Here is a 57671-nt window from a genome sequence, read left to right as displayed (position 1 = left end):
TCTCGCCGGTGGCACCGAGGCCGGTCCCGGCCCAGTCGCCGCCCGACGTCATCACGTCGTTGAGCTGGGCCAGGGGGACCTGGTAGACGAGCACGCCGGCGATCTCGCCGTCGGACCCCACGGGCGAGGCGGCGAACGCCGCCGGCGCGCCCAGGCTCGGCGTGTACCTCCCGAGGTCGGCGAACACCATGGCGTCGAGCGACGTCGAGGCGAGCGCCTCACCCACCACCTCCGCGAGCGGGCCACGACCGAACGGACCGGTCAGCACGTTGGAGCCGAGGTCCACCCCCTTGTAGGCGCTGTAGACCACGTTGCCCTCGGGGTCGACCAGCATCGCGTCGTCGTACCCCTTGAGCTCGATGACGTCGCGGAAGTAGTCGTGGAACTGGGCGTGCGCGGCGGACCACGCGCTGCCGTCGCCCGCGTCGTCGAGGGCCAGGCGGGCGTCCCAGTCCTCCGAGGCCACGGTGTAGCGCGCCTGGAGGTACGTCGCGGCCGGGGTGTCGGGGAGCAGCGCAGCGACGTCGGCCTCGGTGCCGCTCCGCGCCTCGAGCTGGGGGGCGAACGACTCCTCGTAGTACGCACGCACCGCGGCCTCGTCGGCGGGTGCGGCCGGCGTCTGCTCGAGCTCGTGGAAGGCCGCGTCGAACGCGGGCAGTGCCTCCACGGCGATGCCCTTGCTGTCGAGCACCACCGCGGCGCGCAGTCGGTCGAAGTACGCGGTGACCTCGCGGGCCCGGGACTCCCGCACCTCGGTCATCCGCTCGATCGCGGCCTCGCGGAGCGACGCCGTCCCGGCGCGGTAGCCCACGTAGCCCACCACGACGGCCGACAGGACGCTCACGCCGAGGAGCATGGCGAGGAGCTTCGAGAGGATCGAGACGCCGCGTCGCCGACGGGGCGGAGGAGGGGACGGAGGCTCTGCCGCCACCAGGTTGCGCGCCGGCTCGTGCGGCTCCGATGGTCCGGATTCGTCTACGGCGGTGCCGGCGTCGTCGATCAGGCGCCGTCCCGCCCCCGTGGCGATGCCCATGCCCGGAGACTAAGCAGCAAGGCGGCGCGTCCGCTCTGCGAACGCGGATATGACGGCCCTCGGCCGGACGTATCCGCCGGTTCGCGCCGGTATCGGCGGCTGGCTGAGCCGGCGCGCTCGGCCGGCGGCGCGGCCGCTCAGTCGTGGTGTGGGTCGAGGCCCAGCAGCGGGAACACCTCGCGGCGCGTGGCCGCGACCGCCCGGTCGAGCGGGTCCGCGGGGTCGTACCCGGACCGCCAGGACCGGAACCCCACCTCGCCGGACCCGAGCGTGCGGGTGGGCTCGATGCCCGACATGCCCTGCGCCGCCTGGCGCCAGCTCTCGGGCAGCGGGGCGCCGCGGTCGAGCGGGGCGTGCGCCGCGTCGGCGACGAGCGCCGCCCAGACGAGCGGGACGACGTCGACCACCGCGTACCCGCCGCCCCCGAGCGCCACCCAGCGGCCGTCGGCCCGCTCGTGCGCGAGCGCGTGCACCCACTCCGCGGCCGTGCGCTGCGCGTCGACCGGGACCTCCAGGTGCGACAGCGGGTCCAGGCCGTGCGCGTCGCAGCCGTGCTGCGACACGATCGCCTGCGGGCCGAAGGCCCGCACCACCGGAGGCACCACGGCGTCGACCGCCCGGAGCCAGCCCGGCCCGTCCGTCCGGGCAGGAAGGGCGACGTTGACCGCGGTGCCCGACGCCGCCCCCGTGCCGCCCGTGTCCGCCGGGTGACCGGTACCGGGGAAGAGGGTGCGTCCCTCCTCGTGCACGGAGACCGTCAGCACGCGAGGGTCGTCCCAGAAGAACGCCTCGACGCCGTCGCCGTGGTGGGCGTCGAGGTCGACGTAGGCGACGCGCTCCGCACCGAGGTCGAGAAGCCGCTGGATCGCGGCCGCGGCGTCGTTGTAGACGCAGAACCCCGAGGCCGCACCGCGCTGCGCGTGATGCATGCCGCCCGCGATGTTGAGGCCGTGCTGGACCTCCCCGTCCCAGACCGCCTGGGCCAGGTCGACCGACCCGGCGACCTGCCGGGCCGCCGCCTCGTGCATGCCGCGGAACAGCGGGTTGTCCTCCGTGCCGAGGCCCCGTGCCTCGTCCACCTCGAGGGCGGTCCCGGCTCGCCGGACGGCGGCCACGTAGTCCGGGTCGTGCACCGTCTGCACGACGGCGTCGCTCGCCGGCGCCACGTCGGTCACCTCGAGCGTGGGCTGGTCCAGCAGCCCCAGGTCGGCCACCAGGCGCATCGTGAGCGCCAGCCGGGCCGGTGCCATGGGATGCCCGGGACCGAAGTCGTACTCGAGGAGGTCAGGGCTCCACACCAGCCGGGCGACGCGCACCCGTCCACCGTAACCGACCTGCCCGCCGCTCCCCCGCGGTGTCTCAGGACGCTCCCGACCCGCGGTGACGGCCGCGCTGGCGCGTCACGGGCCAGGTCGGCTATAGCGTTCTGTCGCAGACGGACGAAGGAGGACGATGGCGCAGAGCCTGCGCGGCCGGGTACGTGACCGGCTGTTCGCCGGTCGCGAGCTGGTGGATCGTGTGGCGCGGCACTCGCCCGCCCGGCTCGCGGTGACCGTGTTCGCGGCGGTGATCGCAGTGTTCACGGCGCTGCTGATGCCGCCGTGGGCCACGGCGTCGGGCGAGCGTGCCAGCTTCGTCGACGCGCTCTTCACGGCCGTGTCAGCGGTCTGCGTCACCGGCCTGGTGGTGCAGGACACCGCGACGTACTGGTCGGGGTACGGCCTCGTCGTCATCCTCGCGGGCATCAAGGTGGGCGGCCTCGGGGTCATGACGCTCGCGTCGATCCTGGGCCTCGCCGTCTCGCGGCGCATCGGCCTCACGCAGAGGCTGCTCACCGCCTCGGAGACCAAGACGGACAAGCTGGGCGAGGTGGGGTCGCTCCTCCGGGTCGTCATCGTCACCGCCACGCTGCTCGAGCTCTCGATCGCGCTGCTGCTCTTCCCGCGGTTCCTCGTCCTCAACGAGTCGGTGGGCGAGGCGGCGTGGCACGCCGTCTTCTACGGCGTCTCGGCCTTCAACAACGCCGGCTTCGTGCCCGACGCCGGGATGCTCGACCACGTGGGCGACTGGTGGCTGTGCATACCGATCGCGCTCGGCGTGTTCGTGGGGTCCCTCGGCTTCCCGGTCATCCTCAACCTCATGCGGAGCCGCCCGCGCCTCGGCAGCCGGCGGCGGTGGCGGGCCGGGTGGTCGCTGCACACCCGCCTCACGCTGGTCACCAGCGCCGCCCTGCTCGTGGTGGGCTCGGTCCTGCTGCTCGCCCTCGAGTGGAACAACCCGCGCACGTTCGGTCCGCTCCCGCTCGGCGACAAGCTCCTGGCCGGGCTCTTCGCCGGCGTCATGCCACGCTCGGGCGGGTTCTCCACCGTCGACGTCGGGGCCATGAGCCAGTCCAGCTGGCTGCTCCAGGACGCCCTCATGTTCGTGGGCGGCGGCTCGGCGTCGACCGCCGGCGGCATCAAGGTGACCACCCTGGCCGTCATGCTGCTCGCCATCGCCGCCGAGGCCCGGGGCGACCGCGACATCGAGGCCTACGGACGGCGCATCCCGCGCGACACGCTGCGGCTGTCGATCGCCGTCGTCTTCGTCGGAGCCACGGCGGTGCTCGTCTCGTGCGTGGCGCTCCTCGAGATCACCGGCCTGCAGCTCAGCGTGGTGCTCTTCGAGGTGATCTCGGCCTTCGCCACGGTGGGGCTCTCCACGGGCATCACCCCGGGACTGCCCGACGCCGCCAAGTACGTGCTGTGCGCGCTGATGTTCGTGGGCCGTACCGGGACCATGACGTTCGCGGCCGCCCTCGCCATCCGCGACCGGCGGCGCATCGTACGCTTCCCCGAGGAACGGCCGATCATCGGCTGAGACCAGACCTTCGTTCGAGAGGAACCACGTGTCGGACAGGAAGCCGGAGAAGAAGCCGGAGCGGGACGCGGGCGTGCTCGTCATCGGCCTGGGGCGGTTCGGGTCGGCGATCGCGGCCACCCTGGACCGCCTGGGCCAGGACGTGCTCGCCGTCGAGCGCGACCCCGACCTGGTGGCCCAGTGGTCGGGCCGGCTCCCGCTCGTGGAGGCCGACGCCACCAACCCCGAGGCGCTCGAGCAGCTCGGCGCCCGCGACTTCGGTGTGGCCGTCGTGGGCGTGGGCACGTCGCTCGAGGCGTCGGTGCTCATCACCGGCAACCTCGTGGACCTGGGCACCCCCCAGATCTGGGCCAAGGCGATCTCGGCCGAGCACGGCCGGATCCTCACGCGCATCGGCGCGCACCACGTGGTGTTCCCGGAGGCCGACGCCGGGTCGCGCGTCGCCCACCTCGTGAGCGGCAAGCTGCTCGACTACATCGAGGTCGAGGACGGCTTCACCATCGTCAAGATGCGCCCGCCGAAGGAGATGCAGGGCTTCACCCTGGCGCAGTCGAACGTGCGGCAGCGCTACGGCATCACGGTGGTGGGGGTGAAGTCACCCGGCGTCGACTTCGTGTACGCGACGCCCGAGACCCGGGTCTCCTCGAACGACCTGCTCATCTGCTCCGGTCATGCCGACCTGCTGGAGCGGTTCGCGGCCCGGCCGTAGGCCGGGCCGGGGCGCAGGAGGGCACGCAGGGGCGCCCCGTGGGGCGCCCGCCCTCGTCAGCAGTAGCGCCAGTAGGTGGAGTCGACGGCGTACCAGCGGGACGGCGCGCTGGCGAGGGACCAGTAGCCCGCGGAGACCTGGTCCGAGTCGAAGTACTCCCCCTGCACCGACGAACCGTGGCACCGGGTCTCGTGAAGGTAGTACGACCACACGTTGGAGGACTCGCCGTGCTGCCAGGTGCCCCCGCCCACGTAGCTGATCACCGCGGTGGCAGCGGTCGCGCCACCGGCGACCAGGGCCGTGGCGGCGACCGTCGAGGCGACCATCGTGCGAACCTTCTTGCGGACCATTTCTTCTCCCTCGTTCAGCGCGTGTGAGAAGTCTTCACGCCGTTCCGAGGTGAACCTTGCACAGATCTTTGCTCGTGCCAAGCCCGTCCGGAGTGTCGTCAGGAGTCCGCGGACCGTGTCGCCACGAGCCGGGCGGTCGCCGCACGGAGGGAGACCAGCACCGACACCACCGCCAGTGCGGAGACGAACCCGGCGGTGGACGCCCGCCAGACTGCCGCCTCACCCCTGAGGGCCTGCGCCTGGCTCAGCGCGGCGGTGCCGGGGTCGAGGAGCAGGGACGCCCCCTGGAGCACCACCACGACGACGATCCCGGCCTCGACGGCCAGGACGGGCCAGTGCGCCCGCCACCAGGGCCAGCCGGCGAGGTGTCTCACGTAGACGGTCTGGGCCGACCGGCGCACGTGGACCACGCTCACGCTCACTGCCGTGACGACCAGGACGAGCAGCGCGGCGGCAAGGCTGAACGCCTGCACGCGGAGCTCGGTGACCAGCTGCGCGTACTGGTCGGCGGCGTAGCGGGCGGCCGGCCAGAGGCCGTTGACGATCGACGTGACGCCGAACGCCTCGACATACTCCTGCGCGGTCGGCGCATCCGGGAAGACGACCCTGCCCTGGGTGACAGCACTCAGGTAATAGCTCGCCGGGAAGAGGTCGAGGTCGGGCGGGACGACGATCACCACGGCGTCGTGAAGCATCGGGGACCGCTCCACATGGTTCAGCGTCCCGTAGGTGAAGTGGTCCTGGCCGGGTGCGCCCTCGACGTACTCGACGGGCACCGGGCGGGCCAGGCCCGCCCCCCATCCCTCGAGGTACGGGGGGACGACCTCCCGGGCGAACCCGTCGCACCCAGGCGGCGCGACCACCGTCACGTGGGCGGGTGACACCTCCCGGAGCCGCCCCGCGGCCGTCTCCACCACCTGGCGGTCCAGGTAGGCGTGGTTCACCAGGAGCGCCGGGCAGGCGTCGTCGCGCACGTCGACCTGCGGCCCGCCCGGGCCGTCCGCCGTCTCCAGCGACAGGTGGGTCGTGACGTTGTCGACGAGGACCGCGTCGCCGTCGTCCGTGGCCTGGTGCGCCATCTCGCCGACGCGCCCGTCCAGCTCGGGGTCGTCACCGCCGATCTGGCCCGACAGGCGCACGTACACCGCGTCCCGGGCCGTGCTCCAGCTGTCCTGCGCCGCAGCGCGCTCAGCCACCTGCAGACCCGCCTGCAGCGTCGCGAAGCCGACGCCCGCGGCCAGGACTCCTGCCGCGAGCCGCAGGGCGAACATGCCGGTCAGAGCCCAGCCCGCCGAGAACTGGCCCTTGACGGCGTCGAGGATCGGCGCGCCGAACGTCATCCGGATCGTCACGAGGTGCGCCAGCACCGCGAGCACGACGAACGCCCCCACGAACGCCGCGGCGAAGACGACGAGCTCGTCGAGCCGCGCCCACCCGTTGTAGAACCAGAGGCCACCGGCGGCGGCAACGACCACCACCGCGGCGGTCACCAGCAGGATCACGCCCACCTCGCGCAGGTCTCGTCCGAGCACCGTGGGGAACGACCGGCCCTGCAGCCGCTGCACGCCGTAGGCCTGGGCACTGGCCACCACGCCGCCACCGACCATGATGGTCACCGCCAGGAGCCCGGTGGCCATCGCGCCGAGGACGGGCGGGGTCATCACGTACGGCAGGTTCCTCAGCGCGGCGCCCGGGCTGACGACCCAGGGCTCCACGCCGCCGTCCAGGCCGAGCTCACGGAACCCGTCGAGCAGCCGGTCAGCGTCCGCCTCGGTGCCCCAGACGAGGTAGTACCCCCGGGGGTCGACGGCGCCGAGCTCCTCGAGCGGCCGGTAGCTCTCCCGGAGGTAAGGGCTGAAGTGCCGGAAGCCGTCGTCGAGCCGCGTCGCGACCACGCCGTCCGGGTTCCCCGCCACGGCGTAGAGGTGCGTCCGGCGCGCCGGGTCGGTCAGGTCGGTCACCACGAACCCGACGTCGGCCCCGGTGTCCTCGGTGACGTCGCGGACCACCTGTGCGACGCCGTCGGCCGGTGGCGTGCCCGTCACCTCGCCCACCCGGACCTGGAAGGCGGCTCCCGCGCCGGGGGCCTCGTCGTACGCGCTGAAGACCTGGAACGCGAGGAGCAGAGGGACGACGACGCTCAACACGTAGGCGGTGCGCACGAGCCGGGGAAGCATGGTGCTCACCATCCCACGCACGGCCGCGCGCGGCAGCCCTCGCACACGGACAGAGGTCCCCTCAGGGAGTGCGGCGGGGCAGCGTCAGCACGCCCAGCACCACCGCACCGACGATGAAGAGGGCGATCACGCCCACGGCACCCCGGATGTCGGACCACTGGTCCCCGCGTGCGAGGCCCTGCATCGCCTCGATCGCGTAGGTCAGCGGGAACACGCGCGAGAGCCACTCGAGCACCTGGGGCATCTCGTCGCGCGGCATGAGCAGGCCGCAGGTGATCAGCTGCGGGAACAGGATCGCCGGCATCATCTGCACAGCCTGGAACTCGCTGCGGGCGAGCGCCGAGGCCGCGAGGCCGAGGCAGCAGCCGAGGACGGCATCGAGCAGCGCGACCACGACGACGAGCCCGAGGGGCCCCGCGACGTCCATGCCCACGAGCGTCGCGAAGCCCACCACCACGATCGACTGGAACAGGGCGAGCGTGGCGAACGCCAGGGCGTAGCCGGCGACGAAGTCCCCCTTGCGGACGGGGGTGGTCATCAGCCGCTCCAGCGTGCCCGACTGCCGCTCCCGCAGCGTGGCCACACTCGTGACGAGGAACATCACGATCAGGGGGAACAGGCCCACGAGCATGGGGCCGAACTGGTCGAGCACCGGCGTGCCGTCGAACATCCAGGCGATCAGGCCGATGAGGAGGCAGGGGAGCACCAGGACGAGGGCGATGGTGCGATGGTCGGCACGGAGCTGGGCGAGCACCCGGCCGGCGGTGGCGAGCGTGAGGCTCATCGGGCGCCCTCCGTCGGGCCGGACGCCGGGCCGGACGCCCTGTCGATGAGAGCGAGGAACGCGCGCTCGGCGTCGGGCGCCCCCGTCTGCCGCACGAGGCCGTCCGGGGTGACGTCCGCGACGAGCCCGCCGGCTCGCATCAGGAGAAGCCTGTCGCACTGGTTCGCCTCGTCCATGACGTGGGAGGAGACGAGGAGCGTGCGGCCGGCCCGGGAGAGGTCGCGGAAGAGCGCCCACAGGTCGCGTCGCAGCACCGGGTCGAGGCCCACGGTCGGCTCGTCCAGGACGAGCAGCTCCGGGTCGCCGACCAGCGCCGCCGCGAGCGAGACACGGGACCGCTCGCCGCCGGACAACGTGCCGACCACCTGCTTCTCGTGCCCGCCCAGGTCCACCTCGGCAACCGCCCGCGCCACCGTGTCCCGCCGCCGGACGACCGGGACACCCGCCAGGGCGGCGAAGTAGCCGAGGTTCTGCGCCACGGTCAGGTCCGTGTAGACGGACGCCGCCTGCGTCACGTAGCCCACGCGGGAGCGGAGCTCCGGGGAGCCCGCGGGCAGGCCCAGCACCTCGACGGTCCCGGTCACGCGGGCCTGGACGCCCACGACAGCCCGCATCAGCGTGGTCTTGCCCGACCCGGAGGGCCCCAGCAGGCCGACCACCGACCCGGCCGGCACGTCCACGTCGAAGTCGTCGATCACCGCCCGCCCGCCGCGCTCGACGCGCAGCCCTCGCACGCGGATCGCCGGCTCGGCGCCGGGCGGGTTGTTCCCCATATGAGGAATTCTCCTCCACCCGTCCGTTGTGGGTATGGCTGTGGCGTGAACTCCGGGCGGAATTCACGCCACAGCCATACCCACAGCAGAACGGGAGGGGTCAGGCGCGGGCCTCCGCGGCACGGCGCTTGTTCCAGACGTCGAACGCGACGGCCAGGAGCAGCACGATGCCCTTGACGACCTGCTGCACGGACTGGTCGATGCCCAGCAGCGACATGCCGTTCGACATGACCGCCATGATGAGACCGCCGATCATCGCGCCCGGCACGGTGCCGATACCGCCGGACACCGCCGCGCCGCCGATGAAGCAGGCGGCGATCGCGTCGAGCTCGAACATGTTGCCCGCGCCCGGCTGCGCCGCGTTGGACCGCGCGGAGTAGACCACGCCGGCGATGGACGCCAGGAAGCCCATGTTGAGGAAGATCAGGAAGTTGACCCGCTTGACCCGCACGCCCGAGAGCTGGGCGGCGGACAGGTTGCCGCCGATCGCGTACACGTGCCGGCCGAACACGCTGCTCTTGGTGACGGCCGCGTAGGTGAGGACGAGGACCGCCAGGATGATCAGCACGATCGGGAGGCCGCGGCTGGTGGCGAGCTGCCACGCGAACCACATGGCGACCGCGGCCACGGCGACGATCTTCGCCACGAACAGGCCCATCGCCTCGACGTGCTGCTTGTAGGCCAGCTTGGCCCGGCGCGAGCGCCAGGCGGACACCGCGTAGCCGACGACCGCGATCGCGAAGATGACGAGCGTGAACGTGTCGTACCCGTACCCGCCCAGGAGGCCGTTGAGGAAGCCGCGCCCGAGGTCGCCGTACTCCTTGGGGAACGGCGACAGCGAGATGTTGTTCAGCACCTGGAGCGTGAGGCCGCGGAACAGCAGCATGCCCGCCAGGGTGACGATGAACGCCGGGATCCCGACGTACGCCACCCAGAAGCCTTGCCACGCGCCGACCGCGAGGCCGACGCCGAGTCCCGCCAGCACGCCCACCCACCACGGCATGCCCTCGCGGACCACGAGCACGGCCGAGACCGCACCGGTCAGAGCCACGACCGAGCCCACCGACAGGTCGATGTGCCCGGCGATGATCACGATGACCATGCCGATCGCGAGGATCAGGATGTACGAGTACTGCAGCACCAGGTTGGTGACGTTCCCGGGGCTGAGCAGGCGGCCGCTGGTGAGGATGGTGAACAGCGCCACGATCCCCACGAACGCGATGTAGATGCCGCTGGTGCGGAGGTTCCGCGTGAACAGGTCGCGGATGTCGGCGGCGGCGTTCATGCCCGCACCTCCTGCGCGGTCTCCTGCGTCATGAGTGCCATGAGTCCCTCCTGGGTGGCTGAGGCCACGTCGACCTCGCCGGTGATGCGGCCGAAGGCCAGCGTGTAGATGCGGTCGCAGATGCCGAGCAGCTCGGGCAGCTCCGACGAGATGACCAGGACGGCCTTCCCGTCCGCGACCAGGCGGTTGATGATGGTGTAGATCTCGTACTTGGCGCCGACGTCGATGCCTCGCGTCGGCTCGTCGAGGATGAGCACCTCGGGCTGCGTGTGCAGCCACTTGGACAGCACGACCTTCTGCTGGTTGCCGCCCGAGAGCTTGCCGACCTCCATGAGGACGTGAGGTGCGCGGATGTTCATGGCCGCGCGGTACTCCTCGGCGACCTTGAGCTCCTCCTGCGCGTTCACCCACCCGCGGCGCGAGACGCGGCCGAGTCCCGCGGCGGAGATGTTCCGGCGGATGTCCTCGATGAGGTTGAGGCCGTAGCGCTTACGGTCCTCGGACACGTAGGCGATGCCGGCGTCGATCGCGTCGGGGACGTCCTTGACGGACACCTCCTTGCCGTGCACGAACGCCCGGCCCGAGATCTCCCGCCCGTAGGAGCGGCCGAACAGCGACATGGCCAGCTCGGTGCGTCCGGCGCCCATGAGGCCGGCGATGCCGACCACCTCACCGGCGCGCACCCGCAGGTTCGCGTGGTCGACGACGACGCGGCCCGGCTGGGTCGGGTGGTACACCGTCCAGTCCTCGACGCGGAGCACCTCCTCGCCGGGGTGCGACTCGCGCTCGGGGTACCGGTGCTCCAGGTCGCGGCCGACCATCCCGCGGATGATGCGGTCCTGGAGGCTCACCGAGTCCTGGGTGCTGAGGTCGACGTCGAGCGTCTCGATGGTCCGGCCGTCCCGGATGATCGTGACGCGGTCGGCGATGTCGGCGATCTCGCCCAGCTTGTGGGAGATCATGATGGACGTGACGCCCTCCGCCTTGAGCGTGCGGAGCAGGCCCAGCAGGTGCTCGGAGTCGGTGTCGTTGAGGGCCGCGGTGGGCTCGTCGAGGATGAGCAGGCGCACCTCCTTCGAGAGCGCCTTGGCGATCTCGACGAGCTGCTGCTTGCCCACGCCGAGCGCCTGGATCTGCGTGGTGGGGCGCTCCTTCAGCCCCACCCGCGCGAGCAGCTTGGCGGCCTCGTCGTTGGTGCGGTGCCAGTCGATGAGGCCGTTCGACCCGAGCTGCTCGTTACCGAGGAAGATGTTCTCGGCGATCGAGAGGTAGGGCACCAGGGCGAGCTCCTGGTGGATGATGACGATGCCCTTGGCCTCGGAGTCGTTGATGGAACCGAACGCGGCCGGGGCGTCGTCGAGCACGATCTCGCCGTCGTAGGTTCCGTGCGGGTAGACCCCCGACAGCACCTTCATGAGGGTCGACTTGCCCGCGCCGTTCTCGCCGCAGATCGCGTGGATCTCGCCGCGCCGGACGGTCAGGTTCACGTCCGACAGGGCCTTCACGCCGGGGAAGGTCTTGGTGATGCCCCGCATCTCGAGGATGTTCGGGGAGCTGGTCTCGGCCATGCCTTGTCCTTGCTCGTCACGATGGTCGGCCGGGGGGCCGACGGCGAAGCCGAGGTAGCCGGTCGTGAGGACCGGCTACCTCGGCGCTGAGAAAGCGTCAGTCGGCCACGCCGGACTCGACCTCTTCGGCCGTCCAGTAGCCCGTGTCGACCAGGGCGGACTGGATGTTGTCCTTCGTGACGATCTCGGACTCGAGCAGGTACGAGGGCACGACCTTCATGCCGTTGTCGTAGTCCTCGGTGTTGTTCGCCTCGGGCTCCTCGCCCGCCAGGTAGGCCTCGGTCGCGGTGACGGCCTGCTCGGCGAGCAGACGCGTGTCCTTGAAGATCGTGGCGTACTGCACGCCGTCGGCGATCAGCTTGACGGAGGCGATCTCGGCGTCCTGACCGGTCACGATCGGCATGGCGTCGTCGGTGTAGCCCGCGGAGCGGAGCGCCTCGATGATGCCGCGCGAGAGACCGTCGTACGGCGACAGCACGCCGTCGACCTTCTTGTCACCGTAGTGCGCGGTGAGAAGGTCCTCCATGCGCTTCTGCGCGTTCTCCTGCAGCCAGCGCAGGGTGGCCGCCTGGTCGATGTCGGTCTGACCCGAGGGGACCACCAGCGTGCCGGCATCGATGAACGGCTGGAGCGTCTCGATCGCGCCGTCCCAGAAGAAGTGCGCGTTGTTGTCGTCCAGCGAGCCGGCGAAGAGCTCGACGTTGAACGGCCCGGCGGGCGCGCCCTCGACGGGGGCTCCCTCGGCGTCGACGAGGCCGAGGCCCATCAGCAGCGAGTTGGCCTGCTGCACGCCCACCTTGTAGTTGTCGAAGGAGACGTAGAAGTCCACGTTCTCCGAGTCGCGGATCAGGCGGTCGTACGAGATCACCGGGATGCCGGCGGCCGCGGCGGCCTCCAGCTGGCCGGCCAGGGCGGTGCCGTCGATCGCGGCGATGATGAGGGCCTCGGCCCCCGCGTTGATCATCGCGTCGATCTGCTGCTGCTGCTGGGGGATCTCGTCGCCCGCGAACTGCAGGTCCACCTCGTAGCCGGCATCGACCAGACCCGCCTCCACAGCCTCGCCGTCGGCGATCCACCGCTCCGAGGTCTGGGTCGGCATCGAGACGCCGACCAGGCCGCCCTCCTCGCCGTCGCCCCCGCCCGCGTTACCGCCGCCGCCCGCACCGGTCCCGCCGCAGGCGGCGAGCGCGAAGGCCATCACACCGGTCGTGGCCACAGCCAGCGCACGGGTGTGCCAGAGCTTCCTTGCCATGACGTCTCCTCATTTCCAAGCATGCCGAACACCACCGTCCGGCGAACCTCTCGATTGTTAACGCTCACATGGCCGCAGGTCAAAATCAGGGCGGTCACGATCGCGTCTCGATCAGGTATCGACAATACGGTGGTGGTGCTCGGTCAGCCCCTCGGGCTGGTGAGGGGCGTCGCAGCCCGGTCAGCGGTCAGGCGTCACCCCCTGTGGCAACCTCCGGCCAGCCGTCCTCGGACCAGCTGAGCTCGTGGATCGCGAGGCGGAAGAGGCCGCCGTCGTCGGCGTCGTAGAAGTGGAAGCCGAGGTGGTCGCGCGAGACGGACTGGCCGCCCGGGCCCACCATCGAACCGCTGGTCTCCAGCAGGACGGTGCCGCCGCCGAGGGCCAGGTCGCGGCCCTCCGCGTCGAGGTACGGGCCGGTGACGTCGCGCGAACGGCCCACCACGATCTTGTACGTGGAGTCCGTCCCGCGGCAGCAGCGGTCCCACGAGACAAAGAGGTAGTACCAGCCGTCGCGGGCGTAGAGGTAGGGCGCCTCGATGGCGTTGTCGGTCATCCCCACGCGCGAGGCGATCTTCACAGGCTCCGCACCCGGCACGACCTTGCCGCTCGGCCACTCGAGCGGGAGCAGCTGGATCCCGCCCCAGAACGACCCGTAGACCATCCAGGGGTTGCCGTCCGCGTCCTCGACGATGCCCGGGTCGATCGCGTTCCAGTGGTTGTCGCCCGCGACCGACCGCACCACGAGCCCCTGGTCCGTCCACCCGTAGCCCGGGTCGTCCGGGTCGAGGGTGGTGCCGGTCCGCAGGCCGATCGCGGAGTTGTTGGAGCCGAACGTCGACGCCGAGTAGTACAGGTACCAGGTGCCGTCATGGTGGTAGAGCTCGGGCGCCCAGAAGTTGGTCACGCCGTCGATCTCGTCGCGCACCCAGGCCGGGTCGTCGTCCTGGTCCCACGCCGTGCCGACCATCGCCCAGGTACGTCCGCCGTCGTCGGACCGGCGCACCTGAGGCGCGCCGAAGCCCACCTTCACATCACCGGTCGAGTAGACGAACCACGGCTCACCCGGCTCCCCCACCACCAGGGCGGGGTCGTGGGTGCGCAGGTCGCCGGCGAGCGGCAGCCCGGTCGGGTCGCCGGCGGCGGCCCCGACCCCGCCACCAAGACCCCGGAACGCCATCGCACCCGCTGCGAGACCCGCTACGATCACGACCCCGATCCCGGCCCCGAGCACCGTCCGGGCCCTCACGCCCGGCCCAGGCGGACGACGGACCACGACACGGGCGGCAGCTCCGCACGGGCGCGGTCGTCGGCCACCTTGGCGGTGGTGTTCGCCTGCGGGAGCACCGACGTGGCGTCGTCGGCGGTCGCCTGCCAGGTGTGGTCCGGGTTCGCGAGCGTGAGCGCCTCGACGACCTGGAGGCCCGGGAAGCCGCGCAGGTCGACGTCGAGCGTCACGGGCTGCGTGACGGAACGGTTCACCGCGAAGATCACGACCTCGCCAGTCTCGGCGTCGTAGGTGGCGACGGCGTCCAGGACCGGCACCTCGCCGAACTTCGCGGTCTCCTCGACCGGGGCGTCGACGGCGACCCGCAGCACCTCGCCGGCCGCGTGACGCGACGTGAGGGCGAACGGGTGGAAGGTCGTCTGCCGCCAGGCCCGGCCGCCGGGCTCGGTCATGATCGGCGCGATCACGTTGACGAGCTGGGCCAGCGACGCCGCGTGCACGCGGTCGGTGTTGCGCAGCAGCGAGATCAGCAGGTTGCCCACCACGACGGCGTCGGCCACGTTGTACCGGTCCTCCAGGAGGACCGGCGCGACCGGCCAGTCGTCGCCCGACGGCGGGCGCGACTCGGCGCGCTTCTGGTACCAGACGTTCCACTCGTCGAACGAGATGTTGATCCGCTTGGTGTGCTTGCCGGCGGCACGCACCGCGTCGGCGGTGGCGGCGACCGACTCCACGAAGTGGTCCATGTCCACCGCCGAGGCGAGGAAGGAGGCGAGGTCGCCGTCCTCCTCCCAGTAGTAGGCATGGGCCGAGACGTGGTCCACGTGCTCGTACGCCTCGGTGAGGACCACGCGCTCCCACTCGCCGAACGTGGGCATGTCGGAGCTGGACGAGCCGCAGACCACGAGCTCGATGCTCGGGTCCATCATGCGCATGGCGCGGGCCGTCTCGGCGGCCAGGCGGCCGTACTCCTGCGGCGTCTTGTGGCCGATCTGCCACGGGCCGTCCATCTCGTTGCCCAGGCACCACATCTTCACCCGGTACGGGTCCTCGACGCCGTTCGCCCGGCGCTTGTCCGACCAGAACGAGCCGCCCGGCACGTTGCAGTACTCGAGCAGGTCGAGGGCCTCCTGGACGCCCCGGGTGCCGAGGTTGACGGCCATCATCGGCTCGGTGCCCGAGACCGCCGACCAGCGCATGAACTCGTCCACGCCGACGGTGTTGGGGTCGGACGAGTGCCACGCCAGGTCGAGCCGCGTGGGCCGCTCCTCGACGGGGCCGACGCCGTCCTCCCAGCGGTACCCGGAGACGAAGTTGCCCCCGGGGTAGCGCACGGTGGAGACGCCCAGCTCGCGGGTCAGCTCGAGGACGTCGCCGCGGAACCCGTCGGCGTCGGCGGTGGGGTGTCCCGGCTCGTAGATGCCGGTGTACACGCAACGGCCCAGGTGCTCGACGAAGGTCCCGAAGGTCCGCCGCCGGACGGGTCCGACGACGAAGGCGGGGTCGAGCGTGAGGGTTGCGGAATGCATGGAGCGGGTTCCTCTCGGCGTGCTCCCGGAGCGCGGCGAGGCGCGGGCCGGGTCGGTAGTACATCGTTGTAGAGCCATAGTGAAGCATTGTTGTGACTCCGTGACAAGGCCCACTTGACCGCTGCCGTACCGGCGTGCCACCGTGTGACCGTCGGTGAATTTCCATCGATGTAAATGGCGGGTCGACGAGGATGCACCATCACGGGCACTGCTCTCTTCGCTCGCACACCTGGTACCCGAGAGGATCGTGTGATGAAGAAGTCACGCCTGGCAGCCGGCATGGTCGCCGCGATTGCCCTGTCCAGCACCCTCGCAGCCTGCAGCGCGGGCTCGAGCACGGACGACGACGGCAAGCTCACGTTCATGTTCCGTGGCGGTGAGGACGAGAAGGCCGCGTACGAAGAGGCGATCTCCCGCTTCGAGGAGGAGACCGGCGTGACGGTCGACGTCGTCGTCACCGACGCCGACCAGTACGCCACCAAGCTGCAGGCGGCCATCGCCGGCAACAACGTGCCCGACGTCTTCTACATCGAGCAGGCCAGCCTGCAGTCGTACGTGACCTCCGGCATCCTGCTCGACATCACCGACCACGTCGCCGAGCAGAACGTCGACCTGGACAACATGTGGGAGTACGGGGTGAACTCGTACCGCTACGACGGGAAGCTCCAGGGCACCCCCGACGGCCGCCTGTACGGCCTGCCCAAGGACGTGGGCCCGTTCGCGATGGGCTACAACAAGACCATCCTCGAGGCCGCCGGCATCCCGCTGCCCAGCGCGGACGAGCCGTACACGTGGGACCAGTGGCTCGAGGTCCTGAAGGCCACGACCCTGGACACCGACGGCGACGGCGTCGTCGACCAGTGGGGCACCGGCCTCAACGTCCAGTGGAACTCCCAGGGCTTCGCCTGGAGCAACGGCGCCGACTGGACCAACGAGGACCGCACGCAGGTCACCGTGGACACCCCGGAGATGGCCGAGGCGCTGCAGTACATCGCCGACCTGACGAACGTCCACCAGGTCACCCCGAACGCGGAGCAGGCGGCCACGCTCGACACGTACCAGCGCTGGATGGCCGGCGAGCTCGCCTTCTTCCCGGTGGGCCCGTGGGACGTCTCGGTCTACAACGAGCTCGACTTCGAGTACGACCTGATCCCGTTCCCGGCCGGCTCCACGGGTGAGCCCGCCACCTGGATCGGCTCGCTCGGCATCGGCGTCTCCGCCACGACCGCCATGCCGGAGGAGGCGGTGCAGCTCGTCACCTACCTGTCCGCCGACGAGAAGGCGCAGACCACGCTGGTCGAGGCCGGCATCCAGGTGCCGAACCTGAAGGACATGGCGGCCGAGTGGGCCGCCGAGGAGGGAGCCGAGCCCGCCAACCGCCAGGAGTTCCTCGACATCGTCGAGACCTACGGCCGCCCGATGCCCGCCGCCTTCACGTATGGTGCAGCCTGGTACGACGAGCTCTGGACCAACATCCAGCCCGTGATCGACGGCCAGCAGACGGCCGCCGAGTACCTCGCCGAGGTGCAGCCGCGCATGCAGGCGCTGCTCGACGAGTCGAACGCTGCCGCCGAGCAGGCCGCTGCCGCCAACGCGGCCGGCAGCTGACACCACCACCGACTGACGCGGCCGCCCCTGCCCCTGGGGCGGCCGCGTCCCCCCGACGGAAGGAGCCCGCGATGTCGTCGTCCGGGACCTCGCGCCTGCACCGGTCGGAACACCGGTGGGCGCTGCTGTTCGTCGCCGCCCCTGTGGTCGGCTACCTGCTCTTCACGCTGTACCCCGTCTGCATGGCGTTCTACACGTCGCTGACAAACTCGAACGGTCTCGGCATCGCGCGCTTCGTCGGCCTCGACAACTATGTGCGCGTGGTCAGCGACGGGTACTTCCTCCAGTCGCTGTACAACACGTTCTTCTACATGATCGGCATCCCGGTCGGGCTGGCCCTCTCCCTCGCGCTGGCGATCGGGATGAACCGCGCGATCCCCGCCCGGACCGCGCTGCGCACCATCTACTACGTGCCGGTCATCTCGTCGCTCGCCGCCATCGCGATCCTGTGGCAGTGGGCCTACAACGGCGACTTCGGCCTGGTGAACCAGGTCCTCGCGTGGTTCGGCATCGACGGCCCCAACTGGCTCGCGGACAAGAACTTCGCCAAGCCGGCCATCATCGCCATGGCGGTGTGGAAGGGCCTCGGCTACTCCATGATCCTGTACCTGGCCGCGATCCAGTCCGTGCCCCGGTCGCTCTACGAGGCGGCCGAGCTGGACGGCGCGAACGGCTGGCAGCAGTTCCGCGCGATCACCCTGCCGATGGTGCGTCCCGTGACCTTCTTCCTGGTGGTCACCAACGTCATCGGCGGCGCGCAGATCTTCACGGAGATCAACATCATGACGCCCGCCGGCGGCCCGGAGCTCAGCACGGCCTCGGCCGTCTGGTACATCTGGCGGCAGGCGTTCAAGTACCAGCAGATGGGCTACGGCACGGCGATGGCGATCGTGCTCGGCCTGCTCATCCTTGTCATCACGCTCATCCAGTTCCGCCTGAACCGGCGCAACAGCTTCGTGCTGGACTGAAAGGAGGATCATGAACCTGACGGAACAGACCCCCGCCCGGGTCGCCGACGCGTCGGCGATCACGCCTCCCACGCGCCGGGCCCCGCGCCGGCTGCTCAGCGGCGGCAAGCCGCTCGGCCGTCGCGCCACCACCAAGATCGCGGACTGGATCACGTTCGTCGTCCTCGTCGTGGGCGCGGCCGCCATGATCGCCCCGCTGCTCTGGATGTTCTCGACGTCGCTCAAGACCAAGCTCGAGGTCTTCGCGCTGCCGCCCGTGTGGATCCCGGCCGTGCCCCAGTGGGACACCTACGTGCGGATGTGGGAGGACTCCCTCATCCTCTCCGGCTTCCGCAACAGCATCATCGTGTCGCTCTCCGTGACGGTCATCGGCACGTTCACGTGCGCGCTGGCGGCGTTCGCGCTGGCGAAGATGCGCATGCCGTTCCGGAACGCCATCTTCATCGGACTGCTGTCGGGCATCATGATCCCGTTCCCGACCCTGATGATCCCGCAGTTCGTGATGTTCTCGCAGATCGGCTGGGTCGACACCCTGCTGCCGCTCATCGTCCCCGCGATCTTCGGCAACATCGTGATGATCTTCTTCCTGCGGCAGTACCTCGAGAACGTGCCGAACTCGATCGTGGAGGCGGCCAAGATCGACGGCGCCTCGTACTGGCAAATCTTCTGGCGCATGATCCTGCCGATCATCCGGCCGGCGGTCGCCGCGCAGTTCATCCTGTGGTTCATGGCGGTGTGGAACGACTACCTCGCACCGATCCTGTACCTGAACACCCCGCAGAACCAGACCCTCCAGGTGGTCATCGCCAACATGAACGTCCAGTACGCCACGCAGCGGGACTACCCGCTGATCATGGGTGCCTCGTTCATCGCCCTGGTGCCCATCCTGGTGGTGTTCCTGATCTTCCAGCGGCAGATCGTCGAGTCGGTCGCGCTGACCGGCGCGAAGGGCTGACATGAGCGGACCGGCGGCCTCCGACCGCCCGGCGGAGGGGCGCACCGGCTCGGTGCGCCCCTCCGGCGCGTCCGGGAACGGCCGCGAGAGCTCCGGCGACGCCGGCGCGGACGCCGGCTGGGCCGGCGGCGTCATGGCGGTGCTCCGCTGGGTCACGCGCCTGGTCGAGGTAAACCTGCTGGTGCTGCTCGGCGCGGTCGCGGGCGGCGTCCTGCTGGGACTGGGTCCCGCGCTCCGCGCCGCGAGCGCCGTCCTGCTCGACCCCGAGCATGCTGACGCCCCCTGGCGCGGCTTCTGGCGCACCTGGCGGTCGGGGTGGGGGCGGGCCAACCGGCTCTTCGCCCCCTTCTGGGCGGCCGGTGCCCTGCTCTGGCTCGACACGGCGGTGATCGCCGCAGCCGAGGGCCCCGCCCGGGCAGCCTTCCAGGTGGGCCTCGCCCTGGTGAGCGTCTGGGGCGTCGTCGTGCTGGCCTGGTGGCCGCGCGTGGCCCTGCGGTACGACGACGGCGCACCGGCCGTGTGGCGCTTCCTCCTCCTGGCGCCGCTCCTCGGCCCGGGGACAGCCCTCGGCGTCCTGGTGGTCGCCGCGGCCACGGCCGCCGTCGCGTTCGGGGTGCCGCTCGCGGCCGCCCTCGCCGGTGCGTCGTTCCCGCTGTGGGCCACGGGCCGGCTGGTGGACGACCGCCTGCGGAGAATCGACGAGCGCGCCGCCTAGTCCCCCCTAGTCCCCCCGGAGTTGTCAGAAGCTCCCCGGCCAATAGACCGGGGAGCTTCTGACAACTCGGGAAGGGAAGGGCGGGTCAGGCGCGCGTCAGCGTGCCCGTCACGGCCGTCCAGGACTCCGGCGCCAGGCGCACGGTCGTGGCGGCCCCGTCGGTCTTCACCTGGCCGACGACGTCGTACGCGCCCCAGTGCGCGGCCGCCACCTTCGCGGCGTGCTCCGGTCCGGCGACGGCGGGCTCGGCGTCGGCGGTCATGGACCAGCCCTCCGTGAGGGCCAGCGCCGCGCCCGCGTGAACCACCTCGACCTCGACCGGCTCGGCCGAGCGGTTGGTGAGGAAGAGGGAGACCTCGTCGTCGGACAGCGTGGCCGCCGCCGTGACGACCGGGACATCACCGTGGGCCTTCGTGGCCAGGCTGGGCGACGTGACGCGCACGTCGAGGGCGTCGCCCTGGGCGAGTCGCGCCGTGGTCGCGAACGGGTGGAAGGTGGGCTGGCGCCACGCCTCGCCGCCGGGCTCGGTCATGATCGGCGCGATGACGTTCACGAGCTGCGCCAGGCACGCGACCGGGACGCGGTCGGCGTGGTTGAGGAGGGTGACGAGGAGGTCGCCCACGACCACCGCGTCGAGGCCCGAGTACACGTCCTCGATGATGCGCGGCGCGTCCTTCTGGATGGGCAGGTTCTGCTCGCCCGGGAAGCGCGACTGCAGGTACCAGACGTTCCACTCGTCGAACGAGATGGTGATCTTCTTGTCCGAGCGGCGGCGGGCGCCCACGGCGTCGGCGGTCGAGACCACGCGGCTGATGAAGCGGTCCATGGCGGTGCCGGACCCGAGGAACGAGGCGCGGTCGCCGTCGAGCTCCTCGTAGTAGGCGTGCATGGAGATGTGGTCCACGAGGTCGTAGGTGTAGGAGAGGACCGTCTGCTCCCACTCGCCGAAGGTCGGCATCTGCATGGACGACGAGCCGCAGGCCACGAGCTCGATCGTCGGGTCCACGAGCTTCATGGCGTGGCCCGCGTTCCGGGCGAGCTTGCCGTACTCGTGGGCGTCCTTGTGGCCGATCTGCCACGGGCCGTCCATCTCGTTGCCGAGGCACCAGAGCTTGACGCCGTAGGGCTTCTCGCGGCCGTTGGCGATGCGCAGGTCGGCCCACCGGGTGCCGGCCTCGCCGTTGCAGTACTCCACGAGGGCGGCCGCGGCGTCCACGCCACGCGTGCCGAGGTTCACGGCCATCATGGGCTCGATGCCCTCGCGCTCGGCCCACTGGAGGAACTCGTCGGTGCCCACGAGGTTGGGCTCGACGGTGCGCCAGGCGAGGTCCAGGAACGGCTTGCGCTCCTCGACGGGGCCCACCCCGTCCTCCCAGACGTAGTTGGAGACGAAGTTGCCGCCCGGGTAGCGGACCATCGTGACGCCGAGCTCGCGCGTGAGGCCGGCGACGTCACGCCGGAAGCCGTGCTCGTCGGCCTCGGGGTGGCCGGGCTCGTAGATGCCGGTGTAGACCGCGCGACCCAGGTGCTCCACGAAGGAGCCGAAGAGTCGCCGGTCCACCGGGCCGACCCGGAAGTCGGGGTGCAGGACGATGCGGGGCAGAGACGTCGTCATCAGGTTCCTCGGTTGTGGTGCTGGGTGTCTACAACGTTGTAGAGTAGCCGACTCAGGGCGGGCGCACCACGCCCCGTCCAGGGTACCCACCAGCGTCGTTCCAGGTGCCGGTCCCCTAGGCTGTGGGGAGAGCCCGCGGCGACGGCGCAGGCGTGTGAAGGAACCCGGAGGGCTGAGAACCGTGGCGGTCACCATGCACGACGTGGCGCAGCGCGCCGGCGTGTCCATCAAGACCGTGTCCAACGTGGTGAACGGGTATCCGTACATCCGCACCGAGACGCGCGAGCGGGTCGAGGAGGCCATCTCCGACCTCGGCTACCGCGTCAACGTGTCGGCGCGGAACCTGCGGACCCGGCGCACCGGAATGATCACGCTCGCCGTCCCCGAGCTGTCGCTGCCCTACTTCGCCGAGCTGGCCGACTCTGTCATCCGCGCCGCCGACGAGCGCGGCTGGACCGTGCTCATCGAGCAGACCAGCGCGAGCCGCGAGCGCGAGGCCGACGTGCTGTCCGGGCGTCGCCGGCACCTGACCGACGGGCTGATCTTCTCCCCGCTGGCGCTCGGCCCCGAGGATCTGGAGCTCTTCGACGTCGAGTACCCGCTCGTGGTGCTGGGCGAGCGCGTGTTCGGCGCACCCGCCGACCACGTGACCATGAACAACGTCGCCGCGGCACGGGCCGCCACGCAGCACCTCATCTCGCTCGGCCGGCGCCGCATCGCGGTGGTCGGCGCGCACGAGGGCGAGCAGGTGGGCTCCGCGGCGCTCCGCACCGAGGGCTACCGGCAGGCCCTCGCCGACGCGGGCATCCCCTACGACCCCGCGCTGGTCGGCGAGGCGGGGCTCTGGCACCGGTCCACCGGCTCGGAGACGATGGGCCGCATGCTCGACGACGGCGTCGAGATCGACGCGGTCTTCGCGCTCAACGACGCGATGGCGCTCGGTGCGCTGCACGCCCTGCACGCCCGCCGGATCGACGTGCCCGGCGACGTGGCGCTCATCGGCTTCGACGACATCGACGACGTGCGGTACTCCGTGCCGTCGCTGTCGTCGGTGGACCCCGGCCGCGAGCAGATCGCCGTGACCGCCGTCGAGCTGCTGGTCGAGCGGATCTCCGGGCTGAACGGCGGCGCATCCGCCCGCGCCGCCGTGACGTACCGGCGCGTGGTGCCCGACTCCCGCATCGTGGGCCGCGAGTCCACCGGCGACGTGCCCACCGGCGCGGAGGGTCGCGTCGTCGCGGTCCAGGAGGGCGGGATCGAGGAGGTCGCGGTGGAGCTGGCGCCGTCGGCCTGACCGTCTCCCACTACCTCGGCGGGGTGCGGAGCAGCCGGACCCCGTGCGGCGGGATCTCGACAGCGATCACCGCGTCGCCGCCCGTCTCGGCCGAGCCCGGCACGAGGGCGACCTGCTCCCCCGTCCACAGGTCGAGCAGCGCGCCCGGCTGAGGCGCCTCGCCGCGGGCGAGCCCCGGCCGGGCCGCGTCCGACGTCGGGCAGAGGCCCGCCGACGCCGCCGGGACCCTCGCCACCAGTGGCGACGCCCCGGTGTTGAACAGGCCGGCCCATCGCAGGCCCGCGCACGGACCCGCCCCGGTGGCACCCCACACCACGAGGTCACCCTCGCGCAGGAGCTCCCGCCCGCCGGCGGAGTGCCGCCCGACGTCGAGCACGTCGGCGTTCCCGAGGTCGCGGATCGTGTCCGCGTCCGACGTCGGCAGGTCGCCGCCCACGAACAGCAGCGACCGGGCGAGGTTCCACAGGGAGAGCATGGTGCGGCGCTCGTCGGTGGTGAGCAGGCTGTCGCGGGGCTCGCCGCGCTCGGCCCGGAGGCCGATGCGCCCCAGCGGGAGCATGTCGGCGTCGGCCCAGCCCTGTTCGCCCTGGTGCGGCGCCCAGCGCGCCATGCGGCCGAACTGGGCCTCGACGTCGTCCCAGCGGTCCCAGAGGTCGTCGGAGACGCGCCACAGGTCGGCGTGCCGGCGCAGGTGCTCGAGGTGCGCGAGCGAGAGGTGCGTCCCGGGCGAGAGGGAGATCGTCACCTCGCGCCCGTGCCGCTCCTCGGCGCGCGAGACCGCGAGGGCGAGCGCCTCGACGGCGTCCGCGTGGTACGGGGCGAGCATGTCGTCGACCTTGAGGAACGTGACACCCCAGCCCACGAACCGGTCGAGCTGGAGGTCGAGCCACGCCTGCGCCCCCGGGTGGGTGTGGTCGAGGCCGAAGTTGTCGGAGTTCCAGGGGCACACGGACGCGCGGTCGGCGATCTCACCCGTCCGGTACGGCGTGCCGGGGACGGGCAGGTCCGCCTCGACCGCGCGGCGCGGGATGCCGCGCATCACGTGGAGGCCGAGCCGCAGGCCGAGGTCGTTCACCGCGGCGGCCAGGGGCGCGAAGCCGGCACCGCCCGCCGACGACGGGAACCGCGCGGGGACCGGCGCCTGGACGCCGTCGGCGTCGAGCAGCAGCGGTGCGCCCTCGTTGTAGCCGCCCGCGCGGGCGGTGGGCTCGTACCACTGGATGTCCACCACGACGGTGTCCCACCCCGCCGGGGCGAGGTGCTCGGCGAGGAACCGCGCGTTGGCGAGGACCTCCTCCTCCGTCACGGTGGTGCCGTAGCAGTCCCAGGAGTTCCACCCGAGGGGCGGTGCGGGGCTGGGTCGACGTGCCATGGATCTTCCTCTCAGGAACCCGGCGTTGTGGGTATGGCTGTGGCGGCAATCCCGGCCGGAATTCACGCCACAGCCATACCCACAACGCTCACCTACGTGCTGTCAGTCGGTCAGGCGCAGGAACGTGATCGAGTACGGCGCGAAGTCGTACACGAACTCGTCGGCGCCGCCGTCCCACGTGCTCTCCGTCGGCACCACCCGGGTCGGGTTCGCCTTGGTGTTCATGGCCGACGGCGGCCCGCTCATCTCCGTCACGCCGACCTCCGGCGCCACCTCGTAGCCCGCGACCGACACGGACGTGCGGGCGACGGAACCGTACGGGTTGACTACCTTGAGGAGCAGGTCGCCCGTCTCCTCGTCCGTGGTCACCACCTGGTAGAGCGACTGCGTGACGGGCTCCGTGTAGGTCAGCTGGAGCGCGCCGTCGAGGTACAGCTCGATGGTGCGGCCGCTCACCACGATCTTCACGCGGTAGTCCTGGCCGGTGACCAGCGAGTGGCCCTCGACCGCCGCGACCTCACCCTGCCGGGCGCCTGCGGCCCGCTCGAGCGCCTGACGCGTGTTGCCCCAGCCGCCCAGGTTCCACCAGTAGAACTGGTCCGCCGCGCCGGCCGCGAAGCCGACGAGGAAGCCCTCGCCACCGGCCAGCTTCCGGGCGTCGAGCTCGAGCGTGTAGTTGTCCCAGTCCCGGCCGTACGCGTCGGGGATCAGGGCACGTGCGTCCTCGACCGTGGTGCTCGACTGCACGTACTCGCCGTCCTGGACCGCCCAGGTGCCGCGCTCCGGCGTCCAGGCCGAGGCCCCGGAGAAGTCGTCCGAGTACAGGACCTCACCCGTCTCGTTGTCGGTGACCACGACGTCGTCGTACGCCGCCGACGTGAGCCACGTCGAGAGGAAGACGCCCCCGGAGAGGTCCTCCGGCGTCGCCTCGGGGCCCACGTGCTCCGACGGGACCACCTGGTCGCCGGTGTTCGTCATGAACATCTGCTGCGTGTAGTAGCTCGTCGAGCCCCAGGACTCGTCGTTGTCGAACCACATCATGTCGGGCGACCACTGGACGTAGTCCTCGTTGGCGAACATGGGCGCGTACGCCGCCAGCTCGACCAGGTCGGCGTTGCGCTCGAGGCCCGTCATGTAGGCGGCCTCCGACAGCGCGTTGGACCACGCGTTGCCCCGGGAGGCGTACTCGCCGAGGAAGACGTGCGGGCCCTCACGGTCGTAGGAGTCGTACCGCTCGGTGTTGGCGAGGAACCACGACGGGTCGTTGTAGTAGTGCTCGTCGACCATCGCGACGCCCTGCTCGCGGTTGAACTCCCAGAGCTCGTCGAACCGCGCCCCGGTGTCGTCCGGGCCCGAGTTCGAGATCACCGTGACGTCCGGGTACGCCGCCTCGACGGCGTCACGGAAGCGCGGGAAGTTCGCCTGGAACGTGTCGGTGTTCTCCTCGTTGCCGAGGCCGATGTACCGCAGTCCGAAGGGCTCCGGGTGTCCGAGCGACGCACGCACCGCGCCCCACTCGGTGTCCACGTCACCGTTGGCGAACTCGATGAGGTCGACGGTGTCCTGGACCCAGCGGTCGATGCGCTCGTCGTCGGTCATCTCCGGGATGCGCGATCCGCAGCCGTTGGCGCCCACGGAGAGCACGGGCAGCGGGGTGGCGCCCAGGTCCTCGGCGAACTCGAAGTACTCCAGGTACCCGATGCCGTACGACTGGTTGTAGCCCCAGAAGTTCCAGTTGGTCGGGCGCTCCTCGACCGGGCCGATGGTCTCCTTCCACTGGTACGTGCGCTGCCGGTCCTGGCCGTCGGACTCGAGGTACGTGTCGAACGTGCCCACGTTGGTGACGCAGCCGCCGGGGAACCGCAGGAACGACGGCTCCAGCGCGGCGACCTTCTCCGCCAGGTCCTTGCGCAGCACGGACCGCCCGTTGACGGGGCCCTCCCACGTGTCGCGCGGGAACAGGGAGACCATGTCGAGGCGCAAGGTCCCGGCCGCGCCGCCCGTCACCACGAGCCGGGCGTCGTTCGCCGTGCCCGACGACGTCAGCTTGCCCTGGTACTTGCGCCACCGGTCCGTGCCGTTCACCCGGACGGTGTCCGTGCCGTAGACGACCGACCCGTCGGGCGACTCGAGCGACACGGTGAGCGTCTGCTTCTCGTCGGTGCGCGCGAACACCGAGAAGTCGTACCTGGCGCCCTCCTCGACGGCCACGCCCTCGTTGTAGGAGGAGTTGGAGACGCCCACGCCCGGGCCGTCCGCGGTCACCGTGAGGTACGCGCGGTTCGAGTCGTTGAGCCACTCCGAGCGCTCCGACTCCACGGCCACGGTGCCCGACGCGCCGCGCTGGACCGGCGTCCAGGCGGTCATCCCCGTGAAGGACGCGTTGTCGGCGGGCGCGAACTCGAACGAGCGGTTCCGCACCAGCTCGGCGTACAGGCCGCCGTCGGCCGCGTAGTTGATGTCCTCGTAGAAGATGCCGTAGAGGTCCTGGCTCATCTCGGTGCGCGCCGCGTCGGCGTCGACCGTGATGGCGTGCTCCTCGATCACCGGCGGGGCCTCTGTCGCGGTCACCGCGAAGAAGTCGAAGGTGGCCGCGAGCGACGCGCCGGACAGCGCGCCCAGCGCGTAGAGGCCCACCTGCGTGACGCCCCAACCGAGGTCGGACGACCGGGCCACGACCCAGGCGCCGTCGGCCCAGTAGCTCGTGGTGACCGTGGCGCCGGTGCGCTGCACGCGCAGGTACTCCGACGTGGAGCCGGGCCGGGCCGTGAAGGTGGACCCGTACGCAGCGCCCGTCTCGACGCCTGTCTCGATGACGACGGGCCCCTCCGCGGCGAAGCTCACGTGGGTGAGGCCGGAGCGCACGTAGTTGTCGAAGTCCTGCCAGGCGAGGATGCCCGCGCCCTGGAAGTCGCCCGTGACGGGGGCGGTCACCCGGGTGACCGCGGTGAAGTCACCCACGGGGACGTCGATCATCAGCAGGTTCTTGGCCGTGTTGTCGGCCTGGTAGGTGTCGCCGGGGAGCGAGGTGATCGTGAGGCCGCCGTCGGCCACGGTGACCGACGCGGGCTCGGCGTTGACGACCGTCCACTCGCCGCCGAGCGCGGAGCCGTCGAAGTCGTCGACCCAGGCGCCCTCGGGGATCACGCCGGCCGGCGCGTCGGCGACGCTCGCGGCGGTGGTCGCGGCGGTGGTCGCGGCGGTGGTCGCGGCGAGGCCTCCCGCGGCGACCGCCGCCGGGACGGAGGCGGGCGCGCCCGCTGCGGCGCCCGCCAGCGGGGTCACGAGGACGAGGGCGAGTCCGGCTGCGGTGCCGGCTCTCAGGATGGTGCTCATCGTGCTCCTTCCTACATCGTTGTACTTTCGGTGCCGAGACAGTCGCTCCGTCGGACGGAGCGACTGTCTCGGCGAGGTGGCCCCGCGCGGGGGCCGGGAACTACGTCAGCGGGACCACTGCTGGTTCGTGGCGCCGCTGCACGTGTACGTCAGCACCGCGGCGCTGTTCGCCGTCGACGCACCGTTCACGTCCAGGCACCGGCCCGTCGACCGGACCGCGATCCGGTCGTAGCCGCCCGACGACGTCACGGTCCACTGCTGGTCGGTGCCGGTGTCGCACGTCTCCTGGGTGACCGCGCTGCTGCTGGTCGCGGCCTGGAGGCAGAGGCCGCTCTGCACGCCCTGGAGCCGCACGTAGCCGGAGCCCGCGTCGACCGTGCGCCACTTCTGGTTGGCACCGCCGTTGCAGGTGTACTGCGTGATCGCCACGCCGGTGGCCCGGGACTGGTTCGGCACGTCGGCGCACTTGCCCGAGTGCCGCGCCACCAGGGAGCGCGACCCGTAGGCCGCGAGGAGCCGGTCGTACTCGGCCTGCGTGACCGGCAGCACGGTGCCGTGGCGCGGGCTGGCCGGCAGGTCGAACGACGAGACCTTGGTCCAGGTGGTGGCGCCCAGCGAGGTGGCGGTGAACGGCACGTAGCCCTGCCCCCCGAACTCGTCGAGGAACAGGTACCAGCGGTTCTCCGTGTTGGACTTGAAGATCGTTGGCCCCTCCGCGGCGCTCACGCCGGGGTTGGACGACGTCGTCTTCCCGATGCACGTCTGGATCGGCGACCAGCTCGTCGAGGTCAGCGACGTGGACGACTCCGAGAAGATGAACTTGCCGCACGGCGTCGACGACGTGGTGGACCGCTCGTCCTTGGTGAACCGGTAGTAGGTGCCGCCGTCCTTGGCCACCGTCGAGTCGATCACCGAGTAGCCGGGGTCCTTCCAGACCTGGGCGGGCGTGAACGTGTTGAAGTCGGTGGTGGTCGCGTACATCATCCGGTTGTACGACGACCCCGTGTGGTTGGGGTCGCTCGCCGCGTAGAGCTTGGACGCCCAGAACACGACGAAGTGCCCGGCCGCGTCGTCCCAGTACGCCTCGGGCGCCCAGGTGTTCCCGGCCGTGGCGGGCGAGACCAGCTCGAGCCGCGGCGCGGACCAGGTCACGAGGTCCGTGGACTCCCAGACGACGATCGACCGCGACCCCGTGCGCTGGGCAGCGTCCCAGTTGCCGTTGCCGTTCATCTTGAGGTCGGTGGCGATCTGGTAGAACTTCCCGCTCGTGGGGTGGCGGATGATGAACGGGTCCCGCACGCCGCCGGTCCCCACGGTGGACGTGAGGATCGACGCGCCCCCGTTGAGCTCGTCATACCGGACCGGGTCGTTGCCCCGGCTGAGGGCGAAGTAGACCCGCTCGCCCGTCGCCGTGCCCTCGCCCGTGAAGTAGGAGAACAGGTAGCCCGCGTACGGGTCGGCCGCGGAGGCGGGGGCAGCCCCCGCCGTCAGGCCCACCAGCAGACCGCCCACCATCGCCGTTGCGGCCGCGGCCGCGCCCAGGCGCCTTCGGATGTCTCGCACCATAGTTCCTCTCCGTTGGGGTGTGGTACCCCGTGGCGGTCGCCACGAGCCTGCGGCCCGATCCCCGGGGTACCCCGGGGATCGGGCACCGAGCATCAGGTGGCGCGGGACCGCCGGGCGCTGAGGGTGCGCTGGAGCAGCACGAACACCAGCAGCACCACGCCGATGAGCACCTTGGTCCACCAGGACTGCAGGCCCTCGCGCGCGATGACCACCTGGAGGAGCCCGTACACCAGCACCCCGGCCGCGGAGCCCAGGACGAACCCGCCGCCGCCCGTGAGGAGCGCGCCACCGATCACCACGGCGGCGATCGCGTCGAGCTCCATGCCGATGCCCGTCAGGTTGAACCCCGACTTGGTGTACAGGGCGAAGAGGATGCCCGAGATGCCCGCGCACGTCCCGCTGATCACGTACACCCACACGCGGGTGGACGCGGCGCGCAGGCCCATCAGCGCGACGGCGTTGCCGCCCGCACCGGAGCCCAGCCCATACACGGTGCGGCCGAACCGCGTGTGGTGCAGGATCACGAACGCGGCGACGAGCACCGCGAACGCGATGAGCATCGACAGGTTGATGCTCCAGGACTCGCGCCCCTCGCCGAACTTCAGCTTCCAGGCGGCGAGCTCGGCGAAGCCCTCGTGCTTGATGCCGAGGGACTCCACGCTGACCACGTTGCACAGACCTCTGGCGAGGAACATCGCCGCCAGGGAGGCGATGAACGGCTGCACGTCGAAGTACTGCACCATGACGCCGATCAGCGTGCCGAACGCCGCGCCCACCAGCACCCCGATCGCCAGGACCGCCCAGAGCGGGACGCCCGCGATGAGCAGCGTCGCCGTGGTGAGCCCCACCAGGGCGACTACCGCACCGACCGAGAGGTCGATGCCGCCCGTGATGATCACGAACGTCATGCCGACGGCGAGCACCAGCAGGTACGAGTTGTCGACCAGCAGGTTCGAGAGCAACTTCATCGACAGGAAGCTGCGCCTCTCGGAGTAGCGCAGCTGGCCCACCACGAGGATGAGCAGCAGGGCCACCAGCGTGCCCGTGACGGGCAGGTAGCGCGGGTCCCGCAGGCGGGCGCCCCACTGGGACGCGGTGGACAGGGGGGTCAGCAGGGCGGTCATGACGCCTCCTGGGTACGGGGACGTGCCGGCACCAGGCGCCCGACGGCGCCCGTGACGGCCTTGCGCAGGCGCTCGGAGGCGGCCAGGCAGACGATGATGAGGACGAGAGCCTTGAACAGCGGGGTGATCTGCGACGGGATGTGGAAGATGATCACGGCCCGCTCGATCGTGGTGAGGAGCAGCGAGCCGACGACGACGCCCGCGAGCGAGAACTTGCCGCCGTCGAGCCGCGTCCCGCCCAGGACGACGACCATGATCGCGTCCAGCTCCTTCATGAGCCCGATGTTGTTGGCGTCGGCCGCCATGGTGGGGGCGCCGTAGACCAGGCCCGCGAGGCCCGCGAGCAGGCCGCAGATCGCGTAGACCGACCACTCGAGCCCGCGGGCGCGGACCCCCGCGAGACGGCTGGCCTCGCGGTTGATGCCGATCGACTCGACGAGCATGCCGAGCGCCGTGCGACGCACGAGCACCGCGACCAGCACGAACACCACGACCCCGATCACCACGGGCGTCGGGACGCCGAGCACGAACCCGGAGCCGATCGACTTGAAGGCCGGGCTGGCGGTGGTCGTGATCTGGCCCTCGGTGACGAGCATCGCGATGCCGCGGCCCGCGACCATGAGGATCATCGTCGCGATGAACGGCTGGATCCCGAGCGCCGTGACGAGGAAGCCGTTGAACGCGCCGATCAGCAGGGCCGTGACGAGGCCGATCACGACGGCGACGACGGCGGTGCCCGCGCCGGGCCCGGTCGCGTCGATGTAGGTCAGCGACACGGCGAGCGAGATCGCCATGACCGCGCCGACCGACAGGTCGATACCGCCGGTGGCGATCACCAGGCACATGCCGAGCCCGAGCAGCAGCGGCGTGACGCTCTGCCGCAGGATGTCGATCGGCTGGCCGAACAGGTGGTCGTCCTTGATCGTCACGTCGAGGAAGCCCGGGCTGTACACGCCGCAGGCCAGCACGAGGACGACCAGGGCGGCGACCGGCCAGAACAGGTGGTGCTGCGTCACCCGGCGGAGGTTCGCCAAGAGGCTGGGCCCGCTGGGCTTCGGTGCGGCGGCCCTGGGGGCGCGAGCCGCGGTGGGTGCGCTCACGACGCCCTCCCTGCGATGGTCTCGAGGACCGAGTCGACGGTCACGTCGGGTCCGTTGTGGATCTCGCCCGCCACGCGACGGTCGCGCAGGACGAGGATGCGCTCGCTGATCCGCACGACCTCCTCGAGCTCGGACGAGATGAACATGACGCTCAGCCCCTGGTCGGCCAGCTCGGTGACGAGCTTCTGGATCTCCGCCTTGGCGCCGACGTCGATGCCGCGGGTGGGCTCGTCGAGCATCAGCACCTTGGGCTGCGTGGCGAGCCACCGTGCCAGGAGGACCTTCTGCTGGTTGCCGCCCGACAGGTTGCGGACGAGCGCGTCGGGGTTGGCGGGCCGGATCTGGAGGGCGGCGATGTAGCGCTCGACCACCTCGTCCAGCTCCTTGGCCGGGATCCTGCGCAGGGGGCCGCGGCCCGCCTGGAGGGCGAGGGCCATGTTCTCGCGGACCGTGAGGTCCCCGATGATGCCCTCCTTCTTGCGGTCCTCCGACGAGTACACGACCCCGCGCCGGAGGGACGTGAGGGGGGTGGGGGTCTTCGTGTCACCCCGCACCGAGAGGGTGCCCTCCGCAGGCTTGTCCGCCCCGAAGAGGAGGCGTGCGAGCTCGGTACGGCCCGATCCCAGGAGCCCGGCGACGCCCACGATCTCACCCTCGAACAGGTCGAGGTCGAACGGTGCGGCCGACCCCGGCCGGCCCAGGCCTCTGGCGGTCAGCACAGGGGTGGTGCGGTCGTGCTCGGCCGCGGCGACGCGGGCCGCCCGCTCGCTGACGTCGGCCAGGATCTCGCCCGCGCGGCCGACCATGGCCTGGACCAGGTCCAGACGGCTGAGCTCGGACGTACGGTGCTCGCTCACGAGCTGACCGTTGCGCAGGATCGTCATCCGGTCGCTGATCTCGTACACCTGGTCGAGGAAGTGCGACACGAAGAGGATCGCGACGCCCTCGTCCCGCAGGCCCCGGACCACCCGGAAGAGCTCGGCGACCTCGGCCTTGTCGAGGCTCGAGGTGGGCTCGTCGAGGATGAGCACGCGGGGGCGGACCACCATGGCGCGCGCGATGGCGCAGAGCTGCTGCACCGCGAGCGAGTGGGCGTCGAGGGACGACCGGGGGTCGAGGTCCAGCCCGAGCCGGGCCAGGTGCTCGCGCGCGGCGCGGCGGGTGGCGGCCCAGTCGATGAAGGGTCCGCGACGCACCTCGTTGCCGAGCATGATGTTCTCCGCGACGGAGAGGTTGGCGCAGAGATTCACCTCCTGGTACACGGTGCTGATGCCCGCTGCCTGGGAGTCGGCGGTGCTACCGAAGTCGACGTCCTTGCCGGCGACCCGGACCGTGCCGGCGCTCGGCTGGTAGACGCCCGTGAGGATCTTGATGAGGGTGGACTTGCCGGCGCCGTTCTCGCCCATGAGGGCGTGCACCTCGCCGGCGCGGAGCGTCAGGTCGACGCCGTCGAGCGCCTTGACGCCCGGGAACTCGATGGTGATCCCTCGCATCTCCACGACGGGAGACTGCCCGGGGCCGTGCTGGTCGTTCATGCTGAGCCTTCCATCATGGCGAGCGGGGCCGGGCCCGCCGGGACGTGTCCCGGCGGGCCCGGACTCCGGCCGCCAGGGTCCGTCAGAACGCCCGGGCGTCGATCTCTTCCTGCGTGATCGTCTGGTCGAACGCCTTGTCGACCACGATGGTCTCCTTGGGGACCTCCTCGCCGGCGACGATCTTCTTGATGGCGTCGGCGATCTGGTCACCGAAGGCCGGGTTGCACTCGACGACGTAGTTGAACTTCTTGTCGTGGAGGGCCTGCAGGCCGTCCTTCACGCCGTCCACCGTGACGATCTGGATGTCGACGCCGGGGACCTTGCCCGCGGCCTCGATGGCCTCGATGGCGCCGAGACCCATGTCGTCGTTGTGCGCAAAGATCAGGTTCATGTCCGGGTAGGCCTGGAGAGCCGCCTCGACGGCCGCCTTGCCCTCGGCCCGCGTGAAGTTGCCGGTCGCCTTGCCGATGATGTTCTCCTCGCCCACGACGGAGTCGAAGCCCTCCTCGCGGTCCACCTGCGCGCCGGAGCCGAGCGTGCCCTGGAGCTCGAAGATCTTGGCGTCGGGAGCGTTCTCCACGACCCACTCGCCGGCGGTGATGCCCTCCTGCTTGAAGTCGGCACCGATCCAGGTGACGTACGGGTCCTCGACGGTCGTGTCGACCGTGCGGTCCACGAGCACCAGCGGGATCTCGGCGTCCTTGATCTCCTGGAGCACCTCGTCCCAGCCGGTCTCGATGACCGGGGAGAACGCGATGACGTCGACGTCCTGCGCGATGAAGTCGCGCAGGGCCTTGATCTGGTTCTCCTGCTTCTGCTGCGCGTCGACGAACGTGAGGTCGAAGCCGTTCTCGGCCGTGAGGTTGGCCTTGACCGACTCCGTGTTGGCCGTGCGCCAGCCCGACTCGGCACCGAGCTGCGAGAAGCCCACGCTGATCGTGTCGCCGCCACCGGCTGCCTCGCCGCTGCTGCACGCGCCGAGCGCGAGCAGCGAGGCTGCGGACACCGCCGCCAGTGCGGTACGGGTGAAGGTCTTGCGTGCCATGTCTCTCCTCCTTGAGATCCCGAACGACGACGTGCGGGACGTGACGGGCCTGCGTCTTCGCGACCCACTGGCGCCCATGTTAGCGCTCACATGTGAGCGCGAACACGCCCTGGTACGTCACTTTTGGGTAACGATCAGGGATTTTTAGTTCAATGGATCGTCAGATCAGGGTGGGGAAGCGAACAGGCAGCTGTTCCCCGTCTCGCGGTGAGACGGGGAACAGCTGCCTGTTCGGAGGGGGCGCGGCCCGTGGTCGGGAACGACCGAGGGGGCTGGGTCAGAGGCCCTGGGCCATCCGGTAGTAGACCTGGTTCCAGCGGACCTGGTCCGCGAAGCCGCGGCGCGTGGTGTCCTCGTCGATGACGAGGAGCTCCGTGCGCGCGATCTGCGCGAAGACCTCGAAGGCCTCGACGCCCGCGGCGGTGGAGAGCACCGTGTGGTGGGCGCCCCCCGCCGTCAGCCACGCCTCGGCCGACACCGGGAACGACGGCCGCGGCGCCCAGACGGCGCGCGCGACCGGCAGGTGCGGCAGGTCGGCGGGGGGCGTCACGACGTCCACCACGTTCGCGGTGAGGCGGAAGCGGTCCCGCATGTCGGCGAGCGAGACGACGACGGCACCCTCGGTCGCGTCGGCGTCGAACACCATGCGGACCGGGTCCTCCTTGCCGCCGATGCCGAGGGGGTGCACCTCGACGCGGGGCTTGGCCGTGGTGAGCGAGGGGCAGATCTCCAGCATGTGCGCGCCGAGGATGAGCTCCTTGCCGGGCGTGAGGTCGTACGTGTAGTCCTCCATGAGCGACGCGCCACCGGGCAGGCCGGCGCCCATCACCTTGGCGGCCCGGACCAGGACGGCGGTCTTCCAGTCGCCCTCCGCGCCGAAGCCGTAGCCCTTGCTCATGAGGCGCTGCACCGCGATGCCGGGGAGCTGGCGCAGCGCGCCGAGGTCCTCGAAGTTCGTGGTGAAGGCCTTGGCGCCCAGGTCGCCGAGGAAGCCCTCGAGCGCGAGCTCCTGCCGCGCGGCGTAGCGCAGCGACTCGTGCCGGTCGCCCCCGCTGCGCAGCTCGGGGACCACGTCGTAGAGGTCCTCGTACTCGGCCACGAGCGAGGTCACGTCGGCGTCGGACACGGCGTCGACCGCCGCCACGAGGTCGTTGACGCCCCACGTGTTGACCGAGACGCCGAACCGCAGCTCCGCCTCCGTCTTGTCGCCCTCGGTGACCGCCACGTTGCGCATGTTGTCGCCGAAGCGCGCCAGCTTGAGCTCGTGCGTGGCCGCCCAGCCTGCCGCCCCGCGCACCCAGGTGCCCACGCGCGAGGTGACGGCCGGGTTCGACACGTGCCCCACCACGGTGGTGCGCGCGACGCCGAGGCGCGTCACCAGGTACGCGTACTCGCGGTCGCCGTGCGCGGCCTGGTTGAGGTTCATGAAGTCGAAGTCGATGGTGTCCCACGGCAGCTCGACGTTCGCCTGCGTGTGCAGGTGCAGCAGCGGCTTGCGCAGGGCGTCCAGCCCGGCGATCCACATCTTGGCCGGGCTGAACGTGTGCATCCAGGTGATGACGCCCAGCACCTTGTCGTCCGCGGTGGCGTCCAGCATGGCGCGGCGGATCGAGCCGGAGTCCTTGAGGACGGGCTTCCACACGATGCGGGCCGGCACGTCGGACGAGGCGTCGAGCGCCCGGGCGACCTCCTGCGACTGCTCCGCCACCTGGCGCAGCGTCTCCTCGCCGTAGAGGTCCTGGCTGCCGGTGAGGAACCAGACCTCGCGGTCGGCGTAGGGCTTGTCGGTCATGGGTATTCCTTCCGTTCGGGGGCGGACGCGCACGGGGGAGCGCGCCTGCGCGGCCTGGCGTCAGTGCTGGCCGTAGACGTTCTGGTAGCGGTCGTACAGGGAGTCGATCGCGGCGGGGTCCATCGCGACGGGCTCGCCGAGCTGACGGGCGATGTGCACCGTCCTGGCGACCTCCTCGCACATGACGGCGGCCTTGACGGCGGCCTTCGCGTCGCGGCCGATGGTGAACGGGCCGTGGTTCCGCATGAGCACCGCGGGGCTGCGGTGGCCTGTGAGGGTCTCCACGATCCCGCGGCCGATGGAGTCGTCGCCGATGATCGCGAACGGCCCCACGGGGATGGGGCCGCCGAACTCGTCGGCCATCATCGTGAGCACGCAGGGCACCTCCTCGCCGCGCGCGGCCCAGGCCGTCGCGTACGTCGAGTGGGTGTGCACCACGCCGCCCACCTCGGGCATGTTCCGGTACACGTAGGCGTGCGCGGCAGTGTCCGACGACGGCGCGCGGCTGCCCTCGACGAGGTTCCCGTCGAGGTCGCACACCACCATGGCCTCGGCCGACAGGTCGTCGTACGAGACGCCCGACGGCTTGATGACGAACAGGTCCTGGCCGCCCTGCTCGTCCGGGACGCGCTCCGACACGTTGCCGGCGGTCCACACGACGAGGTCCCACCGGGGCAGCTCGGCGTGCAGCGCGGCGACGCGCACCTTGGCGTCGTCCACGGCGGACCGCAGGTGGGCGGGGATCTCGGTGAGCGTGCTCATGCTGCGGAGCTCCGTTCCTTCCGGTTCTGGATCGATTCGGTCGCGGCCCGCTCGATCGCGAGGCCGGCGCTGTACTGCTCGAGGTAGGCGGCAAAGCCGGCCACGTCGTCGGCGGCGGGCTCCACGACCTCGAGCGGTGCGTCCGCGAACACGCGGTCGTTCAGGTAGGTGCCCAGGTCCACCTCGCCCGAGGCGCGGAGGTAGGCGGCCAGCACGGCGACGCCCCAGGCGCCGCCCTCGGCCGCCGTGCTCCCGACGGCGACCGGCGCGCCGATCGCCGCCGCGAGGAACCGCTGGGCCACGCCCGCGGTGCGGAAGAGGCCGCCGTGGGCGAACATCGCGTCGAGGGCGACGTCCTCCTCGGCCAGGACCTTCATGCCCAGGGCGAGCGTGCCGAACACGCCGTAGATCTGCGTCCGCATGAAGTTGGGGAGCGTGAGGCGGCTGTCGGCGGTGCGGACGAGCAGCGGGCGCCCTTCCTCCAGGCCGGTGATGGGCTCGCCCGCGAGGTAGTTGTAGGCGAGGAGGCCACCGCCGTCGGCGTCGCCCCCGAGGGCCGCCGTGAAGAGCGCGTCGAAGACCTCGTCCGGCCCGGCCGGGCTGCCTACCGCCGTGGCGAACTGGCCGAACAGCTCCGCCCAGGCGCCCAGCTCGCTGGCCCCGTTGTTGCAGTGCACCATCGCGACGAGGTCGCCCGCCGGCGTGGTGACGAGATCGAGCTCGTGGTGGACGCTGCTCAGCGCCCGCTCCAGGACGACCATCGCGAAGATGCTGGTCCCCGCGCTCACGTTGCCGGTGCGCGGCGCCACGGAGTTGGTGCCCACCATGCCGGTGCCCGCGTCGCCCTCGGGCGGGCACAGCGGGACACCCGGCTGCAGGGTGCCGGTGGGGTCGAGGAGCGCGGCACCCTCGGCGGTCAGGCTCCCGGCCTCCCGGCCGGCCGGCAGCGCCTCGGGCAGGAGCGCCCGGGTCGTGAGCCCCGGGCGGTGTGCCGCGAGCCGCTCGTCGAACAGGCCGAGCAGGCGCTGGTCGTAGTCCCTGGTCTCCGGGTCCACGGGGAACATGCCGGACGCGTCGCCCACACCCAGCACCTTGCGGCCGGTCAGGCGCCAGTGGACGTAGCCCGCGAGCGTCGTGACGTGCGCGATCCGGGGGACGTGGGGCTCGTCGTCGAGGATCGCCTGGTACAGGTGGGCCACCGACCAGCGCAGCGGGATGTTGTAGCCGAACAGCTCGGTGAGCTCGGCGGCCGCCCGCCCGGTGCTGGTGTTGCGCCAGGTGCGGAACGGCACCAGCAGCTCGTCCTGGGCGTCGAACGCCAGGTAGCCGTGCATCATCGCCGAGACGCCGATGGCACCGAAGGTGGTGGGGCGCACGCCGTACCGCTCCTCGACGTCCGCCACCAGGCGGGCGAAGCAGTCCTGGAGACCGGCCCAGACGGCGTCGAGCGAGTAGGTCCAGACCCCGTCCACGAGCTGGTTCTCCCAGTCATGGCTGCCGGTCGCGATCGGCGCGTGGTCGGGGCCGATCAAGCACGCCTTGATCCGCGTCGACCCGAGCTCGATGCCGAGCACCGCCCGGCCAGAGGTGATGACCTCCACGAGGTCGGTGGCCTCGTCCTGCTGCACCATCGCTGCTCCGTCCTCGCCCGCGTCGTCGCGGGCGTTGCTCCTGCGTACCGACAATCCGATGTTAGCGCTCACATACTACCCTGCCCCCGACGAGGCAACACGCCTTCTTCAACGTTGTAGAGAGAGGGTACGTCTCATCATGAGCCTGGCGCACCTCACGGGGGTGCGCACACCGGGTCACGCCGGTGCGCCCGCGCTCTGTCGCTCGACCAGCGTGGGCGGGATGAGCTCCGCGCCGACCTGACCACCCGCGACCGCCTCCAGGAGGAGGGCGACGCTGCGCCGGCCCAGCTCGTCGAACGGCTGGCGCACCGTCGTCAGCGGCGGCACGAAGTGGCCCGACCCCGCGACGTCGTCGAAGCCCACGACCGACACGTCGCGCGGCACGCTGACCCCGCTCTCCCAGAAGGCACGCAGCATGCCGAGCGCCAGGTGGTCGTTGGCGGCGAAGATCGCCGTCGGGCCGCGACCGGTACGGATCTGGCCGGCGAGGTCCAGACCCACCTCGTAGCCGCGGTCGGCGGTCCAGTCGGCGCCCACGGGCTCCGGCGGCGTGATGCCCCGCTCCTGGTGCACCGCCCGCCAGCCCGCCTCACGCTCCACGGCGTCGAGCCAGTCCCCCGGCCCGGAGACGTGCAGGACCGACTCGTGGCCCAGGTCGAGCAGGTACTCCGTGGCGAGGCGCGCACCCAGCCGCTGGTCCACCGCCAGGGGGATGGTCGCCGCCTCGGTCTCCCCCGCGGCGATGAGCACCACGGGCACCGGCGCGCGGAACTCGTGCACCGCCGCGGCGACGTCGGCCTGGGGCGCGATCACCACGATGCCCTCGACCGCCTGGTCCATGAAGTGGTCGAGCACCCGGTGCATCGTGGCGCCGTCGTACTGCCGGATCGTGGCGACCGAGACGTACCACCCCTGCTCGCGCGCGGCCTCCTCGACCGCGATGAGCGTGCTCGCGGGGCCGAAGAGCGCTGAGCCCGTGGTCACCACGCCGATGGTCGCGGAGCGCGCCGTCGCGAGCGCGCGGGCGGCCACGTTGCGCCGGTAGCCGAGCGTCGCGATCGCGTCCAGCACACGGCGCCGCGTGTCGTCCCGCACGCTGGGGTGGTCGTTGAGGACGCGGGAGACGGTCTGGTGGGACACGCCCGCCAGGGCCGCGACGTCCGACATGGCCGGAGGGCGCACCGGCCGGCTCGCCGGGACAGCCGCGTCGCTGCGGCTCCCCACGCTGCCCGTGTCGGCGGGTCGTTCCGCCGTTGCTGGATCGTTCACGGGCCCATCCTGCCTCGTTCCGGGCTGAATGTGTGCGCTCACATGATCGAGCGCGTCCCGCTCACCCTCCTGAGGGGTCCAGAGATCCACCTTCCGGCGGATGTGCGAGGCCGCCCGGCGTGGTGTCGTTGAGGTAGCCCACGAAGGAGACACGCATGCTGACGCTCGCCGAAGAGTTCCTGCTCCTCGCCCTGGACGACACCACCGGCCGCCCCGTCGTCGACTCCACGCGGCTCCACGCCGCGATCGCCGGAGCGGCCCTCGTGGAGCTCACGCTCCAGGGATCCCTCGAGGTGGCCGAGCACGACACCGACGTGCGCCGGGGCCGCTTCCGTCGCACCGGGCAGGCGGACCTGCACGACCCGCTGCTCGCCCAGATCCTCGACGACGCCCACGACCGCAAGCCCAAGGACGCCGTCGCCCGGGTGTCGGGGCAGGCGCCCTTCCGGAACCACGCGGGCCGGCTCAAGGACCTGCTCCTCACCCGCCTCGCGGAGCAGGGGGTGCTCCGGCCCGAACCCGCACGGATCCTCGGGATCTTCCCCACCACCGTATGGAAGCCCCACACGCCGAAGGTCGAGGCGGCCGTGCGCGAACGGGTGCGCGCGGCGCTCGTCGCACCGGCCCCCGACCCGAGCCCGGTCGTCGACGCACCGCCCGCGCCCGCAGATCTTCTCGACCCGCGGACGGCGGCCCTCGTGTCGCTCCTCGCCGCGACGGACCTCACCCACCGGGTGGTCCCCGACCTCGACAAGCGGGCGGTGAAGCGCCGGGCCAAGGAGATCGCGGCCGCGGGGTGGGCCGGTCCTGCCGTCAAGCGGGTCCTCGACGACACCACCGCCGCCATGACGGCGATCATCGCCTCCACGGCGGCGGCCGGTGCCGCTGCGAGCTCCTGAGCAGGGTCAGCCCCGGCGCGTCACCGCCTCCCTCCGTGCCGCGAGCAGCGCGACCGCGCCCAGCACCACGGCGGGCACCACGACCCACGCGAGGTGCAGCCACACAGGTCCCGAGGCCGCGCCGGTCCAGAACTCGACGTCCGACGCCGGCATCACGAGCCCGTAGGCGAGCCGTCCGAAGTGGAAGGTGGGCAAATACCGTGCGACGTCCTGCAGCACCTCCGGCAGCTCACCCATGGGGACGAAGAAGCCGGAGGCGAAGGCCAGCGGCAGGAACACCAGGTTGGCGACCGCTGCCGCCGCCCGCGGGCGGGCGACGAACGCGATCGCGAACCCCAGGGTGCTGAACGCCAGCACCCCGGCGATCATCACCGCCGCCAGCGCCGCCCACCGCGCCGGGTCGAGGACCACGCCACCGGCGCCGGCAGCGACAGCGAACATCACGACGATGATCAGCACCGCGTAGACGACCGCGCTCACAGCCTTGGCGGCGAGGTAGACCCACGTGGGGTACGGCGTCGCGCGCAGCGTGCGGATCCAGCCCCGCCCGCGGTCCTTGGCGATGTCCTCGCCGAACGTGAAGATGGCGAGCGACACCACGCCGTACGCGGAGATCGAGACGAGCATCGCGAGGCCCACCCGGGTCCCGCCCGGCAGCTCGGTGGACGCGTTCGGCAGGCCGAACATGGCGTACAGCAGCACAGGGATGGCGATCGCGCCGACGGCGAACTCGACGGACCGCAGGCCGGATCGCACCTGGGTGACGGCGGTGAGCGCGAGGAGCCCGAGCACGCCGCCGTTCCGCCGCGGTTCGCGCCGGGCGCCGGCGACATGCGGGGCACCGGCCGCGTGGCCGCGCCCCGCCGGCCGGTCCGGTCCCGCCGGCTGGTCCGCTCGGAGGGTCGTCATCGGTCGTCTCCCTTGTCGAGGGCGGAGGACGTCTCCGCGGTGAGCGCGAGGAAGACCTCTTCGAGGTCCTCGTCGCCGTCGTGCGTGAGGGCGTCGGCGGTCGTGTCGGCGACGAGCCGGCCGCCCGCGATCACGAGGACCCGGTCGGCGACGGCCGACGCCTCCGTGAGGTCGTGCGTCGCGAACAGGATCGTGGCCCCGTCCCCGGCGCTCGCCCGGGCCTGCTCCCAGAACGCCCGCCGGGACGCCAGGTCCATGGCGGCCGTGGGCTCGTCGAGCAGGAGCAGCTCCGGCGCGCCGACCAGCGCCATCGCCAGCAGCAGGCGCTGACGTTCGCCGCCGGACAGCGTGGTCACCGTGCGCCCTGCTCGCTTCGTCAGCGCGGCCCGCTCCAGGACGTCGTCGGTGCCCAGGGCCCGGGGGTAGGAGCGGCCCACGAGGCGCACCACCTCGCGCACCGTGACCTGCTCCGGCAGGCCGGCGGACTGCAGCATCGCGCCGACCCGCGCCCGCACGCCGCCTCCGGGCCGCCGGCCGAGCACCTCGACCGAGCCCGCCGTCGGGCGCACGAGCCCGAGCAGAAGCTCGAACGTCGTCGTCTTGCCCGCACCGTTGGGGCCCAGCATGGCGACGATCTCGCCGCGTTCGACCCGGAGGTCGAGCCCTGACAGGACCGTCACCCCGGTGTACTCCTTGCGCACGTCGCGCATCTCCACCACTGGCATGTCGTGGCCTCCTTCCAGCCACCACCACGCTAGGAATCGCGGGGCCGTTCGCGGATGTGCCGGTCGGCACCGGTCGCACCCATGACCAATGGCACCTCCGGGCGCGCGGAGCGCCTCGTAGCATGCAGGAGTGACCCCACGTGACGAGCGGCTGAGCGCTGCGGGCGGGCTCCTCGCGGCGCTCGTGGTCGGCCTCGGGATGCTCCTCACCTCGGCCGGTGCCAGCCCCGACCCGGGGCGCGCGACGCTGTGGTGGATCGCCTACGGCGTCTTCGTCGTGGTGTTCACGCTCGACAGCGGCCTGCTCCCCGGCGGTGTCCGGCTGCGGCTGCCGGACACCGTCACCGTCGTCGCCCTCAGCGCTTCCCAGACCGTGGTCTGGTTCCTCGCACCGAACGAGGGCCTGACGGCGATCCTGTTCGTCGTCACCGCGGCGACGTCGGCCTTCGTCCTGCCCCGCCGGGGCGTCGCGGCGGTGATCGCGGTGAACACGGTGGTGATCGCCATCGGCGCCGCGATGGCCATCCCGACGGTGCCGGCGGTCGTCTTCACGACCATGACCTACCTGTCGTTCCAGCTCTTCGCCGTCATGGTGATCCTCGGCGCCCGCCGGGAGGCCGAGGCGCGCGCCGCCCTGGCGGTCGCCCACGCCGACCTGCGCGCCGCGACCGCCCTGCTCGGCACGTCCACCCGTACCGCCGAACGCCTGCGGATCGCCCGCGACCTCCACGACGTGATCGGCCACCAGCTGACGGCGCTCGCCCTGGAGCTCGAGGTCGCGTCGCACCGCGCGACGGGGGACGCGCTCGAGCACGTGACGCGCGCCCGCGCCATCGCGAAGGACCTCCTCGGCGACGTCCGGGCCACGGTCGGCGCGCTCCGCGACGCCCCGGCCGGGCTCGAGCCCACGCTGCGGGCGCTCGTCGAGCGTGTGCCGGGCCTCGACGTCGACCTGCGGGTCGACGAGCGGCGCCCGCTCGGGGAGGTGAGGACGATCGCCGTCGTGCGGTGCGTGCAGGAGGTGCTGACCAACGCGGTGCGGCACGCCGCCGCGTCCCGCCTGCGGATCGAGGTGACGTCCGACGACGAGGGCGTCGTCGTGGACGCCCGCGACGACGGCCACGGGTCGGCCGGCGTACGCCTCGGCAACGGCCTCACCGGCATGGCGGAGCGTGCCGCCGAGCTCGGCGGCGAGCTGCGGGTCGACTCCTCGCCGGGCGAGGGCTTCGGCGTCGTCGTCCGGGTGCCTGCCGCATGATCCGGGTCGCCGTCGTCGACGACCAGACCCTCGTGCGGCAGGGGATCCTCAGCCTGCTCGGGCTCTCCGAGGAGATCGAGGTGGTCGGGGAGGGCGAGGACGGCGACGACGCGCTGACGCTCGTGGAGCGCGGCGACGTCGACGTGCTGCTGCTCGACCTGCGCATGCCCCGCCGCGACGGCATCGCCGCCCTCGAGGCGCTGGCCGAGAGAGGCTCGCGGACGCCGGTCCTCGTCCTGACCACCTTCGACGACGACGAGCTCGTGCTGCGGGCGTTGCGCGCCGGGGCTCGCGGATACCTGCTGAAGGACGTCACGCTCGACCAGCTCGTGGGCGCCATCCGCTCGCTCGCGTCCGGCGGCGTGCTGCTGCAGCCGGGCCTGACGGACCGGCTCTTCCGGGCGGTGTCGGGCCGGCCGGGCGGCACCACGGGCTTCGAGCGGCCGGAGCCCCTGACGGCGCGCGAGCTCGACGTGCTGCGGCTCGTCGCCGCCGGCTACTCCAACACGGAGATCGCGTCGGCCCTGCACCTCGCGGCGGGCACCGTGAAGAACCACCTGTCCAGCGTGTTCCTCAAGCTGGGCGTCCGGGACCGCACGCGCGCGGTGCTGCGGGCGCTGGACCTGGGCATCCTGGGCGGGGGCGGGTGAGCCGGGCCTACCTCGGCGAGGGGGACGACGGCGACCCGGTCGCCTCTCCCGGGAGCGCCGGCCGCAGCGTGAACCGGCACGCGCCCCACACCACGTAGAGCAGCGGGGCCGCGACGAAACCGAGGCCCACGGCGGGCCTGGTGGCGATCATCGCCACCAGCATCCCGAGCACCACGAGCGAACCCAGCCCCAGGTACCAGCGCCGGGCGCCCAGGAAGAGCGCGGAGAGCAGCACCTCGCGCAGCCGCGCCGCGGGCAGCTCCGGGACCGCCGCCAGGGCCAGGACCGCGGTGGCCACGGTCCCGGCCGCGAGCGTGAGGAGCACGGGAATCACGACGGCGCCCACCGACCGGTCCCAGAAGAAGACCATGTCCACCGCGAGCACCACCACGACGACGGTCGCCAGAGTCCCGATCGCCAGCGAGCGGCGCAGGTGCCGCCGCCAGGACCGTACGAAGGTGGCCACCACGGGGGCCGCGCCGTCGGCGCCGTGGGCGGCAAAGACGGCGAACGCCGCGGTCAGGGCCGGGGCCACCAGCGGCGCGGTCAGGGCGAGCAGCGGCCAGCTCGCCGCCAGGTCCGTCCCAGCCGCCACGAGCACCACCGGCGGGCACGCCACGACCAGGAGCAGGTTGGTCATCAGCCCGGTGTAGACCGTGCCGAACACCAGCTCGTACGTCTCCTGGCTCAGGAGCCGACGGCGGCCCGGCGCCGCGGTGGCCGTGCTCATCCCTTCACGCCCGTGGTGGCGATGCCCTCGACGAAGTACCGCTGGCCGAGCAGGAAGATGACGGCGATCGGCAGCACCGACAGCACCGAGCCCGTCATGATGAGGGCGAACTCGGTGTTGTACTGGCCGATGAACGACTTGAGACCGATCTGGATGGTCCAGAGCTCGCGGTCGCGCAGGTAGATGAGCGGCCCGAGGTAGTCGTTCCACGTGTTGACGAACGTGATGAGCGTCAGCGACGCGATCGCCGGGATGGACAGCGGCATCATGATGCGCCACCAGATGCCGTACTCCGAGAGGCCGTCGATGCGGGCCGCCTCGCACAGGGAGTCCGGGATCGACTCGTAGTACTGCTTCATGAGGAACACGCCGAACGCACCGAACGCCTGCAGCAGGATGATGGCCCAGAAGGTGTTGTTCAGGCCCCACCCGGAGATCATCTGGAACTGCGGGATGAAGTACGACTGCCACGGCACGGCGATGGTGCCGATGTACACGAGGAACAGCACGTCGCGGCCGGGGAAGCGCATCTTCGCGAAGCCGTAGGCGGCGAAGCTGCCCGTGAGCACCTGCAGGAAGGTGACGGTCACGGCGAGGAACGCGGTGTTCTTGAGCCAGGTCATCATGTCCGACTTGGCCCAGATGTCGACGTAGTTCTGCCACTGCACCGGGTCGGGGATCCACTGCACCGGGACCGTGAACACCTGGTTGTTCGTCTTGAGCGACGAGATCACCATCCAGGCGAAGGGCAGGAGGATGCCCGCGGCGGCGGCACAGAGGACGACGTAGAGGACGACGCGGGCGGCCGTGGCCCCCGTGCTCGAGCGGACGGCCATCACGCCTCCTTGCGCTTGTTGTAGAGGAACTGCACCACGGTCACGAGGATGCAGATGAAGAACAGGACCACGGCGACCGCGGACGCGTAGCCGAACTGGAACTGCACGAAGCCCTTGGTGTAGATGTACTGGCTCAGCACGAGCGTCGACTGGCCGGGGCCGCCCTCGGTCATGACCAGGATCAGGTCGAAGACCTTGAAGCTGGCGATCGTGATCATCACCGTGACGAAGAACATCGTGGGGCGCAGGCACGGGAGCGTGACGTTCAGGAACCGCTGCCAGGCGCTGGCGCCGTCCACGCGGGCGGCCTCGTGCAGCTCGGCGGGCACGGTCTGCAGGCCGGCCAGGAACAGCAGCATGTAGTAGCCCATGTCGCGCCAGGTGCCGACGATGATGACGGCCGGCATGGCCCAGTCCTTGTCGACCGTCCAGCCGGGCAGGTCACCGTCGGTGAACAGGCCGAGGAACTGGTTGATGGGGCCGAACTCCGGGCTGAACAGCATGTTCCACACCACGGCGATCGCGACGATCGAGGTGATGTACGGGAAGAACGCCACGGTCCTGAAGAAGGCCGCGCCGCGGATCTTGCGGTTGAGCAGCAGCGCGAGGCTGAGCGAGACCACGATCGTCAGCGGGATGTGCACCGCCGCGTAGTAGAACGTGTTCAGCAGGGCCGTGTGAAAGCTCTTGTCGCTCGCGAGCTTGACGTAGTTCTCCAGGCCGATGAACTGCGCGGTGCCGAAGATGTTCGAGTTCGTGAGCGAGATGTAGAACAGCGTCACCACGGGGACGAGGGTGATGACGGCGAAGCCGAGGAAGTTCGGCAGGATGAACGTCCAGCCGATCAGGGCGTTGCGCAGCTTGAGCCGGGCGCCGGGGGCGCGGCTCGACGGCACGCCCCGCGGGGTGGGGCCAGGAGGACCGAGCGGCCCTCCAGCACGGTCGACGACGGTGGTCGCCATGGGGTGTCTCCTCGTCGGGACGTTCGGGTAGAGATCTCGGGTGCCGAGGTAGTCGCTCCGTCGGACGGAGCGACTACCTCGACGGGGTGGGTCAGCCGACCTCGTTGGCGACCCGCTCCTCGGCCTCGGCGATGCCGTCGGCCACCGGGACGGAGCCCGACATGATCGCGGTGTGTGTCTCGCCCAGGATGGTCTGGATCGCTGCGGTCTTCTCGCCCACCGGGTTCTCGGGGAGCGTCTCGTGCGTCGAGTACGCGAACTTCGACAGGTCGTCGGCGGGGACGCCCTCCAGACCGAAGATCGTCTCGGTGACGGTGTCGTCGATCAGCGCCGGCGTGATGCCGATGGCGGCGAGCGCGGCGGCGCCCTCCGGGCCGGCGGCGAACTTCAGGAAGTCCTTCGCCGCGGCCACCTTGGACTCGTCGATGCCCGCGTTGATGCCCATGGTGGTGGGGTCACCGAACGTGACGGGCGTGTTGTCGAGGCCCGCCGTGGAGGCGTCGAGCTGCGGGATCGGCGCGATGCCCCACTCGAAGGCGTTGGCCTCGCCCGACGCCTGCTGCTTCACGAGCGTCGCGATGTACCACGAGCCCATCGGCAGCATCGCAGCCTGCTGCGTGCCGAACTGCGCCTGGTAGGTGAGCTTGTTCGTGGTGACGGTCGCGTACGTGGGCTGGGCCCCGGCGTCCTGCAGGGCGATCGCCCGCTCGTAGTACGGCTCGAAGAAGCTGAAGTCGCCGCCCTCGAGCGACGCGTCCTCCGACTGCGCCAGCGCGAAGCCTTGGACCACCGACTGCCAGCCGTGCTGATAGGTCCCGGTCGCCGTGGAGCCCGCCGCCTTGAGCGCCGCGGACAGGTCCGTCGCAGCCTTGTCGTAGTCCTCCCACGTCCACGAGCCGTCGGGCTCGGCGACGCCGGCCTGCGCGAACAGGTCCTTGTTGTAATAGAGGACCCAGGAGTCCTGGCGGTAGGGCACGGCGTAGGTGGCACCGTCGATCGCCATCGACTCGAGCCCGCCCGTGGCCGGGTCGAGCTCGGCCGCCACGTCGGAGATCTCGAGCAGCGTGCCGCCCGCCTGGAACGTGATGTAGTTCTTGAGGTTCTTGACGATGAAGACGTCGGGCGCCGTACCGGCGGCCAGGTCGGCCGTCAGCGCGGTGTCGTAGTCGTTGCCGGCCGGGTACTCCTTGATCTCGACCGTCACGTCGGGGTTCGCCGCGTGGTACGCGTCGGCGAGGGTCTGGAACTCGGGCACCGCCGCGAGGTCCCAGCCGGCCATGCTGATCGTGACGGGGCCGGACGAGGCCTCCGCCTCGGCGTCGGGCGCGCTGCTGCCGCACCCGGTCAGGGTCAGCGCTGCCGCGGCGGCGGCGCCGACCGCGGTCATGATCTTGCGGTTCATTCCTACTCTCCTTCGAGTGGTGGACTGGCCCCGGTACCGGGGTCGCTCGGGTCGAGGACCCCGCGGGGACGGCTGGGGTGGTCAGGGCAGGGACACGCTGGTCCCCCGCCCGTCCGGCCAGGTCACGTGGGCCTGGCCCGAGGTGAGGCGCACCGCCGGGTGCCCGACGGCGAAGCCGCCCTCGGGCCCGGAGGTCACGTCGTCGGTGGCCGGCGCTCCGTAGAGGCCGACGGCGCAGACCAGCCAGCGGCCGGTGCGCAGGTCCTCCGTCACGAGCCAGGGGGTGCCCGTGGCAGGTCCGAGCGGCGTGGCGTCCGCCGACCCGGTCGTCCCTGCACGGTCGAGACCGTGCAGGGAGACGAGCCGGCTGACCAGCCGCCGACCGTCGTTCGTGCGGGCGGTCGCCGTCGCGGCGGTGCCCGTGGCGCCGTCGGACCGCGATCCCGAGGCGTGCCGCACCGCCGCACCGCTGACCGGCCAGCCGCCCACCCGGAGGGAGACGGCACCCACGGCCGAGTCGACGCGGACGAGGCGGACCTCCCAGGCGCCCCGGACCACGCTCACCGTGGTGAGCATGCCTGCCGGGCGCGCCACTCCGGGCTTGCCGGACCCGTGGTCGGGAGCGGTCAGGTCGGCGTCGAGCCAGTGGACGTCGGCCACGGAGGCGAGGACCCCCGCGGCGGCCGACGCGTCGTCGGCCACGAGCTCGCAGCACAGGGTGCGGAAGCCGGACCGGTGGGTGGCCCGTCCGTCGGCGTCGAGGAGCACCACCGACTGGTCGACCGGGTCGGTCCAGGCGTCCGGGTCGAGCAGGGGCGACGTCGCCGTCGAGTAGCCGAGGCGCGCGTAGAGCGGGGAGTCGCCGACGGCGTCGCCCTCGAAGGCGTGGTCGGTGCCGTGGTTGACGACGCGCACCACGCCGTCGGCCCGCGTGCCGCTGATCGCCCAGCCGGGCGCCGCGGCGACGGCGAGCACGTCGCCGGTGTCGACCGGGAGGGGCTCGGCGGGCGCAGTCCAGACGGGATGGTCGGCGGGGAGCGCCAGGCCGAGCAGGCCCTTGCTCGCCCAGTAGGGCGAGCCGGTGCCGCTGTAGCGCTGGGCGAGCGGACGCCACTCGTGGTGCCAGCCGAGGGTGAGGAGGCCGTCGTCGCCCGGCGCGCCGCGGTCTGCGAAGTGGGCGACGGTGCGCACCGCGGCCTCCCGGAGCAGGCCGGGCGCCAGGCTCGGGACGCCGGAGACCGCGCCCGCCCAGAGCGGGCCCGCGGCCGCGAAACGGTAGACGAGGCTGCGGCCCTGGAGCAGCGGCGAGCCGTCGCCGCCGACGAGGCGCACGGCGTCCTGGAGGTAGCGGTCGAGGTGGGCGACGTCGCGCTCGGCCCGGGAACCACGCGTCCCGGGCAGCGGGGCGAACGCCTCGTCGGCGCCCTGCATGCGCGCCCACACCGCGGGGTACAGGTGGAGTGCCCAGCCGGCGTAGTGGTCGTAGGACCGCTCGTCGCCGTCCGAGAACCAGCCGTCTGTGCGGACGAAGCTGTCGTGCACGGCGAGGTCACGCTCCAGGTCCGCCGCGGACCACGGCCCGCCCACGGACCGCAGGAACGTCTCGACGACGATCCGGAACCACACCCAGTTGTTGTGCGGGTAGCCCGCGTCGCCCACGACGCTGCTCAGGTACTCGACGGTGTGCTCCTGCACCGCGGGGTCCAGGCGGTCCCAGATCCACGGACGGGTGAGGTCGAGGATGAGGGCGAGCGACGCCGCCTCGACCTTGGCCTGGGCGTGCTCCTCGGGCCGCACCCAGCGCTCGGGGTGGTGCGGGTCGGTGCCGGCCGCCAGCCCGGCGGCGTAGCGCCCGGCCAGGTCGGTGGGGTCGGCGCCGCGCTCGCCCGCGAGCCGGAAGCCCGCCAGCAGGAACGTGCGGGCGAAGCCCTCCAGGCCGTCCACGGCCGTCCCGTATCCACCCGGCGCGCCGGGCAGCGTGATCAGCGAGCCGCTCGGCGAGGCGTACGGGCGCACGGCGGCGAGGAGGCCATCCGCGTAGGAGCCGAGCCAGGCACGGGCGGCGGCACCGTCGCGCAGGTCGGCCTCGCGCCCCGCGGCCTCGCGCCCCGCGGCCTCGCGCCCGGCCGCGGTCCGCACGTCCGCGACGCCGCTCATGCCACGGTCCTCAGGTCGGCTCGGGTCACCGCGGCGCGGGGGGCGGCGCCGCGGGCGTACAGCTCGAGCTCGTCGAGCGCGGCGCCCGTCATGCGGCGGGTCTCCGAGCCGAGCGAACCGGCCACGTGGGGGGTGATCATGACGTTCGGCAGGTCGTACAGCACCGACGACGCGGGGAGCGGCTCGGGTTCGGTCACGTCGAGCATCGCGTAGAGACGCCCGGAGACGCACTCGCGCTCCAGGGCGTCGGTGTCCACGACCACGCCGCGGGCGGTGTTGATGAGGGTGGCGCCGTCGGGCAGGAGGGCGAGCTCGCGGGCGCCGATCATGCCGACCGTCTCGGGCAGCGCGGGCACGTGCAGGGAGCAGATGTCGCTCGCGGCCAGCAGCTCGTCGAGCGGCACCAGCCGGGCTCCGGCAGCGGCCACGGCCGCGGCGTCGGCGTACGGGTCGGCGACGAGCACCTCCCGGGTCTCGAGGGCGGCGAGCCGCTCGACCACGCGGCGTCCGGTCCGGGAGTACCCCACGATGCCGATCGTGCGACCGTGGTTCGACAGCTCGCCGTGCTCGCCTGCGACGGACCAGTCGTCGCGGCGCTCCCGGGCGTAGGCCGCGAGGAACGGCGCCCGCTTGCCCGCGAGGATGATCGCGGCGAACGTGAACTCGGCGACGGGCAGCGCGTTCTCGTCCACGGCGTTGGTGACCAGCAGGTTCCGCTCCCACACCTCGTCCGTGACGAGCCCGCGCACCGAGCCGGCGCAGTGCAGCACGGCCCGCAGGCCGGGCGCGGCGGCGAGCCGCTCGGGGGTGAGGGCCGGCGCGCCCCAGGACGTGAGGAGCACCTCGACGTGGGCGAGGCGCTTGCGCGCCTGCTCGGAGTCGAGGTCCGTGACGTGCAGCGGGTCGCCGAGGACCGCGAGTCGTGCGAGTCGATCGAGCTCTTCCCGCCCGAACTGCGTGCGGAAGGTCTCGTCGCTCATCACGAGCATGGCCTCAGGGCGCCGCATCGTCACTCCTCTCCATCGAGTCAGTGGTGCAGGGCAGCCGAGCCCTCACCGCGCCGATCGGCGCGATCGAACATTTTCGATCATCACCGATCAGCAGTGGCCCTAGTGAAGCGCACGGACCCCGGTGAGCGCAAGCGCAACCATGCATAACAGTTCAGTCTCGTTCTGAGATACGATCAGGTTCGATCACAATGGATCCGGAGGATCGTATGACCGACGCAGCAACGGTGCTGCCCGCCCCCACCGTCACCGACCGCGGGTACTGGGACGCGCCCAGGGTGGTGGACGCGCTCGCCGACGTGGTGGCGCAGGCCGAGGCAGAGCGCGGCTCACCGTGGCCGCAGCCGCTGACCAGCCACTACGCCCGCTTCTTCCGGGACGGTGACCGCACCGAGTACGAGAACCTCGTGGCCGCCCGCCAGGCGCGGCTCACCCGGGCCGTCCTCGCTGCCCTCCGCACCCCGGCGGACCGGTGGGTCGACGAGGTGGTGGACGGCGTGGTGCTGCTCTGCGAGCAGTCGAGCTGGTGCTGGGCCGCGCACGACGACACGTTCACCCGGCACGGCAGCATCACTCCCACGGTCACCGACCCGTACCTCGACCTCGGTGCGGGCGAGGTGGCCGCGCAGCTCGCCTGGACGGACCACCTCCTCGGCGCCCTGCTCGACGAGCGCGCGCCCGGCGTGCGTGAGCGGATCCGGGTCGAGGCCGCGCACCGCGTGCTGCGCCCCTTCACCGAGCGCCGCGACTGGTGGTGGCTCGGCGTGGATCACCCGATCATGAACTGGAGCCCGTGGATCCAGGGCAACGTCCTCGCGGCCGCACTCGTCCTCGAGCCCGACCCCGCCCGCCGCGAGCGCACCGTCGCCCTCGTCGCCGAGGGTCTCGACGCCTACTGGGCCTCCCTCCCGGCCGACGGCGGCGTGGACGAGGGCTACCAGTACTGGTGGCAGGGGGCGGCGCGCGCCCTGGAGGCCCAGGACCTTCTGGACCGCGCCACCGGCACGCCACCGAGCGAGGCGTCGCTCGCAGCCATCCGGGCCACCGTTGCCTTCCCGCACGCCATGCACCTGGGTGGCGGGTGGTACCTCAACGTCGCCGACGGGACGGCCCGCCCCGCCGTCCGGTACCCGTGGAACGTGCTCCACTCGTGGGCCGCCCGGCTGGGCGACGACGCGGCGGCCCGCCATGCGGCGTCGTACCGCGAGGCGCCCGGCATCCTCCTGGACGAGCGCGCGAGCCTCCCCCGCGCGGTCACGATGCTGGCCGACGACGGCTGGGCCGCCACCGCGCCCGCCTCGCCGCCGCTCGTGGCCGGGGTGTGGCTGCCGGAGACCGAGGTGGCGCTGGCGCGGCAGACGGCCGGCACGGCCGCTGGGGTCGCCGTGAGCGTCAAGGGCGGGCACAACGACGAGAACCACAACCACGACGACGTGGGCAACGTGGTGGTGGCGCTCGACGGCGTCCCGGTGGTCGTGGACGCCGGGCGCCTCACGTACACCGCCGCGACGTTCGGCCCCGACCGCTACTCGATCTGGGCACTGCGCGCCGACTGGCACAACGTGCCGCGGGTACGTGGCGTGGAGCAGCCGCCCGGCCGCGCGCACGCCGCCCGGGACATGACTGTCGACGACGGGCCCGGCGGCTGGCGCGCCCGGCTCGACCTCGCCGCTGCCTATCCGGGAACAGGCCTGGAACGCTGGTGGCGCGAGGTCACGCTGGACCGGGGGGCCGGCCGGGTGACGGTCGAGGACCGCTGGACGTTCGCCGACCCCCCGCCCGCTGCGGGTATGGCTGTGGCGGCAATTCCAGAGGGAGTTCCCGCCACAGCCATACCCACAGCGGACGGGCGGACGGCCTGGCACTGGCTGCTGGCCGGGGAGGTGACCCTCGGCGATGGCCGAGCGGTCGCCCGCCACGGCGAGCGCCCGCTGGAGCTCACCTGGGACGCGGACGCCGTCGAGGCGTCGCTCGACGTCCAGGAGCTCGACGACCCGCTCATGACGGACGTCTGGGGCAGCCGTCTGACCCGGCTCCGTCTCACCCTGCGCGCGGAGTCCCCGCGCGGCACGTTCTGCGTGACGATGGGCACACCTGACCCGGAGGAGCTCCGATGACCGCGACCAGCGCACCCCTGCCGGCCGAGCGACGCGCCCGCCTGCTCGACGAGCTCCGGGCGAACGGCTCGGCGCGCGTCAGCGACCTCTCGCGCACCCTGGGCGTCACGCCGGTGACGGTCCGGCGGGACCTGGCGCAGCTCGCCGAGGAGGGCGTGCTGCAGAAGGTGCATGGCGGGGCACGTCTGGCGGGGCACGAGGCGAACGGCGGGCCCGGCGGCGGGCACGCCGCCACGTCGCCCGACGACGCGGCGGGGAGCCCCGTCGAGCGCGCGATGGAGCGGTCGCTGCGGACCATCGGGATGGTCGTGCCGTCGCTGGACTACTACTGGCCCGAGGTCATCCGCGGCGCCCGCACGACGGCGCCGGGTGCCGGGCTGCGGATCATCCTGCGGGGGTCGTCGTACGAGCCGGGCGAGGTGCGCAGGCAGGTCGCGGCGCTCGTGGGCGCGGGTACGGCCGAGGGCGGCCCGGCCGTGTCGGGGCTGCTCGTCGCGCCGCCGACGGGCGGGGACGAGGGCGCGGAGCTCGCGCTGTGGCTGTCGGGGCTGGACGTGCCCGTGGTGCTGATGGAGCGGCGGGCCACGGTGGGCCCGTACCACGAGCACCTCGAGTCGGTGATCACGGACCACGCGCTCGGCGCGAGCCTGGCCGTGCGGCACCTCGCCGCGGCGGGGCACCGCCGGATCGGCCTGGTCGCCTCGCTGCACAGCCCGCACCGCACGGTCGTGCGGGACGGCTGGCGGGCCACGATCGCGGAGCTGGGGCTCGACGCCGACGTGCCCGACATCGAGACCGTGGACCACTCGGAGCCGGGCTGGGCGGCAGACATGGAACGGGCCCTGGACGCGTGCCGCGGCACGGACGCCGGCCAGGGCGCCACCGCGCTCCTGGTCCACTCCGACCCGGAGGCGATCTCGCTCGTCCAGCGGGCGCAGGAGCGGGGCCTGCGGGTGCCCGAGGACCTCGCCGTCGTGGCGTACGACGACGAGGTCGCGGGTCTGGCCGACCCGCCCATCACGGCGATCCGGCCGCCCAAGTCGACGATCGGCGCAACGGCGGTCGAGCTGCTGGCCCGGCGGATCGCCGAGGGCCCGGACCGCCCGGTGCACCGCGTGCTGCTCAGCCCGCGGCTGATCGTGCGGGCGTCGAGCAGGTAGGCGCCACGGCGGACGGGCCTGTCGAGACCCGGTGCGGGGGGACACCGGGCCTCGGCAGGCTCGAGCGCCGTGGCACGGCCGGCGCGGCAGGTGCCGCGCCGGCCCTACCGGCCCGTCACCCGGAACGCGTCCACTGCTGGTTCTGCCCGCTGCCGCACGTGTAGGTGATGATCGCGGCGGAGTTGGCGGTGGACGCCCCGTTCACGTCGAGGCACTCCCCCGTGGCCCGGGACCTGAGCTGCACGTAGGAGCCGGACGTCACCACCTGCCACTGCTGGTTCGTCCCCGAGCCGCAGGCCTCCTGCGTCACCGTGGTGGCGTTCTCCTGCAGGCACAGGTTCGAGTGCATCGGGAGCAGGTTGTAGTAGCCGCTGGTGCTCGTCGCCTTGAACCAGAACTTCTGGTTCCCGCCGCCGTTGCAGTCCCACTGCTTGAGCTGCGCGCCGGGCGAGCCGGAGGCGCTCGTCACGTCGGCGCACTTTCCGCTGTGGCGCGCGGTGAGCGACTGGAAGGGCCCGCCCTGCCCGGAGATCGTCCCGGCCGCGGCGTCGATCACCAGCTCCGGGTAGTAGCTCATGCTCATCGTCGTGCTCGACGGGAACGTGATCGGCGCCCAGACGTACTTGGAGCCGTTGACGTTGGACCCGATCGAGTTGCCCCACCGGTCTCCCATGTACAGGTAGGACGTGCCGGAGGTGCCCTGGACCGGCAGCACGAACGCGGTCTGCGAACCGAACGTGGTGCTGTCGCCCACGTTCTGCATCGCGGTCCACGGGCCGGCGATGCTGGTCGCGGTGGCGTACTTCTGCTGGTTCGGGGACCAGCCCGTGGCGCCCGACGTCAGCATGAAGTAGACGCTGCCCCGCTTGAACAGGGCCGGCGCCTCGCGGTGGCCGCCGTGCCACGGGTCGGCGACCAGTGCGGCGATGCCGAGGTAGTCGGCCGTCAGCCGGTAGATGTGCAGGTCGTAGTTCTCGCGCGCGGCGGAGTACATGTACCCGGTCCCGTCGGTGTCCACGAAGACGCCGATGTCACGCGACATGTGGCCGAGCGGCCGGAAGCTGCCCTGGTACGTGTAGCTGCCGCAGGGCTGGTTGGTGGTCGACACGGCGACGGCGGCCCGGGCCTCGCTGTAGTCGGTGCCGTTCTCCTTGTGCATCCAGATCACGTACCGGTCGGTCGACGCGTTGTACATGATCTTGGGCCGCTCGATGTTGGCCGTCTGCAGCTCGCTGTGGCTGTTCTCCGTGAGCACGTTGTTCACGAACGACCAGCTCTTGAGGTCGGTGGAGCGGTAGCAGCTGACGTACCGGAACGTGTTGTCGGCGTTCCGGTTCTCGCCGATCCAGTAGTAGTAGCCGCCCGACTTCACCATGCCGCCACCGTGGGCGTGCAGCGGGTTGCCCGACGTGTCGGTGAACTGGGTGGCGTTGGGGATTGTCTGGGGCGCCGCCTCAGCCGGCCCGGTCAGGGCGAGGGCCGTCGCGAACGAACAGGCCAAGGCGGCGACGAACGCTGTGAGGCGTCGCATGGACCACACTCCTTCTTCGCAGTGCAGACAGACCGGCACGCATCGTCGCGCGCAGATCGCCCAAAGACGGGTATTCCCAGCCTATGGGAACGTTAACATTCCTTCAAGACCCGGCCTGGGTCAGGCCTCCGCCGGTCCCAGGTCCGGGCCGGCGACAAACCGCACCACCGGAGCTGCGGCGCCCTGCACCTCGAGCACCACCACCTCGTTGCGCTCCCGCACCACGGGCCCCGGCACGTACAGCGTCGCCGTCGGCCCCGCCGCCCGGAACCGGCCCAGCGGGAAGCCGTTCACCCACACCAGCCCACGGGTCCAGCCGTCGAGCCGCACGAAGTGGTCGGCACCGGCCTCCGTCTCGAGCACGCCCAGGCACAGGACCGGCCCGGCGAACGGGGCGCCGTCGGCCACGGTGCCCGACGGCGAGGGCGACGCCGGCGCGGTTCCCCGTACCGCCTCCGCCACGCGGGGGTCCAGCAGGCCGTCCGCGCCGTCGAACGCGAGCGGCACCGCAGTCCAGCCGGTGAGCTCGCGCGACGCGGTGCGCGCCGGGCCCACCAGGCCCTTGGCCTCACCGATCCGGCGCCCGTAGTTGACCCGGCCCTCGTCCTCGACCAGGAGGGTGAGCTCGCCGGACCGGCGCGGCAGCGGCAGCGTGCGGACGTGCTCCGTGCGGCCGAGCACACCGACGGGCTCGGCGTCCAGGGCCACCCACGCCCGGTCGCGCACGTCCGCGAAGGTGACCACGCCGTCGTCGGGCAGCAGGGAGGTGCTGTACAGGGTGAAGCCCGACCACTGCCCCAGCTCGTCGTGGGTGGGCAGGTGCTCGGTGCGGCGCGGCTCGCCGAGGAGGGGCAGCAGGTCGGCCAGCGGCACGCGCCGGTCGAGCGGGACCACTGCCTCGGGCGCGGACGGCGCCGGGGCCGGCAGCTCGGCGGGAACCGTACGGTGCCGGGCGATGACGTCGCGCATCGCGAGGTACTTCGCGGTGACCTCGCCGTGCTCGGAGAGGGGCGCGTCGTAGTCGTAGGACGTGGTGATGGGCAGGTACGTGCCCTTGTCGTTGGCGCCGTTCGAGAGGCCGAAGTTGGTGCCGCCGTGGAACATGTACACGTTCACCGAGGCGCCGGCCGCGAGCAGATCGTCGAGGTCCTGCGCGTTCGCCTCGGGCGGGGTCGTGTGGTGGTGCAGGCCCCAGGAGTCGAACCAGCCGTCCCAGAACTCCATGCAGGCGAGCGGGCCCCATGGCTGGTGCCGCCGCAGCGTCGCCAGGCGCTCCGTGCTCCGGCTGCCGAACGTGGCCGTCCGCAGCAGCTCGGGCAGGCCGCCGCGCGCGAGGTGCTCGTCGTTGGCCTGGTCGCACGTGAAGAGGGGCACCTCGATGTCCTGCGCGCGAGTGAGGGCCACGAGCGCGCGCAAGTAGGTGGCACGGTCCTCCGGGGAGTCGTCGCCGTACGCGCCGTACTCGTTCTCGACCTGCACCGCCAGGACCGGTCCCCCGCGGGTCACCTGGCGCACCGCGAGGATCGGCAGCACGTCCGCGTAGTAGCCGCCGATGGCCTCCAGGAACTGCGGCTCCGCCCGGCGCACGCCCACTCCCGGGGTGGCGAAGAGCCACGCCGGCAGGCCGCCGCCGTCCCACTCCGCGCAGATGTACGGGCCGGGGCGCACGATCGCATGCAGCCCCTCGGCCGCCACCAGGTCGAGGAACCGGCCCAGGTCGTAGCGGCCCTCGGTACGGAACTCTCCCTTGGTGGGCGAGTGGAAGTTCCACGCCACGTACGTCTCGATGGTGTTGAGGCCCATGAGCCGCGCCTTGCGGATCCGGTCGGCCCACTGGTCCGGGTGCACCCGGAAGTAGTGCAGCGCTCCGCTGACGATCTGCAGCGGGCGGCCGTCGAGCAGGAAGTCCTGCTCGCCGATCTCGAACGTGGGCATGGGCTGCGGGCCTCTCTGGGTGTGGTGGTGGGTGCGGTGCGGTGCGGTGCGCGCACATTGCTCCGGCTGCGCACGTTGCTTCGGCAGTTCCGCGGGGGGGGGGGGGGGGCCGGGCGGGGGGCCACCACAACCACACACCCCCCCAACACCCCCCCCCCC

Annotated in this window: 45 protein-coding genes (1 of these 45 only partly in view); 12 read left to right on the top strand and 33 right to left on the bottom strand. The window is 71.8% G+C overall.

Annotated features, from left to right (window positions below; genetic code table 11):
• Window positions 1-1033, bottom strand: the beginning of a protein-coding gene (locus AC060K_RS10835; protein WP_483765437.1) for an adenylate/guanylate cyclase domain-containing protein. It extends 1208 nt beyond the left edge of the window; only the first 1033 of its 2241 coding nucleotides appear in the window; the start codon lies at window positions 1031-1033; the stop codon falls past the left edge of the window.
• Between the two features lie 137 nt (window positions 1034-1170).
• The gene (locus AC060K_RS10830) at window positions 1171-2349 is read right to left on the bottom strand and encodes an acetoin utilization protein AcuC (RefSeq protein WP_483765436.1); all 1179 of its coding nucleotides are present in this window, start codon (window positions 2347-2349) and stop codon (window positions 1171-1173) included.
• Between the two features lie 136 nt (window positions 2350-2485).
• Between AC060K_RS10830 and AC060K_RS10825 the strand changes: the two genes are divergently transcribed.
• Window positions 2486-3892, top strand: coding sequence for a TrkH family potassium uptake protein (locus tag AC060K_RS10825; RefSeq protein ID WP_483765435.1), 1407 nt, complete (start codon window positions 2486-2488; stop codon window positions 3890-3892).
• Between the two features lie 28 nt (window positions 3893-3920).
• The gene (locus AC060K_RS10820) at window positions 3921-4601 is read left to right on the top strand and encodes a potassium channel family protein (protein ID WP_483765434.1); all 681 of its coding nucleotides are present in this window, start codon (window positions 3921-3923) and stop codon (window positions 4599-4601) included.
• 56 nt (window positions 4602-4657) lie between these two features.
• Here AC060K_RS10820 and AC060K_RS10815 read toward each other — a convergent pair whose 3' ends face one another.
• The 9 genes from AC060K_RS10815 to arfA (AC060K_RS10775) all read right to left on the bottom strand — a co-directional run bounded on the left by AC060K_RS10815 (window position 4658) and on the right by arfA (AC060K_RS10775) (window position 15544).
• On the bottom strand, window positions 4658-4951 hold the full coding sequence (locus AC060K_RS10815; protein WP_483765433.1) for a lactococcin 972 family bacteriocin: 294 nt from the start codon (window positions 4949-4951) through the stop codon (window positions 4658-4660).
• Between the two features lie 98 nt (window positions 4952-5049).
• Window positions 5050-7128 (bottom strand): hypothetical protein, encoded by a 2079-nt coding sequence (locus AC060K_RS10810; RefSeq protein WP_483765432.1) that lies wholly within the window; start codon window positions 7126-7128, stop codon window positions 5050-5052.
• Window positions 7129-7189: 61 nt separating this feature from the next.
• Complete coding sequence (locus AC060K_RS10805) at window positions 7190-7912, bottom strand: ABC transporter permease (RefSeq protein WP_483765431.1); 723 nt, start codon at window positions 7910-7912, stop codon at window positions 7190-7192.
• Window positions 7909-8685, bottom strand: a complete 777-nt coding sequence (locus tag AC060K_RS10800; RefSeq protein WP_483765430.1) for an ABC transporter ATP-binding protein — start codon at window positions 8683-8685, stop codon at window positions 7909-7911. Before AC060K_RS10800 ends, AC060K_RS10805 begins: the two co-directional genes overlap by 4 nt.
• 100 nt (window positions 8686-8785) lie before the next feature.
• On the bottom strand, window positions 8786-9970 hold the full coding sequence (gene mmsB, locus AC060K_RS10795) for a multiple monosaccharide ABC transporter permease (protein WP_483765429.1): 1185 nt from the start codon (window positions 9968-9970) through the stop codon (window positions 8786-8788).
• Entirely contained in the window at window positions 9967-11538 is a 1572-nt protein-coding gene (gene mmsA, locus AC060K_RS10790) for a multiple monosaccharide ABC transporter ATP-binding protein (RefSeq protein ID WP_483765428.1), read from the bottom strand. Before mmsA ends, mmsB begins: the two co-directional genes overlap by 4 nt.
• Window positions 11539-11635: 97 nt before the next feature.
• Window positions 11636-12790: a multiple monosaccharide ABC transporter substrate-binding protein gene (gene chvE / locus AC060K_RS10785; protein WP_483765427.1), complete on the bottom strand. Its 1155-nt coding sequence runs from the start codon at window positions 12788-12790 to the stop codon at window positions 11636-11638.
• A gap of 187 nt (window positions 12791-12977) precedes the next feature.
• Complete coding sequence (locus AC060K_RS10780; RefSeq protein ID WP_483765426.1) at window positions 12978-13997, bottom strand: arabinan endo-1,5-alpha-L-arabinosidase; 1020 nt, start codon at window positions 13995-13997, stop codon at window positions 12978-12980.
• A gap of 35 nt (window positions 13998-14032) precedes the next feature.
• Window positions 14033-15544 carry an arabinosylfuranosidase ArfA gene (gene arfA, locus AC060K_RS10775; RefSeq protein WP_483765425.1) on the bottom strand — a complete coding sequence of 504 codons (1512 nt, stop codon included), beginning with the start codon at window positions 15542-15544 and terminating at the stop codon, window positions 14033-14035.
• 252 nt (window positions 15545-15796) lie between these two features.
• Here arfA (AC060K_RS10775) and AC060K_RS10770 point away from each other — a divergent pair, with 252 nt between their 5' ends.
• The 4 genes from AC060K_RS10770 (at window position 15797) to AC060K_RS10755 (ending at window position 19790) form a co-directional block, all read left to right on the top strand.
• Window positions 15797-17152: an ABC transporter substrate-binding protein gene (locus AC060K_RS10770; RefSeq protein WP_483765424.1), complete on the top strand. Its 1356-nt coding sequence runs from the start codon at window positions 15797-15799 to the stop codon at window positions 17150-17152.
• Between the two features lie 71 nt (window positions 17153-17223).
• Window positions 17224-18120, top strand: coding sequence for a carbohydrate ABC transporter permease (locus AC060K_RS10765; protein WP_483765423.1), 897 nt, complete (start codon window positions 17224-17226; stop codon window positions 18118-18120).
• 10 nt (window positions 18121-18130) lie between these two features.
• Window positions 18131-19075, top strand: coding sequence for a carbohydrate ABC transporter permease (locus AC060K_RS10760; protein ID WP_483765422.1), 945 nt, complete (start codon window positions 18131-18133; stop codon window positions 19073-19075).
• 1 nt (window position 19076) lies between these two features.
• Window positions 19077-19790, top strand: coding sequence for a DUF624 domain-containing protein (locus AC060K_RS10755; RefSeq protein WP_483765421.1), 714 nt, complete (start codon window positions 19077-19079; stop codon window positions 19788-19790).
• Window positions 19791-19875: 85 nt separating this feature from the next.
• Here the strand turns inward: AC060K_RS10755 and arfA (AC060K_RS10750) are convergent, their stop codons facing one another.
• Window positions 19876-21405 carry an arabinosylfuranosidase ArfA gene (gene arfA, locus AC060K_RS10750; RefSeq protein ID WP_483765420.1) on the bottom strand — a complete coding sequence of 510 codons (1530 nt, stop codon included), beginning with the start codon at window positions 21403-21405 and terminating at the stop codon, window positions 19876-19878.
• A 181-nt stretch (window positions 21406-21586) separates the two neighbouring features.
• Here arfA (AC060K_RS10750) and AC060K_RS10745 point away from each other — a divergent pair, with 181 nt between their 5' ends.
• Window positions 21587-22699, top strand: coding sequence for a LacI family DNA-binding transcriptional regulator (locus tag AC060K_RS10745; protein ID WP_483765419.1), 1113 nt, complete (start codon window positions 21587-21589; stop codon window positions 22697-22699).
• A 10-nt stretch (window positions 22700-22709) separates the two neighbouring features.
• Here the strand turns inward: AC060K_RS10745 and AC060K_RS10740 are convergent, their stop codons facing one another.
• From AC060K_RS10740 to AC060K_RS10690, 11 genes are all read right to left on the bottom strand, one after another.
• Complete coding sequence (locus AC060K_RS10740) at window positions 22710-24071, bottom strand: alpha-galactosidase (protein WP_483765418.1); 1362 nt, start codon at window positions 24069-24071, stop codon at window positions 22710-22712.
• Window positions 24072-24173: 102 nt separating this feature from the next.
• Window positions 24174-27407 carry an alpha-L-arabinofuranosidase C-terminal domain-containing protein gene (locus AC060K_RS10735; RefSeq protein WP_483765417.1) on the bottom strand — a complete coding sequence of 1078 codons (3234 nt, stop codon included), beginning with the start codon at window positions 27405-27407 and terminating at the stop codon, window positions 24174-24176.
• Between the two features lie 105 nt (window positions 27408-27512).
• Window positions 27513-28970, bottom strand: a complete 1458-nt coding sequence (locus tag AC060K_RS10730; protein ID WP_483765416.1) for an RICIN domain-containing protein — start codon at window positions 28968-28970, stop codon at window positions 27513-27515.
• 95 nt (window positions 28971-29065) lie between these two features.
• Window positions 29066-30097 (bottom strand): ABC transporter permease subunit, encoded by a 1032-nt coding sequence (locus tag AC060K_RS10725; RefSeq protein ID WP_483765415.1) that lies wholly within the window; start codon window positions 30095-30097, stop codon window positions 29066-29068.
• A complete protein-coding gene (locus tag AC060K_RS10720) occupies window positions 30094-31197 on the bottom strand; it encodes an ABC transporter permease (RefSeq protein ID WP_483765414.1) in 1104 nt (367 codons plus the stop codon). Before AC060K_RS10720 ends, AC060K_RS10725 begins: the two co-directional genes overlap by 4 nt.
• Window positions 31194-32732, bottom strand: coding sequence for a sugar ABC transporter ATP-binding protein (locus AC060K_RS10715; protein ID WP_483765413.1), 1539 nt, complete (start codon window positions 32730-32732; stop codon window positions 31194-31196). Before AC060K_RS10715 ends, AC060K_RS10720 begins: the two co-directional genes overlap by 4 nt.
• A gap of 82 nt (window positions 32733-32814) precedes the next feature.
• Window positions 32815-33777, bottom strand: coding sequence for an ABC transporter substrate-binding protein (locus AC060K_RS10710; RefSeq protein WP_483765412.1), 963 nt, complete (start codon window positions 33775-33777; stop codon window positions 32815-32817).
• Between the two features lie 277 nt (window positions 33778-34054).
• Window positions 34055-35569: an L-arabinose isomerase gene (araA, locus tag AC060K_RS10705; RefSeq protein WP_483765411.1), complete on the bottom strand. Its 1515-nt coding sequence runs from the start codon at window positions 35567-35569 to the stop codon at window positions 34055-34057.
• A 60-nt stretch (window positions 35570-35629) separates the two neighbouring features.
• Window positions 35630-36331, bottom strand: coding sequence for an L-ribulose-5-phosphate 4-epimerase (locus AC060K_RS10700; RefSeq protein WP_483765410.1), 702 nt, complete (start codon window positions 36329-36331; stop codon window positions 35630-35632).
• Window positions 36328-37962: a xylulokinase gene (locus AC060K_RS10695; protein WP_483765448.1), complete on the bottom strand. Its 1635-nt coding sequence runs from the start codon at window positions 37960-37962 to the stop codon at window positions 36328-36330. Before AC060K_RS10695 ends, AC060K_RS10700 begins: the two co-directional genes overlap by 4 nt.
• A gap of 177 nt (window positions 37963-38139) precedes the next feature.
• Window positions 38140-39132, bottom strand: a complete 993-nt coding sequence (locus AC060K_RS10690) for a LacI family DNA-binding transcriptional regulator (protein ID WP_483765447.1) — start codon at window positions 39130-39132, stop codon at window positions 38140-38142.
• Between the two features lie 257 nt (window positions 39133-39389).
• Here AC060K_RS10690 and AC060K_RS10685 point away from each other — a divergent pair, with 257 nt between their 5' ends.
• Window positions 39390-40133 (top strand): GOLPH3/VPS74 family protein, encoded by a 744-nt coding sequence (locus AC060K_RS10685; RefSeq protein WP_483765409.1) that lies wholly within the window; start codon window positions 39390-39392, stop codon window positions 40131-40133.
• A gap of 6 nt (window positions 40134-40139) precedes the next feature.
• On the opposite strand, the gene AC060K_RS10680 is transcribed toward AC060K_RS10685, so the two are convergent.
• Both AC060K_RS10680 and AC060K_RS10675 read right to left on the bottom strand, forming a co-directional pair.
• Complete coding sequence (locus AC060K_RS10680) at window positions 40140-41042, bottom strand: ABC transporter permease (protein ID WP_483765408.1); 903 nt, start codon at window positions 41040-41042, stop codon at window positions 40140-40142.
• Window positions 41039-41767, bottom strand: a complete 729-nt coding sequence (locus tag AC060K_RS10675) for an ABC transporter ATP-binding protein (RefSeq protein ID WP_483765407.1) — start codon at window positions 41765-41767, stop codon at window positions 41039-41041. Before AC060K_RS10675 ends, AC060K_RS10680 begins: the two co-directional genes overlap by 4 nt.
• Window positions 41768-41897: 130 nt before the next feature.
• Here AC060K_RS10675 and AC060K_RS10670 point away from each other — a divergent pair, with 130 nt between their 5' ends.
• Together AC060K_RS10670 and AC060K_RS10665 are read left to right on the top strand one after the other, a co-directional pair.
• Window positions 41898-43025 (top strand): sensor histidine kinase, encoded by a 1128-nt coding sequence (locus AC060K_RS10670; RefSeq protein WP_483765406.1) that lies wholly within the window; start codon window positions 41898-41900, stop codon window positions 43023-43025.
• Entirely contained in the window at window positions 43022-43675 is a 654-nt protein-coding gene (locus AC060K_RS10665; protein ID WP_483765405.1) for a response regulator, read from the top strand. Before AC060K_RS10670 ends, AC060K_RS10665 begins: the two co-directional genes overlap by 4 nt.
• Before the next feature lie 7 nt (window positions 43676-43682).
• On the opposite strand, the gene AC060K_RS10660 is transcribed toward AC060K_RS10665, so the two are convergent.
• The 6 genes from AC060K_RS10660 to AC060K_RS10635 all read right to left on the bottom strand — a co-directional run bounded on the left by AC060K_RS10660 (window position 43683) and on the right by AC060K_RS10635 (window position 50769).
• A complete protein-coding gene (locus AC060K_RS10660; protein WP_483765404.1) occupies window positions 43683-44405 on the bottom strand; it encodes a DUF624 domain-containing protein in 723 nt (240 codons plus the stop codon).
• The gene (locus tag AC060K_RS10655) at window positions 44402-45241 is read right to left on the bottom strand and encodes a carbohydrate ABC transporter permease (RefSeq protein WP_483765403.1); all 840 of its coding nucleotides are present in this window, start codon (window positions 45239-45241) and stop codon (window positions 44402-44404) included. The genes AC060K_RS10660 and AC060K_RS10655 overlap by 4 nt, the downstream gene beginning before the upstream one ends.
• Window positions 45241-46203 carry a carbohydrate ABC transporter permease gene (locus tag AC060K_RS10650; RefSeq protein ID WP_483765402.1) on the bottom strand — a complete coding sequence of 321 codons (963 nt, stop codon included), beginning with the start codon at window positions 46201-46203 and terminating at the stop codon, window positions 45241-45243. The genes AC060K_RS10655 and AC060K_RS10650 overlap by 1 nt, the downstream gene beginning before the upstream one ends.
• A gap of 91 nt (window positions 46204-46294) precedes the next feature.
• The gene (locus AC060K_RS10645; protein WP_483765401.1) at window positions 46295-47605 is read right to left on the bottom strand and encodes an ABC transporter substrate-binding protein; all 1311 of its coding nucleotides are present in this window, start codon (window positions 47603-47605) and stop codon (window positions 46295-46297) included.
• 81 nt (window positions 47606-47686) lie between these two features.
• Entirely contained in the window at window positions 47687-49762 is a 2076-nt protein-coding gene (locus AC060K_RS10640; RefSeq protein ID WP_483765400.1) for a DUF2264 domain-containing protein, read from the bottom strand.
• A complete protein-coding gene (locus AC060K_RS10635) occupies window positions 49759-50769 on the bottom strand; it encodes a hydroxyacid dehydrogenase (RefSeq protein WP_483765399.1) in 1011 nt (336 codons plus the stop codon). The genes AC060K_RS10640 and AC060K_RS10635 overlap by 4 nt, the downstream gene beginning before the upstream one ends.
• 209 nt (window positions 50770-50978) lie before the next feature.
• Between AC060K_RS10635 and AC060K_RS10630 the strand changes: the two genes are divergently transcribed.
• Window positions 50979-52886 (top strand): heparinase II/III domain-containing protein, encoded by a 1908-nt coding sequence (locus AC060K_RS10630; protein ID WP_483765398.1) that lies wholly within the window; start codon window positions 50979-50981, stop codon window positions 52884-52886.
• Window positions 52883-54046 (top strand): LacI family DNA-binding transcriptional regulator, encoded by a 1164-nt coding sequence (locus AC060K_RS10625; RefSeq protein WP_483765397.1) that lies wholly within the window; start codon window positions 52883-52885, stop codon window positions 54044-54046. Before AC060K_RS10630 ends, AC060K_RS10625 begins: the two co-directional genes overlap by 4 nt.
• 115 nt (window positions 54047-54161) lie before the next feature.
• On the opposite strand, the gene AC060K_RS10620 is transcribed toward AC060K_RS10625, so the two are convergent.
• Both AC060K_RS10620 and AC060K_RS10615 read right to left on the bottom strand, forming a co-directional pair.
• Window positions 54162-55577 (bottom strand): RICIN domain-containing protein, encoded by a 1416-nt coding sequence (locus AC060K_RS10620; RefSeq protein ID WP_483765396.1) that lies wholly within the window; start codon window positions 55575-55577, stop codon window positions 54162-54164.
• 120 nt (window positions 55578-55697) lie between these two features.
• Window positions 55698-57512, bottom strand: coding sequence for a glycoside hydrolase family 35 protein (locus AC060K_RS10615; RefSeq protein WP_483765395.1), 1815 nt, complete (start codon window positions 57510-57512; stop codon window positions 55698-55700).
• Between the last annotated feature and the right edge of the window lie 159 nt (window positions 57513-57671).

It is taken from the genome of Antribacter sp. NEAU-D49, from assembly GCF_057158775.1.
This window is presented reverse-complemented; position numbering and strand designations above follow the sequence as displayed.

Coding starts and splice junctions, on each gene's coding strand:
- AC060K_RS10715 (WP_483765413.1), bottom strand. CDS start 32,732: ATGAACGACCAGCACGGCCCCGGGCAGTCTCCCGTCGTGGAGATGCGA.
- AC060K_RS10760 (WP_483765422.1), top strand. CDS start 18,131: ATGAACCTGACGGAACAGACCCCCGCCCGGGTCGCCGACGCGTCGGCG.
- AC060K_RS10710 (WP_483765412.1), bottom strand. CDS start 33,777: ATGGCACGCAAGACCTTCACCCGTACCGCACTGGCGGCGGTGTCCGCA.
- AC060K_RS10615 (WP_483765395.1), bottom strand. CDS start 57,512: ATGCCCACGTTCGAGATCGGCGAGCAGGACTTCCTGCTCGACGGCCGC.
- AC060K_RS10800 (WP_483765430.1), bottom strand. CDS start 8,685: ATGGGGAACAACCCGCCCGGCGCCGAGCCGGCGATCCGCGTGCGAGGG.
- araA (WP_483765411.1), bottom strand. CDS start 35,569: ATGACCGACAAGCCCTACGCCGACCGCGAGGTCTGGTTCCTCACCGGC.
- AC060K_RS10765 (WP_483765423.1), top strand. CDS start 17,224: ATGTCGTCGTCCGGGACCTCGCGCCTGCACCGGTCGGAACACCGGTGG.
- AC060K_RS10640 (WP_483765400.1), bottom strand. CDS start 49,762: ATGAGCGGCGTCGCGGACGTGCGGACCGCGGCCGGGCGCGAGGCCGCG.
- AC060K_RS10625 (WP_483765397.1), top strand. CDS start 52,883: ATGACCGCGACCAGCGCACCCCTGCCGGCCGAGCGACGCGCCCGCCTG.
- AC060K_RS10810 (WP_483765432.1), bottom strand. CDS start 7,128: ATGCTTCCCCGGCTCGTGCGCACCGCCTACGTGTTGAGCGTCGTCGTC.
- AC060K_RS10620 (WP_483765396.1), bottom strand. CDS start 55,577: ATGCGACGCCTCACAGCGTTCGTCGCCGCCTTGGCCTGTTCGTTCGCG.
- AC060K_RS10635 (WP_483765399.1), bottom strand. CDS start 50,769: ATGCGGCGCCCTGAGGCCATGCTCGTGATGAGCGACGAGACCTTCCGC.
- AC060K_RS10645 (WP_483765401.1), bottom strand. CDS start 47,605: ATGAACCGCAAGATCATGACCGCGGTCGGCGCCGCCGCCGCGGCAGCG.
- AC060K_RS10815 (WP_483765433.1), bottom strand. CDS start 4,951: ATGGTCCGCAAGAAGGTTCGCACGATGGTCGCCTCGACGGTCGCCGCC.
- AC060K_RS10805 (WP_483765431.1), bottom strand. CDS start 7,912: ATGAGCCTCACGCTCGCCACCGCCGGCCGGGTGCTCGCCCAGCTCCGT.
- arfA (WP_483765425.1), bottom strand. CDS start 15,544: ATGCATTCCGCAACCCTCACGCTCGACCCCGCCTTCGTCGTCGGACCC.
- AC060K_RS10680 (WP_483765408.1), bottom strand. CDS start 41,042: ATGACGACCCTCCGAGCGGACCAGCCGGCGGGACCGGACCGGCCGGCG.
- arfA (WP_483765420.1), bottom strand. CDS start 21,405: ATGACGACGTCTCTGCCCCGCATCGTCCTGCACCCCGACTTCCGGGTC.
- AC060K_RS10690 (WP_483765447.1), bottom strand. CDS start 39,132: ATGTCGGACGTCGCGGCCCTGGCGGGCGTGTCCCACCAGACCGTCTCC.
- AC060K_RS10695 (WP_483765448.1), bottom strand. CDS start 37,962: ATGGTGCAGCAGGACGAGGCCACCGACCTCGTGGAGGTCATCACCTCT.
- AC060K_RS10630 (WP_483765398.1), top strand. CDS start 50,979: ATGACCGACGCAGCAACGGTGCTGCCCGCCCCCACCGTCACCGACCGC.
- AC060K_RS10685 (WP_483765409.1), top strand. CDS start 39,390: ATGCTGACGCTCGCCGAAGAGTTCCTGCTCCTCGCCCTGGACGACACC.
- AC060K_RS10725 (WP_483765415.1), bottom strand. CDS start 30,097: ATGACCGCCCTGCTGACCCCCCTGTCCACCGCGTCCCAGTGGGGCGCC.
- AC060K_RS10655 (WP_483765403.1), bottom strand. CDS start 45,241: ATGGCCGTCCGCTCGAGCACGGGGGCCACGGCCGCCCGCGTCGTCCTC.
- AC060K_RS10825 (WP_483765435.1), top strand. CDS start 2,486: ATGGCGCAGAGCCTGCGCGGCCGGGTACGTGACCGGCTGTTCGCCGGT.
- mmsA (WP_483765428.1), bottom strand. CDS start 11,538: ATGGCCGAGACCAGCTCCCCGAACATCCTCGAGATGCGGGGCATCACC.
- AC060K_RS10740 (WP_483765418.1), bottom strand. CDS start 24,071: ATGGCACGTCGACCCAGCCCCGCACCGCCCCTCGGGTGGAACTCCTGG.
- AC060K_RS10700 (WP_483765410.1), bottom strand. CDS start 36,331: ATGAGCACGCTCACCGAGATCCCCGCCCACCTGCGGTCCGCCGTGGAC.
- AC060K_RS10770 (WP_483765424.1), top strand. CDS start 15,797: ATGAAGAAGTCACGCCTGGCAGCCGGCATGGTCGCCGCGATTGCCCTG.
- mmsB (WP_483765429.1), bottom strand. CDS start 9,970: ATGAACGCCGCCGCCGACATCCGCGACCTGTTCACGCGGAACCTCCGC.
- AC060K_RS10665 (WP_483765405.1), top strand. CDS start 43,022: ATGATCCGGGTCGCCGTCGTCGACGACCAGACCCTCGTGCGGCAGGGG.
- AC060K_RS10660 (WP_483765404.1), bottom strand. CDS start 44,405: ATGAGCACGGCCACCGCGGCGCCGGGCCGCCGTCGGCTCCTGAGCCAG.
- chvE (WP_483765427.1), bottom strand. CDS start 12,790: ATGGCAAGGAAGCTCTGGCACACCCGTGCGCTGGCTGTGGCCACGACC.
- AC060K_RS10755 (WP_483765421.1), top strand. CDS start 19,077: ATGAGCGGACCGGCGGCCTCCGACCGCCCGGCGGAGGGGCGCACCGGC.
- AC060K_RS10675 (WP_483765407.1), bottom strand. CDS start 41,767: ATGCCAGTGGTGGAGATGCGCGACGTGCGCAAGGAGTACACCGGGGTG.
- AC060K_RS10650 (WP_483765402.1), bottom strand. CDS start 46,203: ATGGCGACCACCGTCGTCGACCGTGCTGGAGGGCCGCTCGGTCCTCCT.
- AC060K_RS10735 (WP_483765417.1), bottom strand. CDS start 27,407: ATGAGCACCATCCTGAGAGCCGGCACCGCAGCCGGACTCGCCCTCGTC.